This is a genomic window from Nitrospira sp. (assembly GCA_005116745.1).
GTDB lineage: Bacteria > Nitrospirota > Nitrospiria > Nitrospirales > Nitrospiraceae > Nitrospira_D.
The window spans coordinates 557,894-614,105 of record SWDS01000010.1; the positions used below are offsets into that span (position 1 = coordinate 557,894).

The window sequence follows — 56,212 nt, forward strand, 5'->3', positions numbered from 1 at the left end:
CTTCCACATTCTCAGCCTCAAACTTCTTTCCATTCACAAACACGCTACCAAAGTCCGTCACTGTCCCCGATGCCGACGCGGACCCGCTTCCTGATCCGCTCACCGACACAGACGGTGCTTCCTCGCTGCCACAGGCTGCAAGTATTCCGGCCACTCCGATCACGCCGATTAAACGGACGACACAAAACGAGGTTCTCATGTGATACTCCTGGTTAAAACAAACGGTTGTTATGACTTGTGGTTTTTAGAGTCATTAGTCGACACGCTCGCTGGTCGCGGTATATCGGCCAGCACGTCCGCCGACCAGGTGACATGCGCCGGACACCATTGCCAGACACCGAGGGTGATGATGCGCGTGAGTCCTGCAGGCATGCAGGCAAGTCGGTTGACGGACACCTCACGATTGACCACTCTGGTCGAGGCTCCACACCGATTCAGATACGGTTCACTGGAGACATCGCGAAGATCAATATGAGGTGTGACAAAGGCCACGATCGGGATAGGCAGCACAGCAATCGAGGAATCATCCACCCACTCGCTCCCAGAACAATGTCCCTCGATCCCAACCATGCGTTTCACATCGTCGCGGACTAATGTGGAGGTACAACCCGCCAGCAGCAGTGTTGATGAAAGTAGATACGCGATCACTTTTGAACAGAATGGTTGCATAGCCCCCTCCTTCCAACCTTGTCTGATGGGTTAGACGGAGGGGAAAGGAAAATGTAAATGGGAGTCTCGGAAAGCTTTGGCCCTGCGAAGGTAGGGGGTATGGTCCAGCCCGAGTATTACTCGGGCTGGACTGGTTAACTCATTACTGGATCGGATTACGTTGAGACGACGTCAACTGATTGTTCCAGCTCTGTGGGAGATTCTGGACTCACCCGTTGTAGACGACTGGGATGGTGAGGAGACCCTGGTCGCCCATCCTACGATTTCAGGTACGGGTTGCCATGTCAGCGGATGTCTTGAAAAAACGTCCTGGGGAGGACCGGCAGACGGAACTCGACATGAAGGATAATCAAGAGTACTCGGATGAAGCTGCGCTAGATGCCCATGTTCACAAACTTTCTGGAATCGCTGACGATAGCGGCGGAAGCGCCGTTGTTGACACAATGCTCTGATGCTCAGCGTCACCATCGTACGTGCCACTCTGCGTGCCCATTGCCCATGCAAATCAGGGTGTACTATCATCCTACATACTCCCTACGAGCACCCTGGTATGCAGACTGTGTCACGAAAAAATTCACGGATTCATCACATATGAATGACCAAGAGATACTCGACGTGATTCAGACCCGGAGCGCATCTCATCCAAGCGCGGCCTCGACCACCATTTTCACTCGTTCTCGCGCGCGGTGCAACCGTACATAGAAGTTCGTTTCAGAAATCTTGAGTTGCCGACACACCTCTATGGTGTGTCGGCCCTGCACATCGCGCAGCATCAGGACTTCCTTCTGAGGAGTGGGCAAGGTCTCGATCGCGTCCCACATACAGGCTGTGGCCTGCCTTGATGCTAGCAGCTTCTCCGGAGTCCGGTCGTCCCGAAGATGCTGGGAGAACGCTGCTGACCTGGCCCTCTCCCCGCGAGGTCTGAGTCGAGTGAGGTCTGGTTCGCCGCTCCAGGTCTCGGTTTCCCATTCGAAGTCTGAGAAGACTTTCTGCCGTTTCTCTCGGATGCCTCGATCTTTCGCCTTGTGGATGAGAATCGCACAGATCCATGCATAGAGGGACGATCGACCTTCGAAGCGATTCAGCCCGCGCATTACCGCCATCCAGGTCTCCTGCACGACTTCCTCTGCCGTTGCTCGATTGGCTACATAGCGCAGAGCCATTCGGATGAGTGTTTCTTGATAGTGGGTGACGACGACCGCAAATGCTTCTTCTTCCCCTGCCCGCAGTTGTGACACAAGCCGATCCTCATTGTTCATCAAACGGGAGACGTTGTTCATAGGCGATGTCCTGCTCGTCGGTACAGCAAAAGAAATCGAGCCTGTATGCCTGGTCACGTTTGTCCTCATACTCTTCCTCCGGTCTACGGTCGCCTTCGACGCCTGTCTTCCAACACAGATGTTCCGAAAAAGTTAATCGATCCAGCATTCATCCGTGAAGGCCGATGATGGACTCATCGGTATATTCGCAAACAATGATCAAAAAACCTTCACGAAATCATGATGTCTTCGTCACAGACTGATCGCTTTTTGGATACACGGCTCTGCGATCACGCCATGGCTCAGCAGAAAACGCGGCTTGTCCGTGTGAGATGAGTGAAGAGGACAAGGACGGGAATATGTGATATGTAACCGGAAACTCTACCTGTGGGGTGAGTATTCTGTTGCTACTCTAGCTGCCGGCAGGACGCTCGGCTGGGCAACTGCGAGGTGAAAGGAAAAGGTCGTCCCTTGATTGACGGCACTCTGTATCTCAATGGCGCTTCCATGCAGCTCTAGAATTCGCTTCGTGATCGCGAGCCCGAGCCCGGCCCCTTTGTCATAACTTTGATGTTTCTTCCCGACTTGATAGTACCGGTCAAAAACATGCGGTAGGTCTTCCGGTAGAATACCGCAGCCGGTATCCGTGATCCGTGTCATGATCTTCTCGCCCATGCGGCTCAGGACCACCGTGATCCGTCCCTCTTGTGGCGTGTATCTGAGGGCATTCTCAATCAGGTTTTCGAGAACCCGTTCGATCAGTCCGATATCAGCTGAGACAAACGGAAGATCTTCACCCAGCGTTGCCTGAAGCGTCATCTGTTTGGCTTCAACAGCCAATCGAAACTTTTGAACGACGTCCTGCACCAGTTCACTCAGTGAAAACGATTCGATACGAGGCTTCATTTCCTGCGAATTCAACTTGGCGAGTTCAAACAGTTCCGCAATCAGATCTCCCAGCCGTTTGCTTTGTGCCGTGGCAATTTCCAGATACCGCTGTCGCTCTTGAGACGAGAGCGTGCCTTCCTTTAGCAGTAAGGTCTCAAGATAGCCCTGGAGGCTTGTGACGGGGGTGCGCAGATCATGTGAGACATTGGCCACCAATTCCCGCCGCAACTGATCGGTCTCTTCCAACTGGTGCACTTGTTGACGAATGAGCTCGGCCATTCGTGCAAAGGTCGTCTCCAGCTGATCAATCTCATCCCTTCGCCCGGCTGCAGATGGTCGAGCATCCGAGTGAGACGAGACATTCGGTTGTGCTGAGAGTTCCTCGCGCCTGAAGGAGTCCATTGCCAAGGCCAGGGAGTTGAGCCTTCGCGTTAAGAGTTTCAAACAGAGCAGCCCGGCGAGGAGGGTCAGTACCAGGATGGCCCCGACGGTCCATATACTCAACCGGAGAATATAACTCTCTTTCAGCATCTGCATGACCGAATCGAACTCCTCCCCGCCCACGATGATGTACAGATAGCCCTCGATGGAACCTCCCAACGTCTCAATCGGAAAAACAGAAAATACCTTCTGACGCGTGAGATCACGTGGGTCATCCCCAAGAATAGGGAAGTCCTCGGCACCAGACAGGAAACGCTGGAGTGGATCGAGGGAGATGTGCTGTCGTTTGACCTTCTCAGGGGGAGCCGAAAAGGTCAGAATGGTACCCTGAGGATCAAGCAGATATAGTTCAATACTGGGATTGATCACCATGAGCTCGTGAAAGATTTCCTTCAGCACCGCGTCATTGGCTTGCCCCTCCTGCATCAGGACTTTGTCGGACACTATCCGCTCGGCTAAGGTCCGGTTCAGCTTCTGACTGCCTTCCTGGAAGTATAATTGAGTGGCATAGAACGTGAGTATGATGGCCACGGCGCCGATCACGCAAAAGAGTCCAAAAAGAACGGTCGCTAACTTTCCATACAGCGTGTTGAACATGTCCTACCGTTCAGACCATTCTTCGGAAAAACTATAGCCGACTCCCCACACGGTTAGAATGTACCGAGGCCGGCTGCTATCATCCTCGATTTTAGCCCGCAGCCGATTAATGTGGGAATTTACGGTATGTTCATATCCTTCGTGTGAGTACCCCCACACGGTATCTAAGAGTGCGGCACGGGTATAGACCTGGCCAGGGTGTTGGGCAAAGTGGAGCAAGAGGTCAAACTCTTTGGCCGTTAACTCGATCGATCGACCGCGCAGCTGAACCTTTCGTTTATCAACCTCGATCACGAGGTCGCCTGCGCGAATGGTGAGGGGCTTGGCGAGAGGAGCCTGTGCACGAAGCGCGTCCATACGCCGAAACAAGGCTTTCACTCGTGCAAGAAGCTCCAAGATGCTGAAGGGCTTGGTGAGGTAGTCATCTGCACCGACTTCCAGGCCCAACACCAGATCCAGTTCTGTCGATTTGGCTGTGAGCATCAGGACAAGACTGTACTTCGATGAGGCGCGCAGTTTTCGGCACACTTCTAGTCCATCCATTCCAGGAAGCATCAGATCGAGAATGATCAAGTCATAGGACTTGGCAAGGGCCTGCTGAAGTCCTGCTGGACCGTCCTGTGCCACATCGACTTCATACCCTGTATCGCGCAGATGGAGCTGCACTAGCTGGGCAATGTCAGGATCATCTTCAACGACAAGAATTGTACGAGACGCCATATCTTCTCCAGCTTGTCCACCGCCAACCAATTGACAATGACCTACCCAGCGTCCGTGCGAGTGATCCAGTACTCGCACGGACGCGACCGTCCTCAGCCACGGAGAGGCCCCGCCTACACGGGGCCTCTCCGTGGTCCTGAGACTAGGGACCTGATGGCGCGAGCGGTTATCGCGCAATAAGTCCATTGGCCCCATTAGGGAGGCCAGAAACGCCAGTCCCTTGGGTCAAACGCCCATTCCAACGATTGACCCGAAAGACCTCAAGGGAATCGGATCCTGCATTCAGCACATACAAGAACCGACTGTTCTTGTTCAATGCCATGTCAATGGGGCCAGCCCCGGTGGGCGTTGCCACCGCTTCCTGTAACGTGAGCCGCCCCGCACCTCCCACTCGATAACTGGAAATGTTGTTACTGCCGGTATTACTGGCATACGCAAACTTTCCATTTTTAGTAATCACGATCCAGCACGCGGCCGATTGGGTGGTGCCGATCGACCCGCTCCGGACGTTCAATTGTCCATCGCGTAGGAGGTACGACGAGACGGCCGATGCATTCGGTGCGCCTCCGAAAGCCTCACTGACCACCAATACCCCTCGCGGAGTAAAGGCAAAGCCAAACGGGGTTTGGCCGTTGGATCTCTGTGAAACCGGCGCAGATGCTACACCGTCCTCATCCACCGCATAGGTGTCAATGATGTTTGTTGCTTTTTCTGTCACGACCAGCGTATCTCCCGAGAGATTGAACGAGATTTGCGCCGGCGCGGTGTTGGCCCCACTGAGCGGCTGATTCGAGCCAGCGATCGGCTTCAGCTTGTTGTTCTGCGTCAGCTCGAACCCCGCAATATTGCCCACCCCCGGCCCTCCTGCATTTAATACATAGACATAATCCTCATGCGTGGCAACGCTGATAGGGCTGATTCCCCCGGAAGACACTCGGTCTACCAGCTTCAGGGAACGTCCGTTGATTTCGAACACTGAGATATCATTACTGCCAGGATTCACGACTAAAAGGGCATCGCCATCACCGCTGAAGGCGAGGGCACCTTGATTACCCAGTCCACCTCCTGACCCCTTTCCCCCTGTGGGAAACGATCCAGCAGGAACCAGGGTGTCTCCATGCTGCCTGAAAATCAAGACGGCATTGTCGCCTGTCTGATTCGACATGGTGTAGACCGTTGGCCATTGCCATTCATCGTTGGCGAATACCGAGCCGGTCACCCACCCGGAAAGAGTGATCGCCGTTGCCAGCGCACCCATGATCAATTTACGTATCATCCCATCCTCCTTAGTTTATGGATAAATTGCAAGAAATCGACCCTTCCACGATAGCGTCGCCATGTCACGCCGTTCTCGCGAAAGCATCACATTTCTGTCACAAAGTTGAGGCTTGGGACGTTGGTCTCCGGACCCCAGAAGGATGATGGAATGTGTGGGATTCGACTACAGGTGTGTGTGAACGTCGTTCCCTCAAAGAGCAGAGGGCTGGAAATGAGATCAAGGCGTGTTATGTAGCTCTTCTTAGCGAGCTTTCATAAACACAATATCGCCGTAGTAGGCGGTGGCTCGTTCCTTCGTGTTATCCGTATCGCTCATGATGGCAATGCCGTTGATCATCGGCGGCTCTTCTCCAAAGGCCTTCTTGTAATCTTCGTAGATGTTACGGGACTCTTCGATCCAGGTATCGAGTTTTTGTGGCCCGCTCTCAACCACCACCATTTTGACGAAATCCGTATAAGCATTGTCGATAATCGCCCCAACGGGAGCCTTGGTTTCCCACACGTAATTGATGGCTCCGATCGGAATATCTCCAAACAGAGCTTGGCCTGCCTTGTACTTGAGCTTCTTGCCGAAACTGACCTTGTCCGGGTCATATTCAAAGGTAATATAAATCCGGGCCGGATAGTCGTCCCCGTCTTTTCGCGTGACATCGCTCTTCTGGAGTAAATTCTGAACCTTCCACCGCCATCGCACGATCGGAAAGTTCTTCGGATCGATCCTGATTTCCTTGGTTAAGCCGGATGCCGATGCATCGCTCGTGGCCTTGACGACTACTTGCGCCTCGTCTTTCACCAGTTCGTACGTCGTCAGCTTCGGAATCTTCTTGAAGGTCAACGGCTTCCAGTCGTCCGGCAAACTCGTGCCCGGTTCACTTGCGGAAAATTTCCCCACCTCAAGCACAGCACTGCCCTCTGCCCGCGCGGAGGTGACCGGCAACAGCGCGCACAACATGACCAGCATGGATGCCAACATATTCCGTCTCATTGTGTGAGTCTTCATACTACCGTTTCCTCCACGCACACAGCTCGTTATATTGTCGAACACTCATTAGGTTTCTTACAGCCTAACCCATGATTGCGGTGATTGTTCAGCGAGGCATTGAAAAGGAGATCTATCCCCCAAGCGTAGATTTTGGTAACACTATCGGATGCAGGGGTGACAATACCAGTGAGGCAAGCCGTGACAGATCGTGCACTTTCCAGTACGGAGAACATCACCACCGCATATTCCAGATAGACGCAGCGGCGAGCAAGTTTTGGATTGCCGCATCAATTGTTCAGCACTCAGAACTCCTCCGAGAAAGAGAAAGATGGATAAGGCACAGTGGAATGAGTGGTTGGTGTATCTCCTCAACCGACCCCTTGCTTACGGACTCCTGGAGTTATCACGACGCCTTGGAGATGTCGTGTACTTGCCGCGCATTGGCCACGTGATCAGTGATGCCGAGATCGCTCTCGACGTTCTGATGGACACCGAGCACTTTGATTCTCATTCCCCTGGTAGCCTGGGTTTTCTTGTGACTCAGGCGCTTGGGCCGTATGCACTTCTCAACATGGACGGACCAGAGCACAAGGATCTGAAGCGAAGGCTGCAGGAGGTATTTTCGTCGAAATATATTAAAGCGCTTATCGGGTCGGCCACGAATGACATCGTGAATGAGTTCCGAGGGAATCTGCTAGCCGGACGAATGGTTGACGTGGTGGAGTTTATGAAGGACTTCTCGAGCCGGATGGCTTGCGAATTGATCGGGGTCAGGGTCGACCCACATAATGAACGAGGGGTCTATGCGGATATGTTTACCCTGGCCACCGAATTCACTGCTCTGGCCGGTCTTGGTAAGCCCAGACTATCTGCAAGCGACCTGAAGAACGCAACGCGGATTGTCGAGCAACTGTCGGCACATATCCTGGAAAGTTATGAAGACAAGGATATTCGCGACGAATCGCTGACTCAGCAAATGCGATCTCACGGGTTCACGTTTGAAGAAGCGAAGGGCGTGGTGATCATCGTGATGATTGGTGCCACAGAACTCATCACCTACGGCATGCCGCGAGTTCTCACGCTATTGGTTGATTCCGGGCAAATTGAGAAGCTACGCGAGAAGCCTGAGCTGCTTGAGCGGGCCGTCGATGAAGGCTTTCGACTTGTGACGCCGTCCAACGTCGTCCTTCGCGCCGTAGTAGCTGATTGTCAGATTCGCGGCCATCACTTTCGCAAGGGAAGACGGGCGCTCATCGTCTTTAACAATATGATGAAACAAGAGAAACACTTTCCCAATGCGACTCGCTTTGACATTGAACGCGCGATCGATTCACGATTTCGCCGTCTCCCTTTTGGAGCCGGCGCCCACACCTGTCTAGGGACAGGCCTCGCCATCGCCGAAGCTCGTAAAGTACTTGAGGCACTGATGTCGGTTGAGGGCGAATACGAAATCCTCAGCCGCCGGTACAACCGCGGTCAGACCTACCCTGGCTACTCATCCTTGCTCATTCGGGTGCGGCGGCCACGTCTTCCATAACTGATCAGTCTTTCCGAAGGACTACGGCCATATACATGGTTTGGCCTGACTCAAGCTCATACCGCATCGCCGTACCTTCCATCGCATAGGCGCCGCGCGCGAAGGTCTTGAACGGACCTCTGACTCGTCGTTGAAGCAAGTCCAACTTCCGCCCCTCGTCCAACTCGAGTGCGCGAACCACATTGGCGGTAATATCCTCTTGCCTCAGAAGCCGTAATGAGCTTTCCGCCAGTTCAGCCTGCATACGTTCCAGGGCACCTCCTCGTCGTGAGGCAAAGCCTGCAAAGAGGAGTTCTCCTCCAGGCCGAAGCACACGATACACCTCCGACAGAAAGCGTGGGATTGAACGATAGCAGTGGGCACTCTCAATGTTGAGCACAACATCGAAACTCAAAGCCTCAAAAGCAAGATTCTCCGCGTCTCCTTGTACATACTCCAGCCCTGTGTCTGTTTGGTGATGTGCACGTGCTAACGTTGTGGCACTTTGAGAGATATCCAGCGCAATGAACGTCTTTGGTTTGAGGGTCCGTGCGAGGTAGGCCGCGCCGCCTCCGCGTCCGCTACCAATCTCGATCACATCAAGGTCGGTTAGCCTATCTCCTCGCGATCCCAAGGTAGCCACATATCTGTAGAGTTGTAACGCAAAGCGTTCCGTGTCATGGAGTCCGACGCTCTGGGGATGCTCATCGGACCCCAGTTCCGCATAGCCATAGTTCATGGTCGTCCACTCGCCAAATGGATAGCGCCGCGCAAGATACTCGTAAAGCAGGCGTGAGCCAATACGCTTAGCCTGTCCAGCAACAAGGCCATGACCGCGCGCACCAGTCACATAGCGCCAGGGGTGAAGCGCACTAGAGGACATGCGTTTCAACCACGCACAGGCTGTTTGAGGAGTATGGCTCGCACTGGAAGGTGAGTTGTGACTCATAGATTTGAAACCAACAGGCTAAAACATTAATCGCGTGACACAATCTTTTCAGACATGGGCAATGACCGTTCAGTGTTGATACACAAATCCACCAAACAAGAATTTGCTCGCTTCGGCGCCCAATATGAGAACGCGTTGCCCTTTTTTCAGGTTCCCAGATCGGCGTAGCAGATCGAGACTGACCCAAATCGCCGCTGACCCCAGATTCCCCAGTTTGTCCGCGGTGACATAGATCTTCTCTTCGGGCACGTCAAAGTATTGGCTGAAAAGATGGGCCAGATGTCCATTGGCCTGATGGGGCAAAATCCAATCAAACTCCCCCAGAGAATGTCCGCGTTGCACCATAGCCTCGACGCCACGCACGAACAGCTCTCCCCCATGCTCTCGCACGGTTTGCACGTGATGTCGAAACACAGGCACCTGCATGCTGCACTGCGGCTGAGAAGACCCCCCGCCTTCAATGAAGAATCCTGGTTCCCGCCCAAGACCAATCTGACCGAGAAAGATATGAGAGATGATCTGGTCCTCAGATCCATCGTCCTGCCCAACGACCACAGCGCCGGCGCCATCACCCATCTGGACGTAATTCACGAGTTGTTCATTGCTAAGAAACGCATCGGACATGCCAAAATACGGAGACCCGGTTTCACTTCCGACAATCGCGATTGCCTGAAGGGCGTTTGCGGCTGCCATTGCCGACGCGATCTGCAACCCGTTGGCAAAACCAGTACATGCCTGACGCAGTTCCAGATAAGGACCCGTGTACTGAAGCTCGTCGGCAACCCACGCGATATTGGGTGGCAAAAGGGTGTGAGGGGATGATGTATGGCCAATAAGGTAATCGACCGAAGCGATGTCGATTCCCGCTTCCACCATCGCTTCGAAAAGCGCAGCGTGGCACAACTGCGGCGCCTGCATGGTGATACGTGTGCCACTGAGTGGAACGTGTAAATCGCGGCTGACATGACGATGGGTGATCCCAAGCCGATAGGCAATACTTCTGGCACGTCGCCCCGCGCGAGGATGGCAGGCGCTCTCCAGCGCTTCACACAACGTTTCATTGCTGACCGGAGGCCCCGGCAGGCTCCGACCAGTACCGAGCAGCTTCAGGCGTTTCGCCGCAAAGTGCGCAGCCGTCACAGCGCTCCCCTCTTGATACGAGCAAATAACAAGCCCGCGTCTATGCCAATATCCTCAAAGGAATCGGCCACGTTCTCAAGCATGCGTGTCAGGCCGCCACGAACGAGTTCCCCCAAGCGCGAATAGTCATCACGGGAAAGGCCCAAGGCAAACGCATGTTGGCGGCTGATCGATACATGCCGTGCTTCGTCCTGCCGAATGCGTTCAACCAGCCGACCAATCATACTGTTGCCGCCTACCGCACTATGCTGCATGCACCACATGATGGCGCACACGGCACTATCCAATTGCGCTATTTGTCCAAAATGATGAGCGACGGTTTCTGCTCGTCCTAGGCACGCGAAGTACGCCTGCGACCGTCGTCTAATCGCATGTTCGTCACTGCTAGCTGGTAGTTTGGCGCGTAATACTTGCAAACTCGCCTCGTGGGAAATCTCGTCATTCTCGATGCTGTGAAACAGTATTGAGCTCACACTCAGAGCCTTGCGTGTCAAATGTCCGTCTTCAGTTTGAAAGATTGTGATGGCGGATTGTTCCCCGCACAACAAGGCCGGCGCTAACCTGGCCAGCGCTTCCTGATGCCTGCTGTTTATCACCAAGGGAGAAGCAGAGAAATCCTCACTCCATTGAGTGAACCAGGTCCGCATTGGGGTCGGACGCAGCCGCGGAGGAGCAAAGCAGCGGAACACTGTTCCCGGAATGTGTGCGCTACCGTGAGACACTGGCCAGGCAACAAGAGGATTCGTGTTGTTCATGAAACCCTTATGACACCGGTCACTGAAGGAGGTGTTATTAAATAGGTACGTTGTAGCAATGCAGGCAGAACGAGAAGATCCGTTGCTAAGGCGACCAAGATGATGGAGACAGAAAGACTACTCATGGCCAGAATAGGAGCGAAATCGGAAAACAAGCCGATCAACAACCCCATTGATAACGTCATCGTCGTGATGATCAGAGCCGGTCCAACCTGGTTGAGCACCGCCGGGATGACCATGTCGCTCTGAGTCTGACGCAGTCGCCGATACCTCGCCAGAAGGTAGATCGTATCATCCACAATGATGCCCAGGATCATGCCCAGCACCACCGCTCCCCCAAGAGCGATATTGCCATCCACCAGCGCCCACAGCGCATACGCTACGAGAACAGGAACAACATTGCACACGACACCGATCCACGCGGCCTTTACAGAGCGTAAAATCAATCCGGCAATGAGAGCGATCACGACAAGCGCGATACCGAGTGAGTAGACCATACTGGCCGCGTTTCTCTGACCAAGATGGGCAAACGTGAGATTGGCCCCAGCACCGCCTTGATAGGAAAAAGGCGTGAGATGACGATCAAGCCAGGCACGGACCCGGTCATCGAACGCAATCATGGTTCGCGCATCAAGGGTTTTGAGATAGACCGCAGCATGAATCGCCGAGTAGTCTTCGGATACATGATGCTGCAGCGACAAGGCAGCAGGCGTGTTCTCCTGCGCAATTCGTTGATATCGCATCAATGATGATGCATTTCGCACACCCATCCCTTGGCGAACTCGAGGAAGATCGGCAATGGTCACCACACGGTTTACCTCTGGCTGTGTACGCAGCCAGAGTGAGAACGCTTCCATCCTTTCAAGAAACATCTGCTGGAAAACCCCGTACGGTAGGCCCGTCTCGAGAGAATAGCTAATCGTATTCACACCGCTGAACTCTTTATCAATAAGCCTGGTATCTTGGCGGAACTCATGGCTATCCGGGAAATATTCAAACACATTGTCGTTAATCTCATTGCCAAACACTCCCACAGCGGAAAGAAGAGCCACCAGAGTAAACGATGTCAGGATCGATCGAGAATTAGTGGTAATGAATCGAATCAACAGGGGAATCTGAAACACGGCGTGCAAATCGAGACCTCTATTCACCTTCACGCCGCACAGCAATACGGGCAAGAGAATCACCGTCAACAGGAACGACAACGTAATGCCGAACGCAACAATATATCCAACAGTCCGCACCGGCGGTGAGGGACTGAATGCAAGTCCTAGGAATCCCAAGATCGTGGTGAAGCTGGTAAGAGCGAGTGGCAACAAATTGAGTGTCATTGCATACCGGACGCTCTCCATTGGATTTTGCCCGTCCATACGGCTATAGAGATAGGATGTGGTGAAATGAACGGCGCTGGCGATGGCCATGCTGGCAATAATCACGGGGACATACACAGCGATCGACGCCAGCTCGAATTCCAACCAACCGGCAACTCCGAAGGCACCCACCACTGCGAGAAGGGCGTTGAGGAGGATGGAGACGGCGACCCAAAAGCTGGAAAAGAGTACCCAGAGGGTCGCCAGGAAAAGCAGGATCAGGGCCGGCAAGAACATCTTCAAATCGTGTCGAACCACCAGAACATAGGCCTCTTTCAGGGCTAACGTACCAGTGTAGTGGGCAATGATTGGAACCTGAGCGAGGTTGATCTCTTTCTTGACGAAGGCCCGCAGTTGCGCCATGGCATTCAGCAGAACATCGGCGTTCCCGTCGCCGGGCAGGGAAAAAGTTATTTCAATAAGCGCGAACCGACCATCTTCCGACAATAGCAGGCGGCGTATATATTCATCACTCAACAAACGGTCACGGTTGAGATAGAGGAAAGCGGGCTTGGGTGAGGTGGTTCCATCATTTCCCGAATCATGCCCCTCAATCTGGATGGCATCGATTTCCGGATAGACATCAACAAAGTCAGCAATGGAACTGACGCGCTTAATAAATGGGAGGGTTTGCTCAGCGGCTCTGATACGATCGATGACCGCATAATGGGCGGGAACGAGCATGTCGTGTTTCAAACTCTCGAGAATAATAATGACGCTTTCGTCGCTGGCGTACTTAACAGCCAGATCTTTGTTGACGGCAAGCAGCGGATCATTGGTGTCGAAATAGGCGTCGTAACTGGCGTTCAAGCGCAGGCCGCTGGCGCCGTACCCAAGAGCGGCAATCACTACTAGGATGGCGGCAACGGTAACCCATGGGTGCTTCAGGGTTGTCGCGAGCAACATCAGGACCTGTCGGCTAGACCTTTTAACTTCTCAGCCCAATGGTCGTCAGCTTTTCTGATGTTGCCAGAGAGATCTTCGAGCCAGTTGTCTCTGACGCGCAGACTATAATTGAGGTAAAGTTTGCCTGCATCGATGGTCCACGCTTCGGGAGCCGTTGAGGCTATGAAACCTTTGCTCATCGCATAGGCGCAATACCCCCCGTATTGGGGCATGTACGCCTCAGGGTTATTGGCGAATAGGTCGCGGTTCATTTTGTTCTCAAAGTGCCATGTTGCTCCTGCAGTTTGGTGCGTGAACTGGGCGCTTCCTTTGACTGGCCTGTTTTGGCTGAAGTAGGCCACTGAGTCATAGCCGTGGATCGCAACATCATCTGTGGTGAACGTCCTGCTTTCCAAGGTGGTGCAGCCCACACTGGTAAACACCAGTAGGGTTAGGAAATAAAGGAGTCTCATGCGTATCCTAACATCTCCGTTCCGTTTATGGACTATCGCTACCTGGGCAACAGATCTGTCTTTTTAGCCGATCAACCGCTATACCAAGAATCAACTCTTAATGAGGGCGTTCTGCGGCCGCGCGAGCACAGAAGATCTTCAGGCTCCATCCCCCTCATCCCCTTCTCATCCATACGAACAGCTTGGTCAGAATGTTTTTTGTGCTCTGTGTAAAGTGAGCTTTGCGCCAGAGGTTGACCACCTTTTTATTTACCTCGGCTTGGGTAGGATAGGGATGGATGGTCCCGGCGATCGTTTTGGCTCCTCCGCCCGCTTTCATCGCCACGGAGAATTCACTGATCATCTCGCCGGCATGGGCTGCGACAATCGTGGCGCCCACAATCTTGTCCGTCCCTTTCTGGATGTGAATTCTGGCGAACCCTTCGTCCTCTCCATCCAAGATAGCCCGATCAACCTCATCCAATTTATATGTATAGGTTTCCACCTCGAGGCCCTTTTCCTTCGCGTTCTTCTCATACATTCCGACATGGGCAATTTCTGGATCAGTGAACGTACACCAGGGCATGTTCACCGAGTCGATGCTGGCGTACCCCAACCCGAAGGGGTGAGGAAACAGCGCATTCTGGATGACGATTTGGGCCATGGCATCAGCGGCATGTGTAAACTTATAGCGAGAGCAGACGTCGCCCGCCGAGTAGATATTCGGATTCGATGTCTGCAATCTGGCATCGACCTTGATCCCGTTCTTGTCATATACGACTCCAGCTGCTTCCAATCCGATCTTCTCCACATTGGGTGTCCGTCCGACTCCGACAAGAATTTCATCGACTATCACGTCATGCCGCCGGTCATGTGACTCGACGGTCAGCTGTTTGCCGTTATCTGTCTTGTGTACCGTCAACTCTTTTCCGCAACAAAGCAGCGTCACACCGTCGCGCAACATCTGTTGTTCGACGATATCGGCTGCGTCGCGATCCTCGTTCGGCATGATGCCGTGCCCGGCTTCGATCAGATAGACGTGGCTTCCGAATCGGGCAAAGGACTGTGCCAATTCGCATCCGATCGGTCCTGCCCCGATGACGCCGATACGCGGCGGCAGTTCCGTCAAAGAGAACACAGTTTCATTGGTGAGATACCCGGCCTCCTTCAAGCCAGGCGTCGGGAGCGTTGCGGCACGTGCTCCTGTGCAAATAGCTGCTTTTGCAAAGGTCAGGGTTCGATGTCCTGCCGGACCTTCGACCTGGATCGTGTCAGAACCGGTAAATCGACCGCTGCCGATGTACACGTCGACGCCGAGTTTCGTATAGCGCTGGGCAGAGTCGTTGTGACTAATGCGGGCACGCAGCTTGCGCATCCGAGCCATGACCGCACCGAAGTCATACGTCACCCCGGCGGGAATATGGACGCCGTATTCCGTGGCCTTCCGTAGATCCGCCCAGGCCCTCGCTGCTCGGATCATGCCTTTCGACGGGACGCATCCGACATTGAGACAGTCCCCACCCATCAAATGTTTCTCGATCAATGCGACCTTGGCTCCAAGGCTCGCGGCGATGACGGCCGTGATCAATCCGGCAGTTCCCGCTCCAACCACGACGATGTTGTAGCGGCCGGTCGGCTCGGGATTGACCCAGTCAGACGGATGCACATTGGCAACAAGCTGCTGATTATACTCATCGTTCGGAAGGATCAGAGACTGATCGTGCTCATTCATTCCAGCGATCCTTAGTAGAGGCTCGGTCATCATAGCGAGACATCCTTCGTTGTGAATTGTCACTCGATGGATAGTTCATCACGCTCGTTTGGCCGTCACTCTCTTATAAATGACGGGCACCAATGCCAGGAATCCCAGCAGCACAAAGGCACCAATCACGTTCGGCGATGCAATTTCCTGTAACGAATTGATCGTCCCAAGTTGGCGTCCCGCATAGGCATAGACGAACGAACCGGGAATGATGCCGAGTGCCGTCGCGGCGATATAGGTCCCGACGTTTACGCGCGTGAGTCCAGACACAAGGTTCACCACGAAGAAAGGGAAGAGTGGGATGAGTCGCAAGGTCAACAAGTAGCTGAACGCGTTCTTGGCAAATCCCTCTTGGAATGGCCCGAGCCACTTGCCGAACTTCTGTTCGACCGTATCCCGTAACAAATGCCGAGCGGTCAGAAACGCCAGTGTTGCACCTGTAGTCGCCCCGACATTAATGAACAGCGCCGCCATGGTGGCACCGAACAAGAACCCACCGGCCAAAGTCAGAATGACTGCGCCCGGCAACGACAACCCTGCAACGATCACATACGCAGCGATGAAGATCCCCACCGCTGAGACAAAGTTGGCATCCGTGAATGCCAGCAAACTGTCTCGATTGTCTTTCAACGCGGTCAACGACAAGAACTGTCCGAAATCGAAATAGAAAAACGCACCGATGGCCAGCACGATCGCCAGCGCAATAACGATCTTGCCTGGGCTTGGCTTCTTAGATTCAACGTGAGGTGAAATCTGGGTGGTCATAATGGCATCCTGGCGTATCATGGTGGCTCCCCTTGATTCTGTCAACGAGATAACCGGTTGGCTTGATCGTATGTCGAAGAAGCGTCTAAAATCTTACAGGATGCCGACCGCAGTGGAAATCCTAGAACACTGGCCAGATGGTGACTATCGATTCTCCCAGGAAATCACAACAGGGTTTATCGGTAAAGGCTTGCGGTATTCATCCCCTCCGCGCAGCCAGAAAGATGTTGTCACGCCTGCCTCTCGTCTCGTACTCTATCGCTAGGAGGCCGTCATGGACGAATCAAGCAAATTGACCAGGACCAAAGAACAATGGGCCAAGGCTCGTCGAGGTGGAGAAGAACGCGAAGTGTTCTATGCAGGAGATGAGCGCCTCCCTCCCGGCCAACACCTCGTTGACAACTTTCCCGTGCTGGATCTCGGCTTCAAGCCCGAGATTCCTTTAGGCGAATGGAGACTCAGCATCGGCGGATTTGTCGCCACCCCTCTTACCTGGACATGGGAACAATTCTTGGCACAACCCCAATTCAAAGACCGGTCGGATTTCCATTGCGTCACTTCATGGAGCCGTTATGACAACGACTGGGAGGGCGTGAGCTTCAAGCACATCATGTCCGTGGTGAAACCGCTGTCACTTGCCCGATTTGTCCTATTCAAGTCTTGCGACGATTACACCACGAACCTTCCGCTTGAAGCCTGTGACGATGACGATGTGCTGATCGCCCATAGCTGGAATGGCAAACCTCTCTCCCGAGACCATGGTGGTCCGGTCCGTGTGATCGTCCCCAAACGGTATGCCTGGAAGGGAGCGAAGTGGGTGAAGGAAATTACGTTTTCAGATAAAGATGAGAAAGGGTTTTGGGAAGTCCGCGGGTATTCGAACACCGGGTTTCCGTGGAAGAACGATCGCTATGGGTAGCGGTTATTTCTTGCTCCACCCACCAGGACCTTCGACGAAGTTTCCTGGTTTGGTATTCTGAACGGCTTTTTCTCCGGCGAGCGTTTCGACGGCTCGAATATTGGTGCTGTTTCGCTTTGCAATATCTTCATAGGCCTGCCGCCGTTTCCGATTCACGTCTTCGATCAATGCTTGGGCTTCGGCATTGGACGGGTTCACTGCCCCCAGGTAGCCATTGGCCTTTTCTCCGACCAACCCGTTTGCTTTCGCTTCATCCAATGAGAGTGCGAACGCAGACGAAGTGACTACTGCCCATATGATCGTCACACACACCGCGATGGTCAGCCGTGCAATGAACATCATGCCCTCCTGTAGCTAGAATAGTCCGCTGTCATTCGACAGAACCTGCTCCAAGTCCTTGTCGACTTTCAGCCGAATCTCGTGATCGATCTTCACATTGAGATTAATCGTAATCGGTTTGTCTGGCGCAGTCACCTCGACTCGCGGGGTGCAGGCACCCACGCTCAGGAGCAGAGAGAGCCACGCCAGTACTCCGGCACCTATCCGAATGGTTTCGCTCTGCATGGTCCGCCTCATAATGGTCCTACTCGTTTATACTTTCGTTCGATGGTCCCCTGGATATCTTCGACCAAGCGAAGGCTTTTGAGAAGCGTTGGGATGTGCTCTTGCACGGTCAGGTTGAAGTGAATCGGAGGGACACTTCGGAGGTCCGGATTCTTGCCTTCTAACCGAGCATTGAGATCCAACATTCCGGTTTCTCCGTATTTCACACCGACGCGCAAGTGCGAGTACTGAAAGTTGTTGAGCGCTTCTGCAACAAGCTGGACTGGCCGATCTGACTCTGTAAAGACCTTCGATGAATCGGACGTCGAGACGTACCGTATGACCCCTCCTGGAGGCTGTGCCTCGATCACTCCCTCTTTCACAATGACCCCACCCGACGTGATGGTGACGGGAAGCGTCCCATTGAGTGTGCCGGTTCCTTGAAGCCCCTTGTGTTGTTCCACGTTAAGAATTTTCGCAAGATCAAGATTTCGCAGAGAAAACGTTGTGGTGACCGGTGGTCTGGCTAAGTCTACCACAGGACCAGGATTACTGACTGTTCCTCCAAATGCTTCGCACTGGAAGTCTCTCACATCTATCATTGGCAGATCATCCGCCAATCTCCATTTTATTTGATAGGAGGCCATGAGATTGGTGACGTCAACACCACTCTGTACTGTCGCAACGGCGAGTGAGGCTGGTTGGGTCATGACAATTGATTCAAGCCCCTGGGTGTGTAACACCATCGTGGTGCTCAACCCTTTCACAATATAATCGGAGTAGTGGCCGGATAGTTTCTCGGCCACAATCTTCGAGGTTGCTGCGACGCTATTCATCATATTAATCCGGTCTCGGAAGCTGCTCGACCAGGAGGCATCAACAATGGCCGTAAACATTCCATCGGTCAGATCGGATGAAGAAGGAAGTCCCATGATCATCTTGCTGAGCCGCTGGTCCGTGCCATTAAACGTCAGCGGGCCGATGACACCATGCATGACTCCTTGCGCCGTCTGCAGGGGTTGCTCGATCCTCGCGGTCAGGAATCCTTCGTGTGTCGGGATATCGACTCGCAGGTCGGCCTTAAGGCCAACCTGATCTGCCGAGAATTGGACTATCCAATCACTCGTGGTAGGCGCCAAAAAACCAGTCTCCGGCCTGACCCCCTGGACCGACAACGTTCCGTGTGTGGTCCAAGCGGTCCTGGTTGTTTCTGTCCCCTGGAGCCTCAAGCTACCTCGCGTGAGACGAATGTTCCGACCGCTTAGTTTCATGGTCGGAGCTCCAATCGTCAAGATCATCTCTCCCCCGCTGCAGTGGACCGCTGTCAGATCGCATTCAACCGTCAACGGCTCTGACAAATTTAGCGTCACGCTGGAAATAAGCGCAGGGCCCTGTCCGATCTGTTTCGCCGTCACTGAAGATGGAGGTAACAGTATGCCACGCAGGTGTGTCCGATCTAGCTTCACTGTCCCTTGAACTCTTCCTGTCGCTTCCTTCGCTGAAAGCCTTTCAGTAATGGCCTTGGGAAGAATACCTTCCAGGTCATAGGCCCCTTCGGCCAATACCAACTCATAGCCAAGGCCCTCAGCACGGGTGGTTTCGAACTGTGCCACCAACGGCCCTGGTGTCCGACCGTAGGTCACATGCAATGGCCCTTGCGCCACCGTACGTATGGGCGTTTCTTTCCAATAGAGAGTCCCCTGCACAGGCTTGCTATTCTCAATCCGTACCGGCTGATCACCATGAGGAAGGATCAATCGGACCGCTTCGGGAATAATGCGTGGTTGGGTATTGATCGTCGCGGTCAGCAAGACACCGGGGCTTATGGCCCACTCCGCTTGAGTGGCATTCCCTCCGAATCTCCCCTCGTAGGCGATGGCAATATCCTTTGCCACGCCTTTCAGAGCGGGCAGCGTGACATTGACTCGCATCGTGCCATCAAGATGTGAGCGTTTGTCTTCCCACAACGAGCTGAGTGCAGCCTCTGCGGCAGCATTCCCCGCCCACTCTATCGCCACCTCTCCCGTGACTTTTTCCAGTTCGGGACCGATCGGGACAAGGAGTGCGATGAATGGAGCCAGTTCTTGCACATTGATCTCGAGGCGCCCATTGATCTGAATTTGTGAATCGTTCGGATGCGACTGCGACTGCGACTGCCAGGAAACGATCGGCGCCGCTTGCAGTCGCTGCGATGCTAAGATCACCGACCAGGTACTGGCAGAATGCCCAATTACGGTAAGGCCATAGGATGCGGTATCGCGTCCACGAAAGACGAGGTGACCACCAACCTCTCGGCCGCTATAGGTCAGATTGCCGTCAATCGTCACCCTGCGCAGCGGACCTGTTGCCTGTTCACGAAAGATGGTGAGATGATCCAGTTGCAACTCGTCGAATGGGAGGATCGGAAGACTGCGTAGGAGATCTCCTGCCGTCAACAATCGCCAGGGTGATTGCTCATCATCAGGCTGATCTGTATCTCGTCTATCTTGTGCGGTGGATTCGGTGGACTGCACGTTCAGCACATGGATGGCCGCGTCTCGCAATAAGATGCGACTGACACGCCCTTGAAGCAGTTTGGCCAGGTCATATCGTATTTCCGCATCTGTCAGCGAGACCATCAGTCGTTCTTCGCCCAAATCCTGTTGAAACGAAACCACCGGAATGCGCATATTCGTCAAGCCTGGATAGCTGAGCTGGAGGATCACATTGCTGTAGCCATAGTCACGAAGCCTATTCGCTAAGAGATAGGAAGCACTCAGCGGCAACAGTAAATAGCAGCTAAAGAGAGCTACCAATCCAAGGAGAAGGACTATCTGGTACCGTTGAGCCAACATTGTGTGCCTGATCCACCTCGATCACTTGCAATGGTTGTCAAATAAATCCTCAAGCCCTGTCAAGAGATCCAAACGGCTCTGCCATCGGACAGGATCCGATCGGACCTCTCTTTGGAACCGTGGACAGGGAGCCTTCGTGACGGAGGAGAACGGACGGTGCAGAGCTTATCCTGAAGTCGGAGGAGATTCAGCAGCCGGTTCCTCGCACTTCTTACAGCTCAGATGGGTGCCCAGATGTTGCTCACGCCCTGCGACGGTGAGTACCCACGGGCGATTGATGAAGGGGGGCTGATGCCGTACGTGCTGCCCATGACCACAGGTCAGATCGGCCACCCAATCGCCGTGTTCGTCCTGGTGATATCCAATGATCGGCTGTTGCATGGTACAACGATGCTCGTCTGACAGATGGAGGGCGGATGCAGATCAGAACGGCAAAGAAGTCACGGCATGTTCTCCGCAATGGTCCGTTTGGTACAGCGACCGGTTACCGTTTCTCGAATGGTAGTTCCGGCCGATGACCAGCGGGGAAATACCGCCAGTGCTTTGCCTCATCCTGATCGAAGCTTCCGACAAAGATGACGTCTCGATCGAGATATCGAAATTCCGAGAGACTCGTGTGACAGTTCTGTGAATCGATGACTCGTGCATCGTACTGCCCGACCACATACACTCTTCCCTTTGCTGCCTGATAAATGTTCCGTCGACCGGCATATCCGGTATCGGGAAACAAGTCTGTAGAGGAAGAACAACCGCTCATACTATTGACGTGCATGGTGAGAGTAAATCGCTGAAGGAATGGGTCTGTCGCCATTCTCGTGATAGTCAGCCGAAGTCCTGCTGACGAGATCTCAGCCGAAACCGGCTCGGGAGTGTTACTATTGCATCCGATGCAGAGGAGCACCGCACTTCCAGCGAGAGTAGACCATGAGCGCGTATTCACTTGGACGCCGGAACCTTTGGGGCCGCACCGATGGCATCAAGCCCCTCCTGAGCGCACACATCATCCAGATGGGCACCTGGTGCTCCACCGACACCGATTCCCCCGATCACTTCTCCGCTGATTTCGATGGGCAGTCCTCCGCCCAGGATAAGAATCTCGCCGTTGATGTCTCGAAGCGCCTGCAGCGTAGGGACTTTTATGATGAGATCGGCTAACTCGCTGGTTGGGCGTCGCAGACTGGCTGCCGTGTAGGCCTTCTTCCGGCTACTATCGACCGTGTGTGATCCGGCACCATCGGCACGTCCCAGTGCACGAAGCACGCCAGCTCGATCAACTACGGCCACGCTCACTCGATAGCCGTCTTTCTTGCAGGCCTCCAATGCGGCCTGAATTGCCTTATTCGCTGTCCCAAGTGGTAAGACAGATTCTTTTGGAAGCTCGTTTGCAGATGTTGACGGTGGCGCTGGTAGCCCTGCGAGAGACAGTATTATCGTTGCAGCAACGACTAGGCGACTCATTGAGTCCTGCACGAACGGAGGCATCATAGTCTCACCTACCCTTCCCTCTTCTGCACATTGAGACTACGGATGCGTAAAGACGCTGTCAAGAGACCCAAGAACTGTCGAGGGGATGCAGTTAGAGTTCGGCTGCCCGTTTCTGGCCGATCGATCGAGCCTTGGTAGTCGTAATTACCGCCCCCAGCTCCTCGACCATGGCACGGAGCGGCTCCGCGATCGACCAGGCCTGCGCCGGACAGCCTCGTGGCTGGTGTGGTGGGTCTCCGTCGAAAATCTCCGACACGTGTCCGAGACAGGCCTCTTGTAAGTGGGCCTCTATTCCGTTGAGGAAGGCTCGCGCCTCAGTCCTTGTTTCGGCCGTATCTCCAAACGTTTTCACCCAGGCCGTCACAAAAGGACCCAAGAGGAATGGCCAGACTGTCCCCTGATGATAGGCGCTATCTCGTTCCATAGGCCCACCCTCGTACCGTGGGCGATACCGACTGTCCTGTGGTGACAATGTTCTCAGCCCCACTGGCGTGAGAAGGTGGTCTTTCATCGTGTGAAGCACATGCTTGGCCTGCTCCTTCGTCAGCAGATCATCACAGAGGGAGATGGCATACACCTGATTGGGACGAATTGATGGGTCGTCTCCCTCAGGACCATCGATGGTATCGTACAAGTATTGTCCCTTTTCGTGCCAGAATCTCTTACGGAAAGATTCCACCGCGCGCCCCCGATCTTTCAGGCAGGCCAGGGCGAACTCTGACTCGCCATAGTCAGCAGCCAGACGTGCGCCAACGTCCAGCGCCCTCATCCACAGCGCCTGAATTTCTACCGGCTTTCCGGACCGAGGTGTGACGACCCAGTCACCGATTTTGGCATCCATCCACGTGAGTTGAGTATCGAGCGTTCCACCAGCGATGAGCCCATCCCTTTCATCCATATGGATGTCGTATCGAGTGCCTTGCCGGTAGCCATCGAGAATCTGTTTAACCGCAGGCCATGCGACGGATCTGATGCTCATCGTATGACCACTGTACGCAAGATACCGGTCGACGGCATAGATGAACCACAGTGATGCATCAATCGTGTTGTACTCCGGCTCCTCACCACTATCAGGAAAACGGTTGGGTACCATCCCGTTGGAAACATGAGCAGCGAATGATTCGATGATGTGTCGGGCAACGTCATGCCGCCCCGTGACGAGGCACAGCCCTGGAAGGGAGATGAAGGTGTCTCTCCCCCAATCCGTAAACCACGGATACCCAGCGATGACTGTCTGTTTCGTGTCTCGCACAGCAATAAACGTTTCTGCCGCCTGCCGGAATGTCTCGGCCAACGGATCGGCGGCTGGCGCAGACTGTTGCAACCGTCCACGTCGCACGCGTTCGCTGGAGATGAGCCGAGTGATGTCGAGGCTATCATTCTTGTCGCTGGTAAGTGTGAGTGTATGCGCTGTCCTAGGTTTCAGCTCGAACATGAACTCGCCCGGTGACCACCAGTCTTCCTCACAATCAAGTCCCCGCTGTTGCTCCAGAGGAAACTGCACATGCCGATACCAATCTGGTTCATGGTGATAGGTACCTGAATGGAAAGCTCGGACAGCCGGCAGACTGTCGTAGGGAGACCAGGTTACGCACTGTTGGCCAATCACGGCCAACGTTGAAAGAATTTCGTTTTTGTGATGCAGGCCATGATACTCACGTCCGGTTAGCATCGGTCGCACTCTCAGTACGATAGGCGCACTCTGTGTGCCCATCAACGTCCATCGAATGATGACAATGTCTCGTCCTCGGACACAGAAGATTTCACGCTGGATTTGTTGGTCCTTCCAAGCGAACGTCCATGTCGGCCAGGGGGTTGATGAGAATGAGGTGCAGTGTGCGTATCCATTGGGGTGGATTGCTCCTGGATACAGGTTGGTGGAGAGAGAAAACTCCTCGTGACCGATCTGAACCCATTCCTCGATGTGATTGACCAGTACATACCGATTGGTTGGTGGTCGGCGCGCCGTCAATAATAGCGCATGGTACCGACGCGTATTGGCACCAGCAATGGTCCCTGAGGCAAACCCACCGCGACCGTTTGTCTCCAACCATTCAACGTGTAGTGCGCGATCAAGATTTTGACAAGTTGCTTTCTCAACTCTCATCCTCTCCACCACCCCGGACAGCGAGGATTGCCTGGTTTCCTCGTACATGCCTGGTACAAGAAAGGCAACGACCGATCTTCGCCGTCTACTCCCCCGACTGCTGGATTAACTTTGCCACGAGTCCCGTCCATCCCGTCTGATGGCTGGCTCCGACACCGGCGCCGTTGTCGCCATGGAAATATTCATAGAAGAGAATGGCATCTCGCCAGAATGGATCATCTTGGAATTTCCGGGTGCTTCCATAGACTGGACGTCGGCCGGTGTTGTCACGAAGGAAAATGTGTGTCAATCGTCGCGAAATCTCAGCAGCAACCTCATTCAAAGGGACTAAGTGGCCGGATCGGACTGGGCACTCGACTTTGTACTCGTTACCCAGAAAGTAATGAAACTTCTGGAGCGATTCGATCAGCAGATAGTTGACTGGAAACCAAATGGGACCCCGCCAGTTCGAATTGCCACCGAAAACTCCCGTGCTTGATTCAGCGGGTTCATAGTCCACCCGATAGTCGCTGCCCATGATGGACAGCACGTAGGGATGGTCCTTGTGATAGCGTGAGAGCGCCCGGATGCCATAGGGGGAGAGAAACTCCTCTTCGTCAAGCATGTATCGCAACACCGACTTGAGTCGTGTGGGATTGACTAAGGACAAGAACCTCCGCACTTCTCCGTCCTTCGAGTGAGTCTCGACATGGGCGCTGAAATCTGGCCTGTTTTCAATGAACCACTGCATGCGATGCTTAAATCGAGGGAGTTTGTCGATCAACTCTGAGTCCAACGTCTCGACCGCAAAGAGCGGGATCAGCCCGACGAGCGATCGGACCTTGAGCGGACAGGTATGACCGTCCGGAAGGTGCAGTACGTCGTAGAAAAATCCATCTTCTCTATTCCACAGCTCGATGTTTTCACCGCCGATGTTGTTCATGGCTCGGCAGATATACACGAAATGCTCGAAGAACTTGCTGGCCACGTCTTCGTATGCTCGATTGTCACGCGCGAGTTCCAGGGCGATCGAGAGCATATTGAGGCAGTACATCCCCATCCAACTGGTCGCATCCGATTGCTCGATATGCCCGCCGGTTGGCAAGGGTGCGCTACGATCGAAGACCCCAATGTTATCGAGTCCGAGAAATCCCCCTTGGAAAATGTTTTTCCCTTCGGCATCTTTTCGATTGACCCACCAGGTGAAGTTCAATAACAGCTTATGGAACACTCGTTCGAGGAAGACACGATCTCCGAATCCTTTTCGCTTTTTCTCGATCTTGTAGACACGCCAGGCGGCCCAGGCGTGGACCGGAGGGTTGACATCTCCGAACGCCCATTCATACGCCGGAATCTGGCCGTTCGGGTGCATGTACCATTCTCTGAGCATTAGAAGTAGCTGTTCCTTTGCGAACGTTGAATCGACCAGGGCCAGGGGGATGCAATGGAATGCCAAATCCCACGCCGCATACCACGGATACTCCCATTTATCAGGCATTGAGATCACGTCAGCATTGTAGAGATGGGCCCAGTCGGAGTTCCGCCCATGGAGCCGTTCCTGAGGAGGATCCGGCATTCCAGGATCACCGAGCAGCCAGCGTCTTAGGTCATAGTGGTAAAATTGTTTACTCCACAGTAATCCGGCAAATGCTTGCCGCTGCACCCGCCGCGCATCTTCTGAAAGATCAGGTGGCGCCAGTTCGTCATAAAACTCGTTGGCTTCCCGGATCCGCTGCGTAAAGAGGCCATCACACGTCGATGTTTCAAAACCTTCGGCGTTATCCTGATCGGTCAGGCGAAGACGAATGATCTCCGATGCTCCGGGGGGCAAGGTCAGTACGTAGTGTGCAGCAGCTTTTGACCCGATCTGTTCAGGGTTGATCGCATCCTTTTGACCATGGATCACGTAGTCATGAAAACTGTCTTTCACATGGGTAGAGCCTTCTTGATCGCCATACAAACGGCGAGTATTCGTTTCGTTTTCAGTGAAGAGTAATGGAGGCGTCCCTTCACACCACAAGCGACGTTGACCGTAATACTCATGATCGAACTCAATGACACTCATACCTTGGACAGGCTTTCCCGCACGCATTCTCGGTCGGCGAGCATCGATCCCCCATGCCCACGTATTCCGGAACCAGAGAGTGGGTAACAGTGTCAACTCAGCAGAAGCTGGCCCGCGGTTCGTCACGTGAATACGAACGAACAGATCTTCCGGGGTCGTCTTTGCGTACTCCACGACGACATCAAAGTAGCGATTCTCATCGAAGACACCCGTGTCGATCAGTTCATATTCCACATCTCCACGTTGGCGCCGGTGATTTTCCTCAATCAGTCTGGCATAAGGAAATTCAGCCTGTGGATACTTGTACAGATACTTCATGTATGAATGTGTAGGTGTTGAATCTAAATAGAAATAGTACTCTTTTACATCTTCCCCATGATTCCCTTCGTTACCCGTCACACCGAATACTCGCTCCTTCAGAATGGGATCACGCCCATTCCAAAGTGCGATGGCAAAACAGATGTATTGGTGACGATCTGAAATCCCGCCAAGCCCGTCTTCATTCCACCGGTAGGCGCGGGAGCGAGCATGATCATGAGGAAAGGCTTCCCAAGCCGTTCCGTAAGGGCTGTAGTCCTCACGCACCGTTCCCCAGGCACGTTCACTCAGGTAGGGCCCCCATCGTTTCCAATGCTGCCTCCTGGCGGCATCTTCCTCAAGACGCTGCTGCTCGGCAAGCCGGGAAACCTCAGTGCGAGAAGCTGTCCGAGCCGGTTTTTCCACAACACCTCTTTTCTACGTATGAATCATAATGTGGAGGATGGCGCTACGATGCGCCTCCACTAGTCCTAAATCAAGCTGTGCCCATCGATCATCACCACCAATTCTCTTCTCCTCTTCGGTTTCCCGAGGCTTCCTCTAAAGAAAGGTACACTGATTGTGTCGAGAGAGGGAGGGCAGCCTTATAAAACGTAGTTGGTGAAGGCAGTGGAGGTGTTAAGGATTGTGGGAAGGTAACTGGAAGAACGGATGGGCCAAGGAGACCGGGAGGTTAACTCCAGACCACTCGCTCTTGATTCAAGAGGTACTCAATCACCTCGATACTGTTCCGCATCTGGATTTGAGCCTGTTCAGACATGGGAAGCACGGCCCCAACCAGCTTGCCGGATTCCATATCCATGAGCGAGGGAATATCTTCACCTGACAACTTTTCAAGATTGCTGCGAAAGCTAGCCAAAGGAGACCTCCTGGTTGAATCCTTCTCGGCGCGTTTGCAGTGTTACTTTAATTATAGGAGAGATCTGGAGGTGCATGCGCTAGACAGAAAGCATACCATACACATTCCTCGCACCATGAGTAGCCTCTCTATCTCATTGTTTCCAAAGTGTTTATTGGCGATTGTGTGTAGGGGGTAGAAGCGGAGGAAGTGCGCCAAGGTAACGAAAGGTCCCGTGATTGAGAAGGGTCGTGTTGGGCTTTAAGCGAAAATCATCATGTTCGGCATCGACAAAGCGTGGATCGGTAATCATATCCGACTCAGCTTGAAGCTCAGGTGCAGGAACATTCGGGGAGCCGGCTCTCATATAGTTCTCGTCACTATTGAACAACGCGTTATATGAGGTCTTGGTTTGACTCGACGCGGCAATGAGAAAGCCAATTTTATTGAGACTCACAATATTTCCAGAGGCTTCGATCGTCGACGAGCCTAGGAATGCCGCTCCGCCACCATTCTTAACCAGGGTGTTATTGATGAGGACCACCTTTGCCTGATCACTGATCACGATGGCCTCAAATAGATTTCTGGTAATGATATTGCGCTCAAGCCGAATGTCTGATTTTCCCGTGACGTTCACTCCATGGTCATTGTCATGGATAACGTTCCCAATCAACTGGACTTGAGAATCCGTGACATGCACGCCGGTCGTCTCACTTCCCCCGATCACACAGTCTTCGATGCGAACTTCGTGTACCTGTTGGCCGAACACCATCCCCTTCACATGAAGATGATGGAGTGTAATGCGAGTTCCATTAAAGATTCCGAGAGCATGTCCCCCGTGCTCGTTGATCGTGAGCCCGCTGATGTCAATGTCCGTTGCCCCATACGGCCACTTTCCGACATGGAGCACGCCAACCATCGTCCCTCGTCCCAGCAGGATAGTTTTGTCGACCCCAGCACCGACAATCTTGATCTGTTCTTTGCTATGAATGGTCAAGTCCTGAGCGTAGGACCCGGCCTTGATGATTACCGTATCGCCCTTCATGGCGCTATCGACCGCCTCCTGAATCGACGAGAAATTCCCCGAGCCATCAAGCGCGACAGTAATGGTTCTTGGCGCAGAGGTAGGGTTCTCAGCCAGAGCGACCGCAAGTCCAGCGCTGCTTATCCCGAATAGTATGACCGTGAGAAAGACAAGCCGCATGAAGAATTTCATACAAGCGGAGAGCTGGTGATGTCAATCGCGGTTTCCTGACAGATACAGCACATGATAAGCTCCGCTGCCATGATGCTAATTGGACTCACCGGAGGCGTCGCCACCGGAAAGAGCACGGTCGCGAAAATGTTCAGGCAATGCGGCGCTGTCGTGATCGATGCCGATCAGTTGGCGCGAGATGTGGTCCAGCCAGGCAAACCGGCGTGGCGAGACATTGTTCATACCTTTGGTACAGGAATCCTTAATCCTGATCGTACGATCAACCGCCCAGCGCTCGGCTCGCTCATATTCAGTCATCCCAGGAAACGACGTGAGCTTGAGCGTATCATTCATCCTCGTGTGGCTCGTGAACAGCAACGACTGACGAGACAGGCAGCCAGAATCGATCCGGACGCCGTCGTGATCTATGACGTTCCCCTCCTATTTGAGGCAGGTGTCGACACACGTGTCGACAAGATCGTTGTCGTGACCGCCGATCAAGAAACCCAAATTGCCCGCCTCAACACACGAAACAACCTCTCACGATCCGAAGCCCTTCGACGGATTAGGAGCCAGCTACCGATGAATCGAAAGCGCCTGCTCGCAGACTTCGTTCTCGACGGAACAAAAGACACACGACGCCTCAAACAAGACGTGGGCAAGATTTGCAAAACTCTTCGAGCCCTGTAAGGTGCCATTTTCTTCTGCGAAAAGACTGACTGATAAGGCGTAACAACCTTCTACCTTCTGATTCTCATGCTGTGTTAGAGTCCTCACCCATGCGTGATCTCGTGATTATCGGTTCCGGTCCTGCAGGACTCACGGCCGCTATCTATGCTGCCCGAGCCAACCTCTCACCACTTCTCATTGAGGGATGGCAATCCGGTGGCCAGCTCACGACCACGACGGAAGTCGAGAACTATCCCGGGTTTGCAAAGGGCATCATGGGTCCGGAGCTCATGAAAGAAATGAGGGCTCAAGCAGGACGGTTTGGGACGGAATTCCTCACTGGTGACGTCTCTGCTGTAAGCTTCAAGAACCTCCCATTGATCCTGACGATTGATGGTGAGCGTACCGTCGAGGCGAAAACCGCCATCATTGCCACTGGAGCCTCAGCGATTCCGATTGGCCTGCCCAATGAAAAACGATTGACCGGTCACGGCGTCTCAACTTGCGCAACCTGCGATGGGTTTTTCTTTCGCGGGAAGGAGCTTATTGTTGTTGGTGGTGGGGATAGCGCAATGGAGGAAGCAACCTTCCTGAGCAAGTTTGCGACGAAAGTCTCGATTGTCCATCGACGCGACAAGCTTCGTGCATCGAAGATTATGCAAGATCGGGCCATGAAGAACGAGAAAGTCAGTTTCATCTGGAATGCTGTGGTTGAGGATATCCTTGGGCATGAGGTTGTCACCGGCGTGCGGCTGAAAAATATCGTTACTGGAAAAATATCGGAAGTGCCCTGCGCCGGTGTTTTTGTTGCCATCGGCCATAGACCTAACACGGCGTTGTTCGCTGGTCAGATTGATATGGATGAGAAGGGCTACATCAGGACTCACGCGGGAACAGCCACCAGTATTCCCGGCGTCTTTGCCGCCGGTGATGTGCAGGATTCACACTATCGGCAGGCCGTGACTGCAGCCGGGTCTGGCTGCATGGCGGCGATTGATGTCGAGCGATTTCTAGAGTCCAGTGAAGGGTGAGGCGTTAGGGCTGACATGCGCTGGGCCATCGCTCATTACCACGAACTTGCCCTCAAAGGCCGCAATCGCGACTACTTTGAGCAATGCCTCATTCAGAACATCCGGACAGCCCTCAAGGATTTAGGCGTTCGACAGGTCCAGAACCTCCACAGCCGGATCCGCATTGATCTTCCCCTGGAAGCGAACGCGGATGTTGTTCGAGATCGGCTCGTTCGTGTGTGTGGCATCGCAAACTTCTCGCTGGGTCGTGTGATTCCGCTACAGATTGCGAACCCTGACCTGGCGGCGCTCGCTGAGGTCGCTGTCGAAGAGATCACGGCAACCTCAGGCACGACCTTTCGAGTCACAGCCAAACGAGCTGATAAGCGATTGGCGCTGACGTCGATGGATATCGAAAGAACCATTGGTGCAACAATATGTGAACGAACCGGCAAGACCGTCAATCTGAAAAACCCGGATGTGACTCTTTATATCGAGCTACTGTCGAGGGAAGCCTATTGCGCGGCTGAAAAAATCGAGGGACCTGGGGGGATGCCAGTCAGAGTCAGCGGAAAGATCGCCTGTTTGATTTCGGGAGGCATTGATTCACCGGTTGCTGCCTATCGCATGATCAAACGCGGTTGCCATGCCTCCTTTGTTCATTTTTCAGGCCGTCCTTTGGTGAGTCGTGCTTCTGAGGACAAGGTGCGGGAATTGGTCCAAACCCTCACGGCGTATCAATATGCGTCGCGTCTCTACGTCATTCCTTTCGGAGAAATCCAGCGCGAGATTGTGTTGAATACACCACCACCGTTTCGCGTGGTGCTCTATCGGCGGATGATGCTTCGCATTGCTCAAGAACTCGCGCGAGTGGAACGATGTTGGGGGTTGGTGACAGGAGATAGTCTCGGGCAGGTCGCGTCGCAGACCCCTGAGAATCTGACGGTTGTTGAGGAAGCTGCCGAGATCCCAATCCTCCGGCCGCTCATCGGAATGGATAAACGGGAGATCATCGACGAGGCCAAGCGGATCCGAACCTATGAGACATCCATCGAACCCGACCAAGATTGCTGCAAGCTGTTCACCCCACCCCATCCCAGCACGAAAACCAGGATCGACGACCTTCGAAAGGTTGAGCGGAGTTTGGATATCAGTCAACTCGTCAAGCAAGGGTTGGAGAGGGCTGAAGTGTCAGAATTCACTTTTCCTACCTGAGTGAAGATCTGATCCTTACGGTATCGTCACTCAGAGCATCGATGCCGATCGCGCACTATCCAAGCACGGAAGCCCTTCATTGAAGCCCATCGCTCCTAAGTTTCCCATCAAATAGGCGCAAAGCAGACAAGGCAATAAGTCGTGTCTATTGGAGGCGGTTGCAAAAACGGTACACTCTAGAGAACACGCCTATTCCTGCCCTCCAACCTCGGAAATGTCTGACTAATTCCAAATGCCGTATAGGAGCCAGCCGGATTCCTCTGAGTTTTGAGCGCTGGCTAATGGAAACTCATAATTATTCCGGCCTTCCCTAACAGAGCTCCGCGCTCTCTCCCATCTCCTCATGGGCCACCCCCACCATCTACAATCTCGTAGTAACAGTTCGCCGCTCACCATGATCTCCCGGTACCCAGACTGGTCATTGCAACCGGAACCGACACGCTATTTCTTCTTTCCACAAATCTCGACGGTCGCTTCGACTTGACCATCTCTTGGACTGACCATCAACAGCATCCCTTTGTGCTCCAGGGCTCGCTTAAACAACGTGGCATAACCGTCATCGTATTGGCGTTCCTCGATTGTGGTCTTGCCGCTTTTGCGATCGTATGCACTTTCGAAGACAAATGCGTCCACAGTCTGTGTGCCATTCCCTCGCGCGTTGCTCGTGACGCGCCAGAAACGATTCTCCGGATCGAGTATCCCGTTCGAGGTGTCCAGGGTGGCATTAGAACATAGCTTCACACCTTTCAACACCTCCACATATTCACCCCGATCCATGAATTGGGCGAAGCCTGACAAGGGACATCCAATAACGATTGCAAGAACTAGCAAGTGCCTAGACATAGACATGTGATCCTCCGTCGTCGAGATAGTGGAAAGTCATTTGCACGCGGTCTGCCAGATTCAATGGGACTACATACCGCACGTACCCCGGATATTGGCTATTCGAAATTCGCTCCGCCTTCCATTCAGACCTCTCTCACACTGTGGCTTGACCTGGACTTCTGTCACCGTACCCTGCTTCTACTCATTCCTTCGCTTACACCAATACGAGACTCTTGGGAACGACACCCTAGGCTTACGCGTCTGCCTTATTTCTTTGGTATCCGTATGCCTTCCTTCACCGATGGTTCAAGCGCACCTTTTAGCGGGTCGACAACGGTGAGTTCCCCAAAGTGTTCGCGTCATGCGACTCAGAATTTCAGCTTCATGTCCTTCAACGAAGCGCCACCTTTTTTCAGGAGGTCTCCTCCAGGAGTGCTATCACCTTGTGGAGACAGACTGCTCAGCTGCTCCTTGACCTGTTTCACTGTCCCCATATTCTTTTGAAGATCGTCGACATTCTTCTGCATATCCACCAACGCACTACCGAGCTGGCTCACCGACGTCGAAAGCCCAAAGATTCCTTGGGCAGCTGCATAGTGCAGAGAGAGCCCTCCCAGACCAAATCCCATAAAGAATGCCGTCACGATCATGCTGGAGGTCCGAGATCTGTTCTGCATATTCTCCTCCTTTGCGGTTCCTTGCGGGCTACGTGCTCTGACCGCTGTCAGATTCGCCGCGTCCTGATTGTTTGTCGGTTGCCTTCTTTCGACCTCGTGATAATCTGATCCTTGATCTTGTCGTAGGTCATCATCCTGCCCTCTAGCCTTTGAACAGGCCATACGTAAGATCCCAAGGACGAGCCATATCCCTGAGAACCTGCGCGGCACCACCACTTAAAGCAGAGTGACGTCTGACGGAACGTGTCACCGGTATGAACCGAGATCCGCCAACAGAGGCCTACTCAACTACGAACGCTCACGCCCATTACGGCTTGACAGTTGCCGTCCGGTCCGTCCGGCCCATCAGAGTCAGAAGAGTGTGAGCCACGAGGAGGAAACCCAGCCCGCCGCTGGGGATATATCCCCAGGTTCCGCCGTACGACCAGATCGGAAGTACGCCGACACACAACACACCCAATACGACAATAATAATAGTACTCATCTTGATTCTCCTTATGTTCGCACATTCACCGCGCACTCGATTATTCTGTGGCCATACAGGCCACCGTCACAACTTCGGCTCGCCGGACGGATGTCTGCTATCACGGGATGAGAGACGACTGGGCACCTAGACTCCAGCATAGCGAGAGGCCAGCTGATAATCTGGTCAAAACAGCTCAGACGAAGAAAGAGGCAAGGCGGTAGACCACAATCACGATAATAGAACTGGCCGTCGCATTGTTCAGGCAGTTCTACTTGGCTTCCGTACAGTTCAATTCATCCCGCACAAGTCCCAGATGGGTTCGCTCCCGCCGAAGTCTCTGCATGTGCGCCTGGATATCGGCCAACATACAATCGATTTCCCGCACCCTGCTCGTCCGACCGGCCGGCCTGCGGCGAACGGACTGCCGACTCTCCTCACCGTTCATGACGCTCGCCGAAGTCTGGGATACACCTGATACGTCGTGCTTCTCGAGTTTCATCCTTGCCTCCTCCTTACTACCCGCCATAGGTTTAGCTCCTTCCAGATGCATTCGCCGCAGCAGCGAATGCTCATCGGAGCGATGCATACACTTCCGAGGGAATCGTGATGCGTTCAACGTCCCTCGTCCTGACCCTCCTGCGCGGGGTCACCCGCATGTTCTCCGAACGGCGGAAACGATTTGCACGAACGACGGCATCCTCGATACACCCACAATTGATGCAGCGTGTAGCCCTGTAGAGAGAGTCTGTTCCGCTGCTCAGATCATCGAAGGTCTCGCATACTAATAGCCCTCGACAGCGTTGGCAGACCATAGGTCCTCCTTCTGCGCCAATGGCGCACATATGACACACCAGACACGGACGTCACATGACCTCTCGCCATCACGCTCAGTCCCTCACGAGACTGGGCAAGTTCTCCACATACACTTCTTCTTGCGCCGGAAGTATCCACGACTACCTCACTAGGGGTAAGCATACGGGAGTAGCCGGCCGCAGTCTGTTCACAATTGCTCACTAGGGAACGATTGCACAATGGAGGCGAGGCTGAACGTAGCCAGGTGTCGCATGACTGAATCAAAGCAACAGAATCAGAGGGCAAACTCTAGTCGTGCAGGACGACGTTGAGAAGAGAACTATGCACGTGCAATCCGCCATTCCGGCGCGACCCACCTTTGTAGTCAATGAACCCGAGCTTGCGGAACTTGTTCATAAAGAAGCTGACGCGCGAGCGGGTGGTGCCGACCATTTCAGCCAAGGTTTCCTGACTGATCTTCGCAATGACCGTCTCCGGCTTGCCTTCCTTCCCAAAGTGGGCCAACAACAGCAGCGCACGCGCCAGCCGCTTCTCGCTGGAATTAAACAGTTGATCCACCAAATCCTCTTGGACACGGATTGAGTGCTTCAGTACATAGGACATGAACGCCGAGGCGAACTCGGGCTGCGCTTGAAGCAGGCGAAGCATAGCGGTTTTCTCGATACGAAGAATGCGGGTGTCTTCCAGGGTGGATGCGGTCGCCGTACGAATGAGTTGACCCACGAGGCAGGATTCGCCTAAAAACGAACCTCGCTCAAGAATGGCCACGACGGCTTCCTTGCCATGCTCCGAGAGCACGGTCACTTTCACCTTGCCCGCCTGGATGTAGAAGACGGCATCAGCCGTATCCCCCTGTGAATAGAGAGTACCATCCTTGGGGGACGAGAGACTTCGAATGCCCTTGTCGATCTTATCGAGAAATTTGTCCAGATTGAACGGCGTGCGTATGCGTACCATCACTCGCCTTCCTCTTAGCGGCCGCGGTTCAGGGAGTAGGATCCGCCAGACGACGGGGCGGGAGCCTGCAGGCTATCCACATTCTGTTGCATTTCTCTCAATGCCTGGCCGATCTGTTTGACCGAACAATGGCGCAGAGCATGGATGCTCTGCCCCTGCCACAGTCGAAGACCATTTTTCGACGATGAATCGAGTGTCAATACATAGGTCTGCTGTGTGTTCTTCATGATATCCTCCGTTGCAATGCCTACCAATGACTTCAGCATCACGCCGAAGCATCCAACAGCGAATGGGCCCTCTACTCTGTCATGCAGCCCGAAACACCGCGAGCAAATCGCTCAATGCCATGGTCTTGTGTTTCAACACGACCCGCTCCGCCTTCAGCGCATCCAGCGCAAACTCCTTCTCGACACCGTCCTCAAGGGAGGTCATGATAAGCGAATGCACACGATCACATTCCTGTTGGACCTTTGCCTGGACCACCTGGTTGACAGCCAGCATGTCCAAGACAGTTGCCTTGGTCGAGGCGAGATGCGACTGTACGTCTGCCTCTAAATAGTTGATACGAGCAGCCTCGCTCACACAACGATCTATGCTTTGCGCCAAGAAGACGTACAATCGAGCCAACGCATCCGTGATGTCGATGTGACTATGAACGGTAGATTGAACGGTCATGCTTCATATTCCTTCCAGTTACAGACACACGGACGCCTCAATGCGACTTACACCACCTGAGGTGACGGGGTGGCTGCCCCCGGCACGGGTTTTATAGAAAGACTAGGCTCCACCGTCCCCTGCATCGATGCCTTCAGCTCCTGGATAGCCCGTTCGACATCTTGCTCCGTCGATCCAAACCGGTCTCCCATCACCTTGATAGCCTGCGCAATCGCTTTCTTCATCTTCGAGATCTGTTCTTCTGTTGTCATAACCCCTCTCTCATCTGTGCATCTCCTCAATGGATGTAATCGTTTAGAACACCCGGCCGGTGCGTCCCGCTACCACGTGGATCATCAGCAATACCATCCCGCCCGCAAACAGAGTCCAGGAACTCTGAGTCGCGACCGTGGCTATTCCAGCCCAATGCAACCCTCCGGCAATCAATCCCAGACATAAGAATATCGCGGCATAGCCCACCATCTTGGACTCCTTTCAAGTGTTCCGACGCTTTGGGGAACGTTCTCTGCACACCCTTGGATTTATCCTCACTTCAGGCAACGCCATCACGTGCCCCTGGCAGGCCGAGCCAAGAAACAAAGGCTGTAGGAACCGATCATGGCCTGAAGACACTCTGTGGCGTCGAAGCGACTGAGATTGCTGAAACGGTTGCGCAGGAAAGAAAAAGGGAGTGCAAGCAACAATACAGTCAGGGTAGCTCAAACGTCAGGGAGGAAGAATCTCGACCATGATTCCCTCTCCTATCACGCATAATCCAGTGTAGGAGTATTAACTAAATTAAGTCAAGTATTATATTGTCAAGCACTCCTTGATCTCATAATATTAACCATATTTCATTAATCCCCGCACAAGGAAATTATTCATGCCCATTGCACTGCTCATCCGGACTCGCTTGAAAGAATTGAAACTCGGGCAGCGAGACCTCGCCCGTGCGGCTCACGTGACTGAGTCGTACATCTCACAGCTGCTGACGCAGAAAAAACTCCCGCCCGCGCCGAACCGGACCGACATGTACAAGAAAATCGAACGAGCATTGAAATTGCCTGATGGGCAACTGGCTAAACTCGCCGATCAGCAGCGCCTCGAACAACTCAGACAACGACTTGGAGACCAGCCGACTCCTTTACTGCACAACGTGCGGGAATTGATCCTCCGGAAGTGTCATCCCTCAAAGGCCAGGCAGATCCGCTCGATTTTTGAAAAACAACACTTCGGCGAACTCGAGCGGCTCGTCACACAGAAGCTGCTGGGCGTCGTCAAAAGTGTCGCTCAGCAGGAACTCGACAATCCGACATGGATGCGCAAGATGGCTCGGCTGAGCAAGAAAAGCTACCCACAGATGCGCGTCACCGTGCTGGAGTTCTTAGATACGACGATCTTCGATCTCTCGAACGAGAACAGCATTGCGTTCCTCAACCCCTTGCTCGAATCCTGGGATATCGACCTTGCCACCTTTTGTATTGAGATTGCTCTGAACCGTCGAGTAGCACCGGGACACCATAAGACGTTCGAGTTTATGGAACGAGGACCGGGCAAGATCTCAGGAGAGGAGCCTGGGCTGAAGAACTTTCTCCAAGACCCCTTGCTGAGTGGGGATGTGAGCGAAGAGGAACTCCTGTTTCTGCGCGCACTCACCTTCAAGAATAAACAACCAACGCCACTCTACTATTACCGCGAGCTTCAGAGCCTCAGAGATCCGCTGCATTTCCAGTCTCCGACCAAGAAAATCCCCGCATAATGGCACACCAGGTTGGCGCGTGGTTATGTTGTCAGCATATACGTCACCAGCAGAACCCCGCCCCATGCGATCAGATACGCAAGCAAGAACAACTCGGTAGCCATACTACGTCGAAAATCACGCCACCTATTCATGACTGCCTTTCACGGTACATCAACAGCTCGTGTGTGCATCGATGATCGCCAGCACGATACCCACACCCAGAAATCAGACAGGCACGCTCAAATCCCATCTCCATGGACCATCGTTCGAATCACTCAGTCCGACCACAGAGAGGATCATCACGCACGGGGTTTCTTGGACCTGGCCGGAGACGACCCTGGAAGGCGGGCACTGTTCTGAGTCGGCAGACTGGGTTTCACCTTGTTGCTCTCAATCCCTGGGTCCGTTATCGCACCACAGAGCATGCAGCGCCACCCAGATATCGGAGGCTGCCCCATGTCTCTCATGTGGATAGCGATCAAGAGGCCGCCGCAACGTAGACACTGCATGCCACCTCCGTGGGTTTTCATTACAACACCCTTCTCAATGTCGCATTCCAGATCAGACACGCATACACGGAATCAGCTGTAGTTCGAGGGAGACAATACCACCATACCTCCACCATGAAGTCCCACGGCCTGATCATGTCAGGCCTCCTTTCAGGCAACTAGCACGCCTTGGCTGGATGGTTCGATGAGGCAACATTGAAGACCGCCAGATTCGGATGTTGGAACTCCAGCCGTTTCTCGCGCGTCAGAAACGTGCGATCTCCGATCGCCAACAACTGCTGTTTATTGAGAAGCAAGTCCCGCTTGTCGTACACCGCCCACTCGTATTCCTTCGTCATCGCAAGCGCATCGACCGGACAGGCTTGGACGCAGAGCCCACAGAACAAACACCGCGTCATGTCCATCCGATACTCTCGTGCGTATCGCTTCGTCGGCTCCTCCGGCACTTCGGCACTCACCACAGTGATGACGCGAGAGGGACAGGCGGCTTCGCAGAGATCGCACCCGACACACTTCTCGGTACCATCGTCATACCGCAGCAAGGCCAACATACCGCGATAGTTATCAGGCAACACCCGCTTCTCGTGTGGATACTGCAGCGTGATCGGCTTGTAGTGAATGAGATGGCTCATCGTCGACTTCATCCCCACAGCAAGCTCATAGAAGGTAATCAACTTGACCCAAGCCTTGAATCCACGATACAGCCTTGCCAATCTCTCATTCAGCCTCAGGCGTATTCTTTCCATGATAATCCCTTCGCCCTCTCGACTCCGTGACGCTAACTCAACTTCTCCAAGGGAGCACGACGGACGTTGACACACTGGTAGGCCATCGACTGAAGGAGCGCCCCGTAACAGTTCACTACCACCGACCTTTCTGCTCCACTGGGATCGAGGCCCAAATCGTGATTCCCCACAACAGCACGATAATCCCAACCGAGCTATAGATCTGATACATAGTGCTCACCTCGTGTTCAGTACCACTTCGAGTTTGCTTGTTCACCTCTCCTCAGGCTTCGCCTCAGTTTCTTCAGCCCAAGCAGGTCCATGAAGCGGCGGTCGGCTATCATGACTCTCCCGCGATCAACATTCAGAATTTCGGTGCCGATCGCAGCGTTTTCCTCACTTCATCTTCACCTGCACAGCTTTGTTCAGCCAACATGCGTTGCCCGGCACTGGCGAGCACAGGAATTCTGGCCATGCAGGCCTTGAACGTATCCTCCACAGCACCCGAGGCCGTAACGCCACGCTCGGCCAACGGAGCGACCCCCACAGCTCTTTCCACGAGCAGATCTGCCGCTTGGACAGGTTGAGTTGACCGTATCGACAATGCGGCAAACAGCACCACGGTTAAGACGACAACTCCAGAGCTTGTGATCGTTGGAATTCTCATGGTGACGACCTCCTCATATGTGTTAGGGACCTCTGCTCGGACACTTCAGGGCAGACCCACGCGATGGAGCGCAGGTGACCCGCGACATTCCATACCCAGTGAATGGGCACAGAAGACACGAAGTCTGTGGAATGCGGCGTTCGCATCTTGCACCGCCTGACCTAATGAGACTCACGATGTCGAAGAAGCTGCGGAGACTGGGGAATCAGACGCGCGGGAAGGATGGGAGCGCGAGAGATGGGACAGTCGACGTTGCGTTGAACGTCATGGCATGAGCCTACAAGTCCCCACTGTTGCTGTCAATGCTTCAGAATGGAGCCTGCCCTGTAACGCACTGATTCGATAGCGCTATATTTCTTTTTCAGACGAGCAACATGAGTGCATGAAGAGGAGATATCCGGCACCTATTGCTTCTGTTCCAATACGCAGTCCCCACGTCGGCTGCCCTAGCCAAACCGCTTCATTTTTGTCTCGTAGGACTTTTTCCAACAGAGGAACGATTTCGGAAGCGCTGGCGTGGTCATCTGAAATATAATTGCTCCGGCCATGAGTCTTTCGACCTATCGTCGAGAGCAACTGAACATTCACCCTCTAAGAAGTTTGTGCGATAATCACGCCATGATTCTCAAGCGCTGGCTCGTCGGCGACCCTCTCAAGACCGCCCAGGCAAGGCACGAACGGCTTTCTAAAACGATCGCCCTTGCCATCTTCTCATCGAACGCGATTTCTTCCGTCGCCTATGCCACGGAAGAAATCTTGCTGGTGCTCATCCTCGCCGGAGCTGCAGCGGTCACCTGGTCGATCCCCGTCAGTCTCGCAATTCTGTTCCTCGTGTTGGTCCTGACCATCTCCTATCGCCAGATTATCTACGAGTATCCGGAAGGAGGCGGTGCCTATGTCGTCGCACGAGCCAACCTCGGTGATCGGCCGGCTCTGGTGGCAGCGGCGGCGCTGATGATCGACTACGTCTTAACGGTGGCCGTCAGCGTTGCGGCCGGTATTGCCGCTCTTACTTCGGCGGTCCCAAGTCTGTTTATCCACCGAGAAGCCCTGGGACTGGTCGCCATTCTCTTCATGATCGTCATGAATCTCCGTGGAGTTCGGGAATCCGGCAAGTTTTTCGCCATTCCAACCTATTTCGCTATCGGAGCATTGGGCATTCTTGTCGTCGTGGGAACAGCTCGATCGTTATCCAGCGCTGGAGCACCCTCTATCCCGCCCAGCCCTGTCGAGGCCGAAACACTGACCCTGTTCTTAGTGCTCCGCGCCTTTGCGGCGGGCTGCTCGGCCGTCACCGGCATGGAGGTCATTTCAAACGGGGTCAAAGCCTTTCGCCCACCAGAATCAAAAAATGCCGCGACGACCATGATCTGGATGTCGACCATCCTGGCTTCGCTGTTCATGGGCATCAGCTGGATGGCCTTTCACTATGGCATCCTGGCCAAGGTGGATGAAACGGTGATCTCCCAACTCGCTCGTGTGACGTTCGGCACCGGTGCCATTTACTACGCCATACAGATCGGCACCATGGCCTTGTTGGTGTTAGCGGCCAACAGCGCTTTCGCCGGATTTCCACACCTGGCGTCGATCCTGGCCCGCGATGGATTCATGCCCCATCAGATGGCCACGTTCGGCGATCGCCTAGTTTTCTCAAACGGCATCATCATCCTGGGGTTCCTCGCCTGCCTCTTGCTCGTCGTGTTCGAAGGCGATACGCACGCACTGATTCCGTTGTATGCCATCGGCGTGTTCCTGTCATTTACGCTCTCTCAAGCCGGCATGGTAAAACAATGGCTCGTCAAGAAAGGGACCCATTGGCAGACAAAACTGATTGTCAATGGAGTCGGCGCCGTGACGACCGGTATCGCAACGGTTATCATCGCTAGCACCAAGTTCATGCAGGGCGCCTGGATTGTTTTCCTGCTCATCACGATCCTCCTCCTCATGTTTCAAGGGATTCGCTCCCACTATAAGGCCGTCACCGAACAGATCGCACTGGACCGTCGAGGTGAACGCCCCCCCTTGCCTCGGCGCAATATCGTGATCATTCCGGTCAGCGGCTTGAATCGCGCCGTCATCCGTGGGTTGGACTATGCGAGAAGCCGGCCCGGTGAAATTCGCGCCGTGTTCGTTGACGTCGATCCAGTAGAAAGTGCCAAAGTCAAAATGCAGTGGGCTCAATGGGGAGGTGGCGTCAATTTGATTGCCATTTCCTCGCCCTACCGCTCAGTCCTGGGATCGTTATTGGACTACGTTGAAGAAGTGCTCGAGAAGGACCAGGATGCCTGGATCACCGTCGTGATCCCTGAAATTCTTCCGGCGAGGTGGTGGCAGAACATCTTGCACAATCAGCGGGCTCTGATGCTGAAAGCGGCACTGCTCTTCAAAGATCGAGTGATTCTCATCGACGTTCCCTATCACCTGACGCGATAAGCGTGAACCGTAAACAATTCAAAGTGAAACGTGAAAAGTTTGAGAACCGCCTCTTCCCTCCCCTCCTTGCCAACTTTTTAGCTTTTGCACTTGTCTTTAATTTTCTGACCGAGCAGTCATTCGCCTTCACCATCACAACCCCGGCAGCAGGATCCACCCTGACTGCGGGAAGCACCGTGATCGCGCGTGTCGATCCTGGGAAGGACACCGGTATCGTGAAGGTCCGCTACTATTGGTACGGCGAACAAGACGATACCCTGGTGGAACAAGATGATTCGACAGCCACCGGTTCGATCGTCTCGCCAGTGGCGCTGATTGGATCAACTGATCAGAGCCCACCCTTTGGCGGCCCACTCAAAGTTCCGCACGATCGCATTGGACCGATGCGTCTTCTGGCGGTGGCCGAAATCTCTCGTGGACGATTAGGGCCCAGATCTGTCTTCGATGAAGTGATCGTGACGGTGGAACCCTCTGCAGCTCTCACCACAATCGATTTCGAGACGGAGAAGCCTTTGCAACTGGGCCGGGCTGGACAATCATCCGCCTTCGGCCATGTCGATTCACTGGGCAAGGTCTTTGAGCTTCCCGTCGTCGCCGACTTTACCGATGGCATCACCCGGCGCATCAGCACACCGGCCAGCGGGACGAACTATGAGTCTTCAAGTCCAAAAGTCATTAAAGTCCTGCCGGGGGGCCTCTTACAGATCGTCGGCAACGGCAAAGCCACCATCACCGTCACCAATTGCGGCAAACAAGCCATACTTGATGTAGACGTGAATGTGAATGAGGAGCCGAACGAACCACCGGTTGCCGATGCCGGAGCGAACAAGTCCGTCAAGGCAGGATCCAGAGTGAAACTGAGCGGACTCAAAAGCCGTGATCCAGAAGGCGAAGCACTCTACTACAGCTGGGACCAAGTGCGCGGCAGCAAAGTCTCGCTGCTCGACGCTAACAATTCCGAGGCCTCCTTCCTGGCACCAGCTGTTTCGGAGCCACGAATGTATCGATTTAAATTACGCGTGACAGATAGGAAAGGTGCAGACAGTTTACCCGTGTTTGTAGACGTGACGGTGGAACCGTAGACAACTAGCAGGCTGCTGCAAATTCCGGCGGCGGCGTTCCCTGCCTTCGCCGGAGCGCTTCGCGCAGGCAGGTCGCCTCGCTCAGAGGCTCAACGTACGCAAACATCAAGCTTGCATAGAATTCACTCGCTTCCAAGACTTGCCTGCTCCTCCGTGACAAGATCCACGGACTTCGCCTGTCATGATCGTTTTGAAAGGATTGCATGCGCTTCCAGCAACTTCGCCGTCGCATATTCCCTGTCCACAGTTTAATCGGAGCACCACAGTGAACTTGTTATGCGAGAGAGGAAATGCTAGGGTTGATTAGGACTGCACAAATCTCCGCTGACTACTAACGAGTGCGTCTGAGGAGGTCACCATGAGCGTGACGGAACAGCAGACGCGAAATTTCACACCAACCAGCCGCCTCCACAGTGGGCCTGGTGCCCAAAAGAATACTGAGCAGGCAAAGGTGCCGCCAGGCAAGACGTGGCTCTGGTTCGTCCTCATCCTGCTCGCCAACTTCTTGGTCAGCCGGTTTCTGATCCCGAGCCCGGACGCGCCGGGGACCGTGTCCTATACCTTCTTTAAGCAGGAAGTGGGGAAGCACAACGTTGCGGCGATCTACAGTCAGGGGGACACCATCACGGGCCGCTTCACGGCAGCGCTCACCTATCCGCCGGTGGGCGAAAAGGGTACGGCGTCGAGTGGCGAGGTCAAAACCACAGACGAGCGTGGTGCGGTCTCCGGCAGCGCGCCGAAACCCATCAGTGTCTTCACGACTACCTTGCCCTCTTTCGTAGACCCAAGCTTGGAACAATTTTTAATCACGAACGGGGTCGAGATCAGTGCGAAACCTATTGAAGAAGGTGGGAACCCATGGGCGACGATCTTTTTTAGCTTCGGCCCAGGCCTACTCTTCATCGGCTTTTATATCTGGCTCTTCCGTCGGGCTGCGCAGCAAGGCGGCGGCATGATGGGCGGAGGACTGATGGGCATGGGCAAGAGCAGAGCCCGCCGCTATGACCAGGAGCAAACTGCGAAGGTCACCTTCGAGGATGTTGCCGGCATCGACGAAGCTGAAAACGAGCTGATCGAGATCGTGGACTTTCTCAAAGATACCAAGAAGTACACCCGTCTCGGAGGGACGGCTCCAAAAGGCGTGCTGCTGGTGGGCGCGCCGGGGACCGGGAAAACGCTGCTCGCAAAAGCTGTGGCAGGAGAGGCGGGGGTGCCCTTCTTCTCGATGAGCGCCGCGGAGTTTGTGGAAATGATCGTAGGCGTAGGCGCAGCGCGGGTACGAGATCTCTTCAAAGAGGCGCGCGAGAATGCCCCTGCGATTGTGTTCATCGACGAGCTCGATGCCATCGGGCGCGCACGCGGGCAGGTGGCAATTGGCGGATCCAGTGAGCAGGAACAAACCTTGAATCAGATCTTGACCGAAATGGACGGGTTCTCGAGTCGGCAAGGCATCATCGTCTTGGCGGCAACCAACCAGCCGGACGTCTTAGACAAAGCGCTCCTGCGACCCGGGCGCTTCGACAGGCGCGTCGTGGTGAATCTCCCAGACCGGACAGGACGAGAGGCGATCCTGAAAGTCCATACCCGCCATGTCCCGCTCGCGAACGACGCCATACTGGGAAACCTGGCAGCAATGACGCCGGGGCTCTCAGGGGCCGACCTGAAGAATCTCGTCAATGAGGCCGCATTACTGGGAGCTCGCCGCGACCAACAAGAGGTCCGCCACAAGGACTTCCTCGACGCGCTCGAGAAGATCGTGCTCGGCCCAGAACGCCCGATACTCATGAGCCGGTCGGACCGAGAACGGATCGCCTACCATGAGGGTGGACATGCCATCCTCGGTCTCGTGGTCCCTGGCGCCGATCCAGTGAACCGGGTCACGATCGTGCCACGCGGGCAGGCTCTCGGCGTCACCTATCAGCGCCCCGACAGCGACCGCTACAACTATCCGGAAGCCTATTTACGCGCGAAGATTGTTGGCATGCTGGGAGGGCGGGCAGCCGAGGAAATTGTCTACGGGACCAGGACCACGGGGGCCGAAAACGACATTGAGCAAGCCTCCGGGCTCGCCCGCCGAATGGTCACGCGTTGGGGCATGAGTGACCGGCTTGGCCTCGTACAGCTCGCGCCAAGGGAAAACCCCTACCTGAGCGGCCTAAACGGGTACGGAGATGCGAGGCCGTTCAGCGAGGAGACGGCTCAAGTCATCGACGCCGAAGTGCTCAAGATTATCGGCGAGAGCTACGACGAGGCCCGGCGACTTCTCAGTGCGCATCGTAAGCAACTTGATGTGCTTGCCGAAGCCTTGCTCGCTCGCGAGACCCTCAACGAACAGGAGATTCTCGATGTGACGGGGCTCCCTCATGCGCCGGCCCTAGAGACTGGAATGTTGCCTCACCCCGGCGCTGGCAGCAGGAGTGCTGACTCCTCCCGTGAGGAGTCAGCAGCGCGACTATCATAGAACAACGGACCGAGATCCACGGTGAGGGTCGGACCGAAGGAGGGTTGCATGCCACGTCTTCGTCACACCATCGAACAGATTCTTGCCAAGCTGCGTGAGATGGAGATTGGAGAGCAAGTAGCTTAGCTAATGACACCAACGACAATCATATCCTGGTCAGAGTCGGCTGGTGCTGGTGGTATCGGCAATATATAGGTTATGGATACTAGGCTCCCTGCTTTCCCTTGCCCTTTGCAACCACGGCGACGACCTGAAACAGTTTCTCGACTCGGGCCTTGTATTGATTCATGAATTGCTCCGTCCACATCTTGTTGTATTCGATGGCGGCACTCTTCTTCATACCTGCATCTTTTTCACCTACAGGGGAGGAATAGTGCGCAATGAGGCGATCCAGTTCGTCTTCACCGAAACTCCTCGAATAGGCTTGCTTCAAATGGTCGTGGAGGGACTCAACCTGCCCGATTGATTTTCTGATGTCCTGCAAGAATGCGTCAAGAAGCCGTTCGATTTCCTTCTTTTTTTCACCAGTCAGATTGGAATAGGTGCTCCCGATAGACTTTCTTATTTGTTGCTCATATTCGCTCACATATTTCTGGGTCAGCGCGTCATATTCCGCCTCGAGCTCCGAGACTCGAATGAGCGTCAGCAGCTTCTCGACCTTGATGGTTTTTGTGTTCTCAAGGGCAGCCGTTTCATCCACGGCCATCACACCGGAACCAATCGTCACGAGACACCACCACACCACGAGAACAGCTTTCGCATCATGCGTGACCTTGAATTGACGCATAGTCCTCACCTCTTACCGTCGAGTCTACATCGTACAAACCGATCGTCAAGGAATATAGAATGTTCGATCGTCAGGCGTCGCTCAACTCTCCAGGCATAGGGCCTGGGGATGGAAGCTAATCAATAGGATGGTCCGTTACATCCGCTCACCGATGTGAGATGGCGCTATTGCCTGCTCCTCTTTTTCAGTGAAAGAACAGACGATAGAATCAAGGTGGATTAAGTTGGACGCAATCGCATCGGCCCATAGGCTTGGCGGGCTTGTTGAAGTTCTGTACTGTGTTTCCGCAGGGCCGATCTAAACACTGAACGAGACACTTCGCGCTTGAATCGCTCACTTTCACGCTCGACATGCTCAATTGCTTCGGTGAGCTGCACGACCAATCGCCGGCCTGAACCGGTGAGCCACCCGAGATGGTGATCCGCATAGTGCAGGTCTTGGAGCGAGTACCGGACAGAAGCGACTTCTTCCAGACAGCGAAATCGAGCCCGTTGCAAGTCTCGCTGTGTCAGACCAACCTGTTTCCATCTCGCCGCCCCGCCTCGACCCGTAGCCCAGGACGAAAGCCGCTGGAATAAGAGCGCACCCATGGTGAACGTGAACGTGGCGTGAAGAATGCCCCGAAGTGGACGTAGGCTCCGTCGCCACGGCGAGTAAAAGATCTGCTGATTGTGGTCCCCACGGTACATGACATGTTTTCGCAACAGGAGATTCAAATGGTGATGGCTATTCTCATGGATCAGGTCATCAATCAGATCCAGGTTGCCCCGATCAAAACAGTTAATGAACGACAGTCCCGGGCGATGCCGATAGCTGAAACTGACCACCCCCTTCGCCTGAAGCGGAATAACGCGAGAAGTGAGTACGGCTAGGAGCGCATGTCCCTCTGGCCAAGCCAGCTGGATGGTCTGCCACGCGCAGGTGATCCGTTCGACCTGTCGTTGATCGGTCGGTTTCACTGTTCTTGGCTGGCGATTCTTCCCATAGACAAGAGTCGGCCCAACGGTGATGGAATCGTCGCCGCTAGAAGGCACAACGATTGGTGGATGGTACGCCCACTGCCAGCGTCCTACTCCTCCCCCATCCGACCAGATTGGCGACACCACCTTACCGGCCTTCAACGTGATGCTGGTGGACTCCACTCGAAACAAGACACGTCCTTCCGATTGGCGTAACAGTCGTGGCACTTCTTTGGGCGCCTGGCACCAGGCTCCCGAGATATCAACGGAGACGGTTCCTGCAATTTCGCTACGCTCGAAATTGTTAGAGAGCATTCCTGATACATCCCACCGCTTCATCTTCCGCTGACGGAGCCACTTCACCGCCACAGCCGGATCGAGCCAGAGGGCCTCCCGGGTCAATTCCTGTGCCAATCTCTGGCACAGCGCGAACAGGCGCTTCTCCAATCCACGCACATGAGGTTGGCCCGTGGGAAAGAGGTCATCCAGATAGCCATGCTCAAAAAACTTCTCCTGACATTCGTTCAACAATTGTGCTGCAAACTCTGGCAGATCCTGCTCACTCTGTAGCTGACGGAGCACATCTAAGAGATACACGAGGTCATTCAGCGTCTCGATCCATCCGACGACTTTCCAGTTGGAATAGGCCTTCGGCTGAAGGCTGGAATGGAGGCTGTCAAAGAAGCCAGTCGGAAGCCCCAATTCTCTGGCCAGATCAGCATGGTGGGCATGCACTTCTTGGCACAGATCGACAAACAACCGCCGCATTGAGAGGCGAAATTCATCCCGTAATTGCGCAAGTCGCTGTGAATCGAGAAGGAGCATGGTGAAATGAGTATCCAAAAGATGCTGGAGGAACTCTAGCGTAGCGGGAGAGTGAGCGCAAGCGAGAGGCCAGACAGCGATGCCACGCTGCAGTGGCGATGCAGCCCAGCCGCTTCTTCTGGCCCCTACGCCGCCTGGGGAAATCGCGAGAATAGCTGAGCGGTTTGTGATGATGCCAGAAACCTTACTGACACTCTTGCGGGTTTTTATGGCAGATCGTACAGTGCGGACGGAAGAAGTGCACACAGTATGTGCCCAGATTGTTCTCACGCGACCACATCGAGGCGCGGTGAGACGACAGGCCGACGATGGGATGGACTCCTCATGTTGACGGTATCGGATGTGACAGAGGTACTGACGGAGATTTCCCCTCTCCTTCGTGGTGGCTGGATTCAGAAGATTCAGCAGCCCACAGACCATACCGTGGTGCTGGACGTGCGCATACCGGGACAGACCCATCGACTGTTGCTTTCCTGCCAACCAGACACCGCTCGCGTGCACCTCACTACCCACTCGCCAGTCAATCCTCCAACACCTCCACCGTTCTGCCAGTTTCTCAGAGCCCATGTCCAAGGAGCGAGGATCGACGATATTCATCAGATTGGGAATGACCGTATCGTTGAATTGCAGATTACTGGGAAAGAAGGCGCGCACAGTATCGTATGCGAATTGACCGGCAACAAGGCAAACATCCTGGTCCTTGATGCCGAACGCCGCGTACTGAGAGAGCTCTCTCGTCAACACACGCGCGCCGGACAGGCCTATGCCTCACCACCTCAACGCAACGCCGCCCGCGATACGGTGCCCAGCCGTTTCGCACGTACGAGCGGAGGCATGCTCCCTGTTTCAGAAGCAATCGATGCGCATTACCGCAAACAGGAAACCTCACGAGCCGCCGACCGGATACAAGAAGACCGTCTGCGCGTCCTCAAGAAAACCCTCAAGAAAGAGCAGCGACTCATTGCGGCCTGGCGGAACGACCTCTCACGAGCTACCGCCTATCACGACTATGCCCGGTATGGAGAATTGATCAAGGCCAATCTCAGTACGATCACGAAGGGAGCCGATCGTATGGAGATGACAGATTACTTCGATGACAAGCTCCCCACCATCACGATTCCGCTCGACCCGATAAAATCAGCCCAGGGCAATATGGACGACTACTTTCGAAAACACCGCAAATATCTTGCCGCTGAGCGTGAACTCAAGCCGCGTATCGAGCGCGCCGAACATGGTCTCGAAAAGCTGCGCCAGGAGCTCACGCATATCGAGCAAGGAAGCTGGACCCCACCCGCCGTACCTCCTGCACGTCTGAACATGGCCGTCCACAAGGAACTTCGCACCACTGATCAGCGCCGTGGCCCGTTCCGTCGGTTTACCTCGACTGACGGGATGCCGATCTTTGTCGGACGCAACGCTCGAGAGAATGACGAGCTGACGTTTGGGCTGGCCAAGAGCGACGATCTCTGGTTACATGCTCGAGGGACGCCTGGATCGCACGTCGTTGTTCGATTAGGAAAGGGGACAGATCCTCCGCCGGAAACACTTCGCGACGCAGCAACCCTGGCCCTGCTCTACAGCGATCTGAAGAAAAGCGGCAAAGGCGAAGTCATCTACACGCGGCGCAAGTGGGTCAAGAAAGCGAAGGGACAGGCGCCAGGTGCGGTGATCGTGACTCAAGAGAAATCGCTGCACATCAGTCTCGACAAGACCAGACTTGAATTACTCAAAAGTCGAAAGAGCCAGGAGTAACTGCTCAATCCTCGCCAATTTCTCACTCTTCAGTTCCAATACTACGACCTCAACCTATGCACACTGTGGTGCCGTAGCCCTGCTGCCATGATCGGCGCCTATTTTTTCATTGGTATGATCAGGTACGATTGCTTCAGCTCCATTGGATTGGAGTTTTCCACTTAATCACCGCGAGTCGGAGACCATACGGTGAATTATGTCGCGCTCAAGATGCTCTTTGGTGATCGCGCTAAATACCTCATGCTGCTCTGCGGCTTAACCTTCGCCGTGATGCTGATCGTTCAACAGGGTTCTATTTTCTGGGGCCTTATGATGTGGTCTCAAGCCAACATCACCAATCTCAATGTACCGATCTGGGTCACGGATCCTGGTATTGCGCAAGTAGATGAAGTAAAGCCCATCGCCAGCACAGCGGTCGATCGCGTCAGAAGCATTGACGGTGTGGAATGGGCCGTACCACTGTACAAGGGGCTCCTCCGAGCCCGCCTGGCCAATGGGGACTATCATCAGATCACCTTAACCGGACTCGAATCAGCCACATTGATCGGACGTCCCGCCGAAGTTCTAGAAGGCCGGTTCGAAGACATTCTACAACCAGATGCCGTAGTCCTGGATCAGTGGGCTGTAGAACGAATGGGCGGTCCGACAGTTGTCACGGTGGGTACCATCTTTGAGTTGAACGACAAACTTGCCCGCGTCGTGGCGATTGCAAAAATCCAGAAGAGCTTCACGAATATCCCCGTCGTATATACCACCTATGAACGCGCGGTCCGCTATGTTCCGCGCGAGCGCCGTACGCTTTCTTACGTGCTGGCAAAAGCCAAGGATGGTGTTCCAGTTGCAGACGTGATCCAACGCATCCGTACCCAGACCGGTCTGGGCGCATTCACCGAGGAAGACTTCGGATGGAAAACAATCCTATGGGTGCTCAAAAACACCGGCATCGGTATCAATTTTGGCACGACGATTCTGCTGGGATTCATCGTCGGGATGGCGATTGCAGGACAAACATTCTATCTGTTCACAGTCGAAAATCTCCGCCAGTTCGGCGCCCTCAAAGCCATGGGCGCTTCGACATTTACGCTGGCCAGGATGATTCTCTTGCAAGCCTTTACCGTGGGACTCACCGGCTACGGAGTCGGGATAGGACTCGCCACCGTGTTCGGATATCTGACGGCTAGTGGTGGCGGACTGCCGTTCGCCGAGACCTGGCAGTTGCTGCTCCTGGTTCTCGTCGCCCTCCTCGTTATCTGCACATTTTCAGCTTTAATCAGCATCATTAAACTCGCTCGGCTAGAACCGGCGATTGTCTTTCGGTGAGCAACATGAACGACGACACACAACCAGCGGCTGTCCGCGCACGCGGTATCGTGAAGTCGTTTGGTGCCGGTGATACGCAGGTCACGGTACTCAAAGGCATCGACCTCGATATTTATCTCGGCGAGCTCCTGTTACTCGTCGGTGAATCAGGGGGAGGAAAAACCACGCTCCTGTCAGCTATCGCTGGCATTCTCGACATCGATGACGGTGACATCGACGTGCTCGGTGTACCGCTGAGCGCACTGCCACCTGGTCAACGCACGAGGTTCCGAGGTCAAACGATGGGATTCATCTACCAACAATTCAATCTTCTTCCCGCACTGACCGCCGAGGAGAATGTGGCAGTACCGCTCTTGATCCAGAAGATTAGACGCCCTGAGGCCCTGCGTCGAGCACGCGCGATGCTCGACCGTGTCGGTCTTGGGGACCGAGTGAATTTCCTACCCAAGAACCTCTCGGGTGGGCAGCAGCAACGCGTCGCGATCGCCAGAGCCCTGGTCAACGAACCGCGCTTGCTTATTTGTGATGAACCAACTGCGGCGCTGGATGGGCCGAATGGGCAGAAAATCATGGAACTGCTGCGGGAAGTGGGGCGATCCCGAGATCGCTGCGTCATCGTGGTTACACACGACAGCCGTATCTTCCACTTCGGCGACCGGATGGCTAATTTGACGGATGGACGCATTACGAACATCGAGCAAATTCAGCAGGAAGGAACCGTATGATCGTCATGAAACGAATGAGCGTCTGGCTGGCTCTAGCCGGGGTGGGATTCGCCGCCTGGGTCTTGATGGGCGCCAATAAGAAAGACCCGATGCCTCTGCCGCTCTCGGCCCCGCCTCGATCGCCATACCAACAGACGGTGGCGGCTTCCGGCATTATTGAAGCGGTGAACGAAAACGTCCGCGTTGCGCCCCCGGTCGCCGGATTGGTTATCAAGGTGTTGGTGAAAGCCGGCGACCAGGTCATCGAACAGGCTCCGCTATTCCAGCTGGATGATCGAGAACTGCGCGCGCAACTCCTGACCCGTGAAGCCGCTATCCCTCCCCTACAGGCGCAGCTTGATGAGCAGACATACAAAATCGGCGATCTCGCGACTCAATTACGGCGCCTCCAATCAGTCCACGATGAGCGGGCCGTGAGCGAGGATGATCTCAAACGCACATGGTACGCGCTTGAGATAGCCAAACGTGGCGCCCAGCGGTTTCAAGCCAACCTCAGACAGGCCATGGCTCAACGAGATGAAGTCACGATTCTACTGGATCGACTGACCGTCCGTGCTCCACGGCATGGGACGATTCTTCAAGTCAATATTCGAGCTGGAGAATATGCGACGTTAGGATCGACCGAGCCGCTGATGTTGTTGGGCGAGACGGAGCAACTGCAAGTCCGTGCCGACATCGACGAAGTGAACGCCCCACTCGTCATGCCACAAGCTGGAGGCACGGCCTCGGTCAGGTCGTTGGCCGATCGGAAGATCCCCCTGACCTTCGTGCGGATCGAGCCCTATGTGATCCCAAAGCGATCGCTCACAGGCGAGAATACGGAACGAGTCGACACAAGAGTGCTACAAGTCATCTATCGATTCGAACGCCCGTCCTTCCCAGTCTATGCTGGGCAACAGGTCGATGTGTTCATTGAACGGCGTTCCTCAAGCACGCCTGCTGGAACACCACCTTCTCCCGTTGTCCCTATGGAGCAGTCGTCGTGAGCCTCACGACGACCACTCTTGGAACCATCGTTGCGACGTTAGCCCTGGGTGCTTGCGTACAAGGGAACGACTACCAGCGCCCTCAGACAGAGACACCGGACAGCTGGTCCCGACTCGCTCCCATCGCCGCCACAGTGGCATCCGATCGTGGACCAGAGGCTACCTGGTGGAAGACGTTTCAGAATGACGAACTCTCGGAACTAATCGAACGGGCTCTGCAGCAGAACCACGACGTGAAACGCGCAGTCGCTCGAATCGTAGAGGGCCGGGCCTCTGTGATGTCCGCCACGGCTGGCCTCTTCCCCCATTTGAACCTCTCCAGTTCTTACACCAACATCGCGGTATCTGAGAACACCTTAGCAGGGCTGGGATTGGCGACGGGCCAGCGTCCAGGTTCATCGATTTTCGCAACGCCAGGAACGACCTTCGACCTCTGGAACGGCGCGATGGACCTTCGTTGGGAAATTGACTTCTGGGGCCGTATCCGACGCGGTCGCGAGGCCGCGCAGGCAGAGACCAAAGCGATCGAAGAAGACGCCCGCGCCGTTGCGCTCTCGCTCATTAGCGAAGTGGGGCAGTCTTACTTTCGCATCAGAGAACTGGATGAGCAGTTTGATATTGCCATACGCACCCTTGCTGTCCGGCAAGAATCTCTCGAGATCATCCAAAAACGTGCGGGAGTTGGATTAGCGTCAGAGCTCGACGTCAGACGGACCGAAATACTCGTAGCTGAAGCAGCCGGTCTTATCCCGGACCTGACACGATTACGGGCCATCGAATCGCACAGACTTGAAGTCTTGACCGGAATGGCGCCCGGGTCGCTCGACCTCGCGCGCACACCTCTTCGTGCCATCATCGCTCAACCAGACATTCCAGTGGGACTTCCCTCTCAGCTGCTTGAGCGGCGCCCGGACATTCTCCAAGCAGAAGCGACACTCATCGCGTCCAATGCCCGCATCGGTCAAGCCCGCGCCTACTTCTTCCCGACTCTCATGATTACCGGGCAAGGCGGACTTCAAAGCACGGACTTCGCCAAGTGGTTTACCGGCAACAGCTTCAACTACAGTATCGGCCCATCGGTCATCTTGCCCATCTTCCAGGGAGGAACCAACCTAGCACGTCTTGATCAGGCCGAGTCCCAGTACCGGCAGTTGCTGGAGAGCTACCGGCAGACCATCCTACAGGCCTTCAGAGAAGTTGCTGATCTGCTGGTTTCTGTACACGCACGAGGCGAGCAACTCACCCATCAACGAGCACAACTGACCGCAGCGCAGGAGGCTGTGCGATTGGCTCAGATCCGCTATCGCAAAGGAATGGTCAATTACTTGGATGTGCTGGATGCGCAACGGGCAGTCTTAACCGCTGAAAACCAGCTGGTCTTCACCGAAAGAGCCCGCCTCACCGAGATGGTCAGCCTGTTCAAGGCGCTGGGCGGAGGATGGGAGCCAGCTTCTCCAACACCTCCGTCTTGACCTTGCGCTAGAGTACGTGCAGAAAATTGAGTTTCCCTCGCCGCATGCCGTGCTCGGCACTATGATGGGACAGAGAACTTATGGAAGATCAACGAAGGACCCCACCATTAAGCAGTTCGGCGACCATCTTGGTCGTCGACGACGAATCGCCGATCGTCTCACTCTGCAAAGCAATGTTGGAAGGAGCGGGGCTTACAGTACTAGGGGCCAACGGCAGCTCGGAGGCGCTTCAGATTTGTACCCACCACGAAGGTCCGATTGATCTTCTCCTCACAGATCTCGTGTTACCGCCACCTGGATTTCAACTTGCCTCGCCCTCCAATCAGTTTCCGCACGTTAACGGTCTTGAACTGGCCATTCGTGCAACCATGATTCGGAAAGGTCTCCAAATTATTCTGATGTCGGGGAATGCTGATAAGGACCTTGCCAGCCATGGGATCAAGCGAGGAACTCTCCCATTTTTGGCAAAGCCGTTTGAGCGTGACCGCCTGATCGCCCTCGTGCACAACGTGCTCGCACAGCCGGCGCCGACCCTTGGAGTAGAGGACCGGCCACGCGCAGCCAACGATACCGACTGGTTCGGTTGAATGCCTAAAGAGACGTCAGTTGTGCCTACCAAGGAAAGCGGTTTGGCTCTTGATCCACCTACACCTAGCCTTGGCCCTCTGAAGTTCCTAGCTATGTTCCGTCATGAACCATCCGGCAATCGATAACCGCCGGTGCTCACCAGCGGTAGGGTCCACGCGGCACACTCGATGGAATCGAGGAACAGTAAACATGATCAATGATCCAGGGCGAGGTTCAATACAGTGCGTCGGTATAAGATTGATAGGCCCCTCGGCGCGATCCGCTCGTCGCCCATAGATGATCAACTCCCCTCCCCAATCGGGCTGCCATTCCTCATGAACGTAGGTGACAACCGCGATCCGACGCTTTGGCGCTCGGCGGCCTTCTACGAGCCGACCCTGATCCGTGTCGTCATGCGTTAATAGGCAGTCTCCGGCAGAATAGGAATAGTAATTGAATCCTACATGACGCCCAATGATATTCGGGAACGACTCGATATGATCTCGAATGCAGGGAATCTGCAGCCGCGATAGAAATCGCTGCCCTTCCTCTGGGCCAATTTCAGCTTTGGCCCAGTTGCCGGAATTCGGAAAGTCCTCCTGAACATGCGGCAGGTCGGAAAGGCTTTTCCAGGACGCCTGCTTCATCTTTCCCCGAAAGAACTGGCGCTCGTCCGATGACCAAAAGTTTTCCACAACAAGCACCGGGCTTCTCAGCAAGGAAGCCGACGACAAATCCGCTAATGCAATTGGTGACTGAGCACTATTCATACTTGGTCACACTTCCAGTGATGAAGTACGCCCTCTCCCTACAGCACTTTATTATCCGCTCTTACAGCTCATAAAAAAAGAAGGGGGTGCCACATTCTGCGGCACCCCCATTCCATCCTGAGTTCTATGCTATTGGATTACCAGCGATCGCGCTTTCCACCACCGCTACCGCTCCGACCACCGCCTCCACCGAATCCACCACGTCCCCCACCACCGCCGCCGCCAGTGCGCGGTTCCTGCGGACGTGCTTCATTGACTGTTAGAGTCCGACCACCCATCTCTGCCCCATTGAGAGCCGTGATAGCAGCTTGGGCTTCAGCGTCTGCGGACATCTCCACAAAGCCGAACCCACGGGATTGGCCAGTGAACTTATCCGTAATAATCCTCGCCGAGGCGACTGCGCCATGGGCCGCGAATAAGTCACTCAATTGCTG

At 54.4% G+C, this 56,212-nt stretch carries 54 protein-coding genes (2 of these 54 cut by a window edge); 15 read left to right on the top strand and 39 right to left on the bottom strand.

What is annotated here, in order from left to right; genetic code table 11:
• The 7 genes from E8D52_17405 to E8D52_17435 all read right to left on the bottom strand — a co-directional run.
• Nucleotides 1–199 carry the 5' end (the start) of a hypothetical protein gene (locus E8D52_17405; GenBank protein ID TKB66142.1) on the bottom strand. The gene continues 1,253 nt to the left of window position 1, outside the view, so the window shows 199 of its 1,452 coding nt (coding positions 1–199); it begins with the start codon at nucleotides 197–199; its stop codon lies off the left edge, out of view.
• Between the two features lie 29 nt (nucleotides 200–228).
• A complete protein-coding gene (locus tag E8D52_17410) occupies nucleotides 229–669 on the bottom strand; it encodes a hypothetical protein (GenBank protein ID TKB66143.1) in 441 nt (146 codons plus the stop codon).
• Between the two features lie 638 nt (nucleotides 670–1,307).
• Nucleotides 1,308–2,018: a sigma-70 family RNA polymerase sigma factor gene (locus E8D52_17415; protein ID TKB66144.1), complete on the bottom strand. Its 711-nt coding sequence runs from the start codon at nucleotides 2,016–2,018 to the stop codon at nucleotides 1,308–1,310.
• A 291-nt stretch (nucleotides 2,019–2,309) separates the two neighbouring features.
• The gene (locus tag E8D52_17420; GenBank protein TKB66145.1) at nucleotides 2,310–3,854 is read right to left on the bottom strand and encodes a HAMP domain-containing protein; all 1,545 of its coding nucleotides are present in this window, start codon (nucleotides 3,852–3,854) and stop codon (nucleotides 2,310–2,312) included.
• 3 nt (nucleotides 3,855–3,857) lie between these two features.
• Nucleotides 3,858–4,574 (bottom strand): response regulator transcription factor, encoded by a 717-nt coding sequence (locus E8D52_17425; protein TKB66146.1) that lies wholly within the window; start codon nucleotides 4,572–4,574, stop codon nucleotides 3,858–3,860.
• A gap of 166 nt (nucleotides 4,575–4,740) precedes the next feature.
• Entirely contained in the window at nucleotides 4,741–5,850 is a 1,110-nt protein-coding gene (locus tag E8D52_17430) for a lactonase family protein (protein TKB66147.1), read from the bottom strand.
• Nucleotides 5,851–6,093: 243 nt separating this feature from the next.
• On the bottom strand, nucleotides 6,094–6,825 hold the full coding sequence (locus E8D52_17435; protein ID TKB66148.1) for a DUF3047 domain-containing protein: 732 nt from the start codon (nucleotides 6,823–6,825) through the stop codon (nucleotides 6,094–6,096).
• 337 nt (nucleotides 6,826–7,162) lie between these two features.
• Between E8D52_17435 and E8D52_17440 the strand changes: the two genes are divergently transcribed.
• The gene (locus E8D52_17440) at nucleotides 7,163–8,371 is read left to right on the top strand and encodes a cytochrome P450 (protein ID TKB66149.1); all 1,209 of its coding nucleotides are present in this window, start codon (nucleotides 7,163–7,165) and stop codon (nucleotides 8,369–8,371) included.
• Between the two features lie 4 nt (nucleotides 8,372–8,375).
• Here E8D52_17440 and E8D52_17445 read toward each other — a convergent pair whose 3' ends face one another.
• The 7 genes from E8D52_17445 to E8D52_17475 form a co-directional block, all read right to left on the bottom strand.
• Nucleotides 8,376–9,299, bottom strand: a complete 924-nt coding sequence (locus E8D52_17445; GenBank protein ID TKB66150.1) for a class I SAM-dependent methyltransferase — start codon at nucleotides 9,297–9,299, stop codon at nucleotides 8,376–8,378.
• A 69-nt stretch (nucleotides 9,300–9,368) separates the two neighbouring features.
• Nucleotides 9,369–10,439: a 3-oxoacyl-ACP synthase gene (locus E8D52_17450; GenBank protein ID TKB66151.1), complete on the bottom strand. Its 1,071-nt coding sequence runs from the start codon at nucleotides 10,437–10,439 to the stop codon at nucleotides 9,369–9,371.
• On the bottom strand, nucleotides 10,436–10,855 hold the full coding sequence (locus tag E8D52_17455; GenBank protein ID TKB66152.1) for a hypothetical protein: 420 nt from the start codon (nucleotides 10,853–10,855) through the stop codon (nucleotides 10,436–10,438). Before E8D52_17455 ends, E8D52_17450 begins: the two co-directional genes overlap by 4 nt.
• Nucleotides 10,856–11,190: 335 nt before the next feature.
• On the bottom strand, nucleotides 11,191–13,470 hold the full coding sequence (locus tag E8D52_17460) for a hypothetical protein (protein ID TKB66153.1): 2,280 nt from the start codon (nucleotides 13,468–13,470) through the stop codon (nucleotides 11,191–11,193).
• A complete protein-coding gene (locus E8D52_17465) occupies nucleotides 13,470–13,922 on the bottom strand; it encodes a hypothetical protein (GenBank protein TKB66154.1) in 453 nt (150 codons plus the stop codon). The genes E8D52_17460 and E8D52_17465 overlap by 1 nt, the downstream gene beginning before the upstream one ends.
• 154 nt (nucleotides 13,923–14,076) lie before the next feature.
• Nucleotides 14,077–15,633 carry a mercuric reductase gene (locus E8D52_17470; protein TKB66155.1) on the bottom strand — a complete coding sequence of 519 codons (1,557 nt, stop codon included), beginning with the start codon at nucleotides 15,631–15,633 and terminating at the stop codon, nucleotides 14,077–14,079.
• A gap of 78 nt (nucleotides 15,634–15,711) precedes the next feature.
• Complete coding sequence (locus E8D52_17475; GenBank protein ID TKB66156.1) at nucleotides 15,712–16,449, bottom strand: TVP38/TMEM64 family protein; 738 nt, start codon at nucleotides 16,447–16,449, stop codon at nucleotides 15,712–15,714.
• A gap of 253 nt (nucleotides 16,450–16,702) precedes the next feature.
• Here E8D52_17475 and E8D52_17480 point away from each other — a divergent pair, with 253 nt between their 5' ends.
• The gene (locus E8D52_17480; GenBank protein ID TKB66157.1) at nucleotides 16,703–17,347 is read left to right on the top strand and encodes a sulfite oxidase-like oxidoreductase; all 645 of its coding nucleotides are present in this window, start codon (nucleotides 16,703–16,705) and stop codon (nucleotides 17,345–17,347) included.
• 3 nt (nucleotides 17,348–17,350) lie between these two features.
• On the opposite strand, the gene E8D52_17485 is transcribed toward E8D52_17480, so the two are convergent.
• The 10 genes from E8D52_17485 to E8D52_17530 form a co-directional block, all read right to left on the bottom strand.
• Nucleotides 17,351–17,686 (bottom strand): DUF1318 domain-containing protein, encoded by a 336-nt coding sequence (locus tag E8D52_17485; protein TKB66388.1) that lies wholly within the window; start codon nucleotides 17,684–17,686, stop codon nucleotides 17,351–17,353.
• A 15-nt stretch (nucleotides 17,687–17,701) separates the two neighbouring features.
• On the bottom strand, nucleotides 17,702–17,923 hold the full coding sequence (locus E8D52_17490) for a YnbE family lipoprotein (protein TKB66158.1): 222 nt from the start codon (nucleotides 17,921–17,923) through the stop codon (nucleotides 17,702–17,704).
• Nucleotides 17,920–20,724 (bottom strand): hypothetical protein, encoded by a 2,805-nt coding sequence (locus E8D52_17495; protein TKB66159.1) that lies wholly within the window; start codon nucleotides 20,722–20,724, stop codon nucleotides 17,920–17,922. The genes E8D52_17490 and E8D52_17495 overlap by 4 nt, the downstream gene beginning before the upstream one ends.
• Before the next feature lie 165 nt (nucleotides 20,725–20,889).
• Nucleotides 20,890–21,105, bottom strand: a complete 216-nt coding sequence (locus E8D52_17500; GenBank protein TKB66160.1) for a DUF3565 domain-containing protein — start codon at nucleotides 21,103–21,105, stop codon at nucleotides 20,890–20,892.
• A gap of 103 nt (nucleotides 21,106–21,208) precedes the next feature.
• Nucleotides 21,209–21,481 carry a hypothetical protein gene (locus E8D52_17505; GenBank protein ID TKB66161.1) on the bottom strand — a complete coding sequence of 91 codons (273 nt, stop codon included), beginning with the start codon at nucleotides 21,479–21,481 and terminating at the stop codon, nucleotides 21,209–21,211.
• 179 nt (nucleotides 21,482–21,660) lie between these two features.
• The gene (locus E8D52_17510; GenBank protein ID TKB66162.1) at nucleotides 21,661–22,182 is read right to left on the bottom strand and encodes a heme-binding protein; all 522 of its coding nucleotides are present in this window, start codon (nucleotides 22,180–22,182) and stop codon (nucleotides 21,661–21,663) included.
• Between the two features lie 118 nt (nucleotides 22,183–22,300).
• Nucleotides 22,301–24,364, bottom strand: coding sequence for a glycogen debranching protein (locus E8D52_17515; protein TKB66163.1), 2,064 nt, complete (start codon nucleotides 24,362–24,364; stop codon nucleotides 22,301–22,303).
• Nucleotides 24,365–24,401: 37 nt separating this feature from the next.
• Entirely contained in the window at nucleotides 24,402–27,083 is a 2,682-nt protein-coding gene (locus E8D52_17520; GenBank protein TKB66164.1) for a glucosidase, read from the bottom strand.
• 268 nt (nucleotides 27,084–27,351) lie between these two features.
• Nucleotides 27,352–27,537, bottom strand: a complete 186-nt coding sequence (locus E8D52_17525) for a hypothetical protein (protein TKB66165.1) — start codon at nucleotides 27,535–27,537, stop codon at nucleotides 27,352–27,354.
• Between the two features lie 151 nt (nucleotides 27,538–27,688).
• Complete coding sequence (locus E8D52_17530) at nucleotides 27,689–28,732, bottom strand: hypothetical protein (GenBank protein TKB66166.1); 1,044 nt, start codon at nucleotides 28,730–28,732, stop codon at nucleotides 27,689–27,691.
• Between the two features lie 69 nt (nucleotides 28,733–28,801).
• On the opposite strand from E8D52_17530, the gene E8D52_17535 reads away from it, so the two are divergent.
• The 3 genes from E8D52_17535 to thiI all read left to right on the top strand — a co-directional run bounded on the left by E8D52_17535 (nucleotide 28,802) and on the right by thiI (nucleotide 31,605).
• Nucleotides 28,802–29,401, top strand: a complete 600-nt coding sequence (locus tag E8D52_17535; protein TKB66167.1) for a dephospho-CoA kinase — start codon at nucleotides 28,802–28,804, stop codon at nucleotides 29,399–29,401.
• A gap of 89 nt (nucleotides 29,402–29,490) precedes the next feature.
• A complete protein-coding gene (gene trxB, locus E8D52_17540; protein ID TKB66168.1) occupies nucleotides 29,491–30,411 on the top strand; it encodes a thioredoxin-disulfide reductase in 921 nt (306 codons plus the stop codon).
• 15 nt (nucleotides 30,412–30,426) lie between these two features.
• Complete coding sequence (gene thiI, locus E8D52_17545; protein ID TKB66169.1) at nucleotides 30,427–31,605, top strand: tRNA 4-thiouridine(8) synthase ThiI; 1,179 nt, start codon at nucleotides 30,427–30,429, stop codon at nucleotides 31,603–31,605.
• 441 nt (nucleotides 31,606–32,046) lie between these two features.
• Here thiI and E8D52_17550 read toward each other — a convergent pair whose 3' ends face one another.
• The 9 genes from E8D52_17550 to E8D52_17590 form a co-directional block, all read right to left on the bottom strand.
• Nucleotides 32,047–32,454 carry a hypothetical protein gene (locus E8D52_17550; protein ID TKB66170.1) on the bottom strand — a complete coding sequence of 136 codons (408 nt, stop codon included), beginning with the start codon at nucleotides 32,452–32,454 and terminating at the stop codon, nucleotides 32,047–32,049.
• A gap of 344 nt (nucleotides 32,455–32,798) precedes the next feature.
• Nucleotides 32,799–33,107, bottom strand: coding sequence for a hypothetical protein (locus E8D52_17555; GenBank protein TKB66171.1), 309 nt, complete (start codon nucleotides 33,105–33,107; stop codon nucleotides 32,799–32,801).
• A 307-nt stretch (nucleotides 33,108–33,414) separates the two neighbouring features.
• A complete protein-coding gene (locus E8D52_17560) occupies nucleotides 33,415–33,597 on the bottom strand; it encodes a DUF3309 domain-containing protein (protein ID TKB66389.1) in 183 nt (60 codons plus the stop codon).
• A gap of 244 nt (nucleotides 33,598–33,841) precedes the next feature.
• Nucleotides 33,842–34,072, bottom strand: a complete 231-nt coding sequence (locus tag E8D52_17565) for a hypothetical protein (GenBank protein ID TKB66172.1) — start codon at nucleotides 34,070–34,072, stop codon at nucleotides 33,842–33,844.
• A gap of 602 nt (nucleotides 34,073–34,674) precedes the next feature.
• Nucleotides 34,675–35,343 (bottom strand): Crp/Fnr family transcriptional regulator, encoded by a 669-nt coding sequence (locus tag E8D52_17570; GenBank protein ID TKB66173.1) that lies wholly within the window; start codon nucleotides 35,341–35,343, stop codon nucleotides 34,675–34,677.
• Between the two features lie 14 nt (nucleotides 35,344–35,357).
• Nucleotides 35,358–35,570, bottom strand: a complete 213-nt coding sequence (locus E8D52_17575) for a hypothetical protein (protein TKB66174.1) — start codon at nucleotides 35,568–35,570, stop codon at nucleotides 35,358–35,360.
• 79 nt (nucleotides 35,571–35,649) lie between these two features.
• Nucleotides 35,650–36,018 carry a hypothetical protein gene (locus E8D52_17580; GenBank protein TKB66175.1) on the bottom strand — a complete coding sequence of 123 codons (369 nt, stop codon included), beginning with the start codon at nucleotides 36,016–36,018 and terminating at the stop codon, nucleotides 35,650–35,652.
• Nucleotides 36,019–36,065: 47 nt separating this feature from the next.
• Entirely contained in the window at nucleotides 36,066–36,269 is a 204-nt protein-coding gene (locus E8D52_17585; protein ID TKB66176.1) for a hypothetical protein, read from the bottom strand.
• 43 nt (nucleotides 36,270–36,312) lie between these two features.
• Nucleotides 36,313–36,480 carry a DUF1328 domain-containing protein gene (locus E8D52_17590; protein TKB66177.1) on the bottom strand — a complete coding sequence of 56 codons (168 nt, stop codon included), beginning with the start codon at nucleotides 36,478–36,480 and terminating at the stop codon, nucleotides 36,313–36,315.
• Nucleotides 36,481–36,880: 400 nt separating this feature from the next.
• Between E8D52_17590 and E8D52_17595 the strand changes: the two genes are divergently transcribed.
• Entirely contained in the window at nucleotides 36,881–37,756 is an 876-nt protein-coding gene (locus tag E8D52_17595; GenBank protein TKB66178.1) for a helix-turn-helix transcriptional regulator, read from the top strand.
• Between the two features lie 649 nt (nucleotides 37,757–38,405).
• Here E8D52_17595 and nuoI read toward each other — a convergent pair.
• Together nuoI and E8D52_17605 are read right to left on the bottom strand one after the other, a co-directional pair.
• Nucleotides 38,406–38,993 carry an NADH-quinone oxidoreductase subunit NuoI gene (gene nuoI, locus E8D52_17600; GenBank protein TKB66179.1) on the bottom strand — a complete coding sequence of 196 codons (588 nt, stop codon included), beginning with the start codon at nucleotides 38,991–38,993 and terminating at the stop codon, nucleotides 38,406–38,408.
• 343 nt (nucleotides 38,994–39,336) lie between these two features.
• A complete protein-coding gene (locus E8D52_17605; GenBank protein ID TKB66180.1) occupies nucleotides 39,337–39,639 on the bottom strand; it encodes a hypothetical protein in 303 nt (100 codons plus the stop codon).
• A gap of 618 nt (nucleotides 39,640–40,257) precedes the next feature.
• Here E8D52_17605 and E8D52_17610 point away from each other — a divergent pair.
• The 3 genes from E8D52_17610 (at nucleotide 40,258) to hflB (ending at nucleotide 45,615) form a co-directional block, all read left to right on the top strand.
• Complete coding sequence (locus E8D52_17610; GenBank protein TKB66181.1) at nucleotides 40,258–42,072, top strand: APC family permease; 1,815 nt, start codon at nucleotides 40,258–40,260, stop codon at nucleotides 42,070–42,072.
• Between the two features lie 2 nt (nucleotides 42,073–42,074).
• Nucleotides 42,075–43,154 carry a hypothetical protein gene (locus E8D52_17615; protein TKB66182.1) on the top strand — a complete coding sequence of 360 codons (1,080 nt, stop codon included), beginning with the start codon at nucleotides 42,075–42,077 and terminating at the stop codon, nucleotides 43,152–43,154.
• A gap of 358 nt (nucleotides 43,155–43,512) precedes the next feature.
• Nucleotides 43,513–45,615, top strand: coding sequence for an ATP-dependent zinc metalloprotease FtsH (hflB, locus tag E8D52_17620; GenBank protein ID TKB66183.1), 2,103 nt, complete (start codon nucleotides 43,513–43,515; stop codon nucleotides 45,613–45,615).
• Between the two features lie 205 nt (nucleotides 45,616–45,820).
• Here the strand turns inward: hflB and E8D52_17625 are convergent, their stop codons facing one another.
• Both E8D52_17625 and E8D52_17630 read right to left on the bottom strand, forming a co-directional pair.
• Complete coding sequence (locus E8D52_17625) at nucleotides 45,821–46,402, bottom strand: DUF2059 domain-containing protein (protein ID TKB66184.1); 582 nt, start codon at nucleotides 46,400–46,402, stop codon at nucleotides 45,821–45,823.
• 218 nt (nucleotides 46,403–46,620) lie between these two features.
• Nucleotides 46,621–48,645: a hypothetical protein gene (locus tag E8D52_17630; GenBank protein TKB66185.1), complete on the bottom strand. Its 2,025-nt coding sequence runs from the start codon at nucleotides 48,643–48,645 to the stop codon at nucleotides 46,621–46,623.
• On the opposite strand from E8D52_17630, the gene E8D52_17635 reads away from it, so the two are divergent.
• The 6 genes from E8D52_17635 (at nucleotide 48,436) to E8D52_17660 (ending at nucleotide 55,028) form a co-directional block, all read left to right on the top strand.
• Nucleotides 48,436–49,938 (top strand): fibronectin-binding domain-containing protein, encoded by a 1,503-nt coding sequence (locus E8D52_17635; GenBank protein TKB66186.1) that lies wholly within the window; start codon nucleotides 48,436–48,438, stop codon nucleotides 49,936–49,938. The two genes, E8D52_17630 and E8D52_17635, sit on opposite strands and share 210 nt — an antisense overlap.
• Before the next feature lie 189 nt (nucleotides 49,939–50,127).
• Complete coding sequence (locus E8D52_17640; protein ID TKB66187.1) at nucleotides 50,128–51,258, top strand: FtsX-like permease family protein; 1,131 nt, start codon at nucleotides 50,128–50,130, stop codon at nucleotides 51,256–51,258.
• A gap of 5 nt (nucleotides 51,259–51,263) precedes the next feature.
• Nucleotides 51,264–51,983 (top strand): ABC transporter ATP-binding protein, encoded by a 720-nt coding sequence (locus E8D52_17645; GenBank protein TKB66188.1) that lies wholly within the window; start codon nucleotides 51,264–51,266, stop codon nucleotides 51,981–51,983.
• Complete coding sequence (locus tag E8D52_17650) at nucleotides 51,980–52,969, top strand: HlyD family efflux transporter periplasmic adaptor subunit (GenBank protein TKB66189.1); 990 nt, start codon at nucleotides 51,980–51,982, stop codon at nucleotides 52,967–52,969. Before E8D52_17645 ends, E8D52_17650 begins: the two co-directional genes overlap by 4 nt.
• On the top strand, nucleotides 52,966–54,441 hold the full coding sequence (locus E8D52_17655) for an efflux transporter outer membrane subunit (GenBank protein TKB66190.1): 1,476 nt from the start codon (nucleotides 52,966–52,968) through the stop codon (nucleotides 54,439–54,441). The genes E8D52_17650 and E8D52_17655 overlap by 4 nt, the downstream gene beginning before the upstream one ends.
• An 80-nt stretch (nucleotides 54,442–54,521) precedes the next feature.
• Nucleotides 54,522–55,028, top strand: a complete 507-nt coding sequence (locus tag E8D52_17660) for a response regulator (GenBank protein ID TKB66191.1) — start codon at nucleotides 54,522–54,524, stop codon at nucleotides 55,026–55,028.
• A gap of 87 nt (nucleotides 55,029–55,115) precedes the next feature.
• Here E8D52_17660 and E8D52_17665 read toward each other — a convergent pair whose 3' ends face one another.
• Together E8D52_17665 and E8D52_17670 are read right to left on the bottom strand one after the other, a co-directional pair.
• A complete protein-coding gene (locus E8D52_17665; protein TKB66192.1) occupies nucleotides 55,116–55,778 on the bottom strand; it encodes a hypothetical protein in 663 nt (220 codons plus the stop codon).
• A 137-nt stretch (nucleotides 55,779–55,915) separates the two neighbouring features.
• Nucleotides 55,916–56,212 carry the 3' portion of an RNA-binding protein gene (locus E8D52_17670; protein ID TKB66193.1) on the bottom strand. 54 nt of this gene lie beyond the right edge of the window, so the window shows 297 of its 351 coding nt (coding positions 55–351); its start codon lies off the right edge, out of view — the gene reads right to left on this strand; it ends in the stop codon at nucleotides 55,916–55,918.

Excerpts from the sequence above, each read along its gene's own strand:
- E8D52_17410 (TKB66143.1), bottom strand. The coding sequence starts at position 669 with ATGCAACCATTCTGTTCAAAAGTGATCGCGTATCTACTTTCATCAACA.
- E8D52_17415 (TKB66144.1), bottom strand. The coding sequence starts at position 2,018 with ATGAGGACAAACGTGACCAGGCATACAGGCTCGATTTCTTTTGCTGTA.
- E8D52_17420 (TKB66145.1), bottom strand. The coding sequence starts at position 3,854 with ATGTTCAACACGCTGTATGGAAAGTTAGCGACCGTTCTTTTTGGACTC.
- E8D52_17425 (TKB66146.1), bottom strand. The coding sequence starts at position 4,574 with ATGGCGTCTCGTACAATTCTTGTCGTTGAAGATGATCCTGACATTGCC.
- E8D52_17430 (TKB66147.1), bottom strand. The coding sequence starts at position 5,850 with ATGATACGTAAATTGATCATGGGTGCGCTGGCAACGGCGATCACTCTT.
- E8D52_17435 (TKB66148.1), bottom strand. The coding sequence starts at position 6,825 with ATGTTGGCATCCATGCTGGTCATGTTGTGCGCGCTGTTGCCGGTCACC.
- E8D52_17440 (TKB66149.1), top strand. The coding sequence starts at position 7,163 with ATGGATAAGGCACAGTGGAATGAGTGGTTGGTGTATCTCCTCAACCGA.
- E8D52_17445 (TKB66150.1), bottom strand. The coding sequence starts at position 9,299 with ATGAGTCACAACTCACCTTCCAGTGCGAGCCATACTCCTCAAACAGCC.
- E8D52_17460 (TKB66153.1), bottom strand. The coding sequence starts at position 13,470 with ATGTTGCTCGCGACAACCCTGAAGCACCCATGGGTTACCGTTGCCGCC.
- E8D52_17465 (TKB66154.1), bottom strand. The coding sequence starts at position 13,922 with ATGAGACTCCTTTATTTCCTAACCCTACTGGTGTTTACCAGTGTGGGC.
- E8D52_17470 (TKB66155.1), bottom strand. The coding sequence starts at position 15,633 with ATGAATGAGCACGATCAGTCTCTGATCCTTCCGAACGATGAGTATAAT.
- E8D52_17475 (TKB66156.1), bottom strand. The coding sequence starts at position 16,449 with ATGATACGCCAGGATGCCATTATGACCACCCAGATTTCACCTCACGTT.
- E8D52_17480 (TKB66157.1), top strand. The coding sequence starts at position 16,703 with ATGGACGAATCAAGCAAATTGACCAGGACCAAAGAACAATGGGCCAAG.
- E8D52_17485 (TKB66388.1), bottom strand. The coding sequence starts at position 17,686 with ATGTTCATTGCACGGCTGACCATCGCGGTGTGTGTGACGATCATATGG.
- E8D52_17490 (TKB66158.1), bottom strand. The coding sequence starts at position 17,923 with ATGAGGCGGACCATGCAGAGCGAAACCATTCGGATAGGTGCCGGAGTA.
- E8D52_17495 (TKB66159.1), bottom strand. The coding sequence starts at position 20,724 with ATGTTGGCTCAACGGTACCAGATAGTCCTTCTCCTTGGATTGGTAGCT.
- E8D52_17500 (TKB66160.1), bottom strand. The coding sequence starts at position 21,105 with ATGCAACAGCCGATCATTGGATATCACCAGGACGAACACGGCGATTGG.
- E8D52_17505 (TKB66161.1), bottom strand. The coding sequence starts at position 21,481 with ATGAGCGGTTGTTCTTCCTCTACAGACTTGTTTCCCGATACCGGATAT.
- E8D52_17510 (TKB66162.1), bottom strand. The coding sequence starts at position 22,182 with ATGAGTCGCCTAGTCGTTGCTGCAACGATAATACTGTCTCTCGCAGGG.
- E8D52_17515 (TKB66163.1), bottom strand. The coding sequence starts at position 24,364 with ATGTACGAGGAAACCAGGCAATCCTCGCTGTCCGGGGTGGTGGAGAGG.
- E8D52_17530 (TKB66166.1), bottom strand. The coding sequence starts at position 28,732 with ATGAAATTCTTCATGCGGCTTGTCTTTCTCACGGTCATACTATTCGGG.
- E8D52_17535 (TKB66167.1), top strand. The coding sequence starts at position 28,802 with ATGATGCTAATTGGACTCACCGGAGGCGTCGCCACCGGAAAGAGCACG.
- trxB (TKB66168.1), top strand. The coding sequence starts at position 29,491 with ATGCGTGATCTCGTGATTATCGGTTCCGGTCCTGCAGGACTCACGGCC.
- thiI (TKB66169.1), top strand. The coding sequence starts at position 30,427 with ATGCGCTGGGCCATCGCTCATTACCACGAACTTGCCCTCAAAGGCCGC.
- E8D52_17550 (TKB66170.1), bottom strand. The coding sequence starts at position 32,454 with ATGTCTATGTCTAGGCACTTGCTAGTTCTTGCAATCGTTATTGGATGT.
- E8D52_17555 (TKB66171.1), bottom strand. The coding sequence starts at position 33,107 with ATGCAGAACAGATCTCGGACCTCCAGCATGATCGTGACGGCATTCTTT.
- E8D52_17565 (TKB66172.1), bottom strand. The coding sequence starts at position 34,072 with ATGAAACTCGAGAAGCACGACGTATCAGGTGTATCCCAGACTTCGGCG.
- E8D52_17570 (TKB66173.1), bottom strand. The coding sequence starts at position 35,343 with ATGGTACGCATACGCACGCCGTTCAATCTGGACAAATTTCTCGATAAG.
- E8D52_17575 (TKB66174.1), bottom strand. The coding sequence starts at position 35,570 with ATGAAGAACACACAGCAGACCTATGTATTGACACTCGATTCATCGTCG.
- E8D52_17580 (TKB66175.1), bottom strand. The coding sequence starts at position 36,018 with ATGACCGTTCAATCTACCGTTCATAGTCACATCGACATCACGGATGCG.
- E8D52_17585 (TKB66176.1), bottom strand. The coding sequence starts at position 36,269 with ATGACAACAGAAGAACAGATCTCGAAGATGAAGAAAGCGATTGCGCAG.
- E8D52_17590 (TKB66177.1), bottom strand. The coding sequence starts at position 36,480 with ATGGTGGGCTATGCCGCGATATTCTTATGTCTGGGATTGATTGCCGGA.
- E8D52_17595 (TKB66178.1), top strand. The coding sequence starts at position 36,881 with ATGCCCATTGCACTGCTCATCCGGACTCGCTTGAAAGAATTGAAACTC.
- nuoI (TKB66179.1), bottom strand. The coding sequence starts at position 38,993 with ATGGAAAGAATACGCCTGAGGCTGAATGAGAGATTGGCAAGGCTGTAT.
- E8D52_17605 (TKB66180.1), bottom strand. The coding sequence starts at position 39,639 with ATGAGAATTCCAACGATCACAAGCTCTGGAGTTGTCGTCTTAACCGTG.
- E8D52_17610 (TKB66181.1), top strand. The coding sequence starts at position 40,258 with ATGATTCTCAAGCGCTGGCTCGTCGGCGACCCTCTCAAGACCGCCCAG.
- hflB (TKB66183.1), top strand. The coding sequence starts at position 43,513 with ATGAGCGTGACGGAACAGCAGACGCGAAATTTCACACCAACCAGCCGC.
- E8D52_17625 (TKB66184.1), bottom strand. The coding sequence starts at position 46,402 with ATGCGTCAATTCAAGGTCACGCATGATGCGAAAGCTGTTCTCGTGGTG.
- E8D52_17635 (TKB66186.1), top strand. The coding sequence starts at position 48,436 with ATGTGCCCAGATTGTTCTCACGCGACCACATCGAGGCGCGGTGAGACG.
- E8D52_17630 (TKB66185.1), bottom strand. The coding sequence starts at position 48,645 with ATGGGTCTGTCCCGGTATGCGCACGTCCAGCACCACGGTATGGTCTGT.
- E8D52_17645 (TKB66188.1), top strand. The coding sequence starts at position 51,264 with ATGAACGACGACACACAACCAGCGGCTGTCCGCGCACGCGGTATCGTG.
- E8D52_17650 (TKB66189.1), top strand. The coding sequence starts at position 51,980 with ATGATCGTCATGAAACGAATGAGCGTCTGGCTGGCTCTAGCCGGGGTG.
- E8D52_17660 (TKB66191.1), top strand. The coding sequence starts at position 54,522 with ATGGAAGATCAACGAAGGACCCCACCATTAAGCAGTTCGGCGACCATC.
- E8D52_17665 (TKB66192.1), bottom strand. The coding sequence starts at position 55,778 with ATGAATAGTGCTCAGTCACCAATTGCATTAGCGGATTTGTCGTCGGCT.